At 65.0% G+C, this 56,433-nt stretch carries 53 protein-coding genes (2 of these 53 only partly in view); 18 read left to right on the top strand and 35 right to left on the bottom strand.

Annotation, left to right across the window (positions count from 1 at the left end):
• Positions 1-857: the 3' portion of an MNIO family bufferin maturase gene (locus OVA24_RS00805; RefSeq protein ID WP_267672532.1), read on the top strand. Its footprint begins 7 nt before the window's first position; the window shows 857 of its 864 coding nt (coding positions 8-864); the start codon falls outside the window, past its left edge; its stop codon occupies positions 855-857.
• A complete protein-coding gene (locus tag OVA24_RS00800) occupies positions 844-1,752 on the top strand; it encodes an HvfC/BufC N-terminal domain-containing protein (RefSeq protein WP_267672530.1) in 909 nt (302 codons plus the stop codon). The genes OVA24_RS00805 and OVA24_RS00800 overlap by 14 nt, the downstream gene beginning before the upstream one ends.
• A gap of 268 nt (positions 1,753-2,020) precedes the next feature.
• On the opposite strand, the gene OVA24_RS00795 is transcribed toward OVA24_RS00800, so the two are convergent.
• From OVA24_RS00795 to OVA24_RS00785, 3 genes are read right to left on the bottom strand one after another with little or no spacing between them, the layout of a single operon-like run.
• Complete coding sequence (locus tag OVA24_RS00795; RefSeq protein ID WP_267672528.1) at positions 2,021-3,625, bottom strand: FAD-dependent oxidoreductase; 1,605 nt, start codon at positions 3,623-3,625, stop codon at positions 2,021-2,023.
• Between the two features lie 15 nt (positions 3,626-3,640).
• A complete protein-coding gene (locus OVA24_RS00790) occupies positions 3,641-4,267 on the bottom strand; it encodes a response regulator transcription factor (RefSeq protein ID WP_267672526.1) in 627 nt (208 codons plus the stop codon).
• Positions 4,264-6,354: a sensor histidine kinase gene (locus OVA24_RS00785; protein WP_267672524.1), complete on the bottom strand. Its 2,091-nt coding sequence runs from the start codon at positions 6,352-6,354 to the stop codon at positions 4,264-4,266. The genes OVA24_RS00790 and OVA24_RS00785 overlap by 4 nt, the downstream gene beginning before the upstream one ends.
• Positions 6,355-6,551: 197 nt before the next feature.
• Here OVA24_RS00785 and OVA24_RS00780 point away from each other — a divergent pair, with 197 nt between their 5' ends.
• Both OVA24_RS00780 and OVA24_RS00775 read left to right on the top strand, forming a co-directional pair.
• Positions 6,552-7,124 carry a hypothetical protein gene (locus OVA24_RS00780; protein WP_267672522.1) on the top strand — a complete coding sequence of 191 codons (573 nt, stop codon included), beginning with the start codon at positions 6,552-6,554 and terminating at the stop codon, positions 7,122-7,124.
• A 312-nt stretch (positions 7,125-7,436) separates the two neighbouring features.
• Entirely contained in the window at positions 7,437-8,282 is an 846-nt protein-coding gene (locus OVA24_RS00775; RefSeq protein ID WP_267672520.1) for a sugar phosphate isomerase/epimerase family protein, read from the top strand.
• Between the two features lie 171 nt (positions 8,283-8,453).
• Here OVA24_RS00775 and OVA24_RS00770 read toward each other — a convergent pair whose 3' ends face one another.
• From OVA24_RS00770 to OVA24_RS00695, 16 genes are all read right to left on the bottom strand, one after another.
• Entirely contained in the window at positions 8,454-9,287 is an 834-nt protein-coding gene (locus OVA24_RS00770) for an urease accessory protein UreD (RefSeq protein WP_267672518.1), read from the bottom strand.
• A gap of 18 nt (positions 9,288-9,305) precedes the next feature.
• The gene (locus OVA24_RS00765; protein WP_267672516.1) at positions 9,306-9,956 is read right to left on the bottom strand and encodes an REP-associated tyrosine transposase; all 651 of its coding nucleotides are present in this window, start codon (positions 9,954-9,956) and stop codon (positions 9,306-9,308) included.
• A gap of 70 nt (positions 9,957-10,026) precedes the next feature.
• On the bottom strand, positions 10,027-10,671 hold the full coding sequence (gene ureG / locus OVA24_RS00760) for an urease accessory protein UreG (RefSeq protein WP_267672514.1): 645 nt from the start codon (positions 10,669-10,671) through the stop codon (positions 10,027-10,029).
• The gene (locus OVA24_RS00755; RefSeq protein ID WP_267672512.1) at positions 10,637-11,302 is read right to left on the bottom strand and encodes an urease accessory protein UreF; all 666 of its coding nucleotides are present in this window, start codon (positions 11,300-11,302) and stop codon (positions 10,637-10,639) included. Before OVA24_RS00755 ends, ureG begins: the two co-directional genes overlap by 35 nt.
• The gene (locus tag OVA24_RS00750) at positions 11,292-11,723 is read right to left on the bottom strand and encodes an urease accessory protein UreE (RefSeq protein ID WP_267672510.1); all 432 of its coding nucleotides are present in this window, start codon (positions 11,721-11,723) and stop codon (positions 11,292-11,294) included. Before OVA24_RS00750 ends, OVA24_RS00755 begins: the two co-directional genes overlap by 11 nt.
• Positions 11,724-11,734: 11 nt before the next feature.
• On the bottom strand, positions 11,735-13,456 hold the full coding sequence (ureC, locus tag OVA24_RS00745; protein ID WP_267672509.1) for an urease subunit alpha: 1,722 nt from the start codon (positions 13,454-13,456) through the stop codon (positions 11,735-11,737).
• Complete coding sequence (locus OVA24_RS00740) at positions 13,453-13,770, bottom strand: urease subunit beta (RefSeq protein WP_267672507.1); 318 nt, start codon at positions 13,768-13,770, stop codon at positions 13,453-13,455. Before OVA24_RS00740 ends, ureC begins: the two co-directional genes overlap by 4 nt.
• Positions 13,767-14,069, bottom strand: a complete 303-nt coding sequence (locus tag OVA24_RS00735) for an urease subunit gamma (RefSeq protein WP_267672505.1) — start codon at positions 14,067-14,069, stop codon at positions 13,767-13,769. Before OVA24_RS00735 ends, OVA24_RS00740 begins: the two co-directional genes overlap by 4 nt.
• Positions 14,069-14,695, bottom strand: a complete 627-nt coding sequence (locus OVA24_RS00730) for a HupE/UreJ family protein (protein ID WP_267672503.1) — start codon at positions 14,693-14,695, stop codon at positions 14,069-14,071. The genes OVA24_RS00735 and OVA24_RS00730 overlap by 1 nt, the downstream gene beginning before the upstream one ends.
• Before the next feature lie 93 nt (positions 14,696-14,788).
• The gene (locus OVA24_RS00725) at positions 14,789-16,084 is read right to left on the bottom strand and encodes a type II secretion system F family protein (protein ID WP_267672500.1); all 1,296 of its coding nucleotides are present in this window, start codon (positions 16,082-16,084) and stop codon (positions 14,789-14,791) included.
• Positions 16,085-16,129: 45 nt separating this feature from the next.
• On the bottom strand, positions 16,130-16,465 hold the full coding sequence (locus OVA24_RS00720; protein WP_267672499.1) for a hypothetical protein: 336 nt from the start codon (positions 16,463-16,465) through the stop codon (positions 16,130-16,132).
• A gap of 19 nt (positions 16,466-16,484) precedes the next feature.
• Positions 16,485-18,206 (bottom strand): GspE/PulE family protein, encoded by a 1,722-nt coding sequence (locus tag OVA24_RS00715; protein WP_267672497.1) that lies wholly within the window; start codon positions 18,204-18,206, stop codon positions 16,485-16,487.
• Between the two features lie 384 nt (positions 18,207-18,590).
• Entirely contained in the window at positions 18,591-19,868 is a 1,278-nt protein-coding gene (locus OVA24_RS00710) for a hypothetical protein (protein ID WP_267672495.1), read from the bottom strand.
• The gene (locus OVA24_RS00705; protein ID WP_267672493.1) at positions 19,865-21,127 is read right to left on the bottom strand and encodes a hypothetical protein; all 1,263 of its coding nucleotides are present in this window, start codon (positions 21,125-21,127) and stop codon (positions 19,865-19,867) included. The genes OVA24_RS00710 and OVA24_RS00705 overlap by 4 nt, the downstream gene beginning before the upstream one ends.
• 437 nt (positions 21,128-21,564) lie before the next feature.
• Positions 21,565-22,350, bottom strand: coding sequence for a PEP-CTERM sorting domain-containing protein (locus OVA24_RS00700; protein ID WP_267672491.1), 786 nt, complete (start codon positions 22,348-22,350; stop codon positions 21,565-21,567).
• A 44-nt stretch (positions 22,351-22,394) separates the two neighbouring features.
• Positions 22,395-23,228, bottom strand: a complete 834-nt coding sequence (locus OVA24_RS00695; protein WP_267672489.1) for a hypothetical protein — start codon at positions 23,226-23,228, stop codon at positions 22,395-22,397.
• A 97-nt stretch (positions 23,229-23,325) separates the two neighbouring features.
• Between OVA24_RS00695 and OVA24_RS00690 the strand changes: the two genes are divergently transcribed.
• A complete protein-coding gene (locus OVA24_RS00690) occupies positions 23,326-24,141 on the top strand; it encodes an ATP-binding cassette domain-containing protein (RefSeq protein WP_267672487.1) in 816 nt (271 codons plus the stop codon).
• A 195-nt stretch (positions 24,142-24,336) separates the two neighbouring features.
• Entirely contained in the window at positions 24,337-25,650 is a 1,314-nt protein-coding gene (locus tag OVA24_RS00685; RefSeq protein ID WP_267672484.1) for a DUF1552 domain-containing protein, read from the top strand.
• A 217-nt stretch (positions 25,651-25,867) separates the two neighbouring features.
• On the opposite strand, the gene OVA24_RS00680 is transcribed toward OVA24_RS00685, so the two are convergent.
• From OVA24_RS00680 to OVA24_RS00650, 7 genes are all read right to left on the bottom strand, one after another.
• A complete protein-coding gene (locus OVA24_RS00680) occupies positions 25,868-26,998 on the bottom strand; it encodes a permease (RefSeq protein ID WP_267672483.1) in 1,131 nt (376 codons plus the stop codon).
• Between the two features lie 23 nt (positions 26,999-27,021).
• Entirely contained in the window at positions 27,022-27,297 is a 276-nt protein-coding gene (locus OVA24_RS00675; RefSeq protein ID WP_267672481.1) for a metal-sensitive transcriptional regulator, read from the bottom strand.
• A 581-nt stretch (positions 27,298-27,878) separates the two neighbouring features.
• The gene (locus OVA24_RS00670) at positions 27,879-28,331 is read right to left on the bottom strand and encodes a hypothetical protein (protein ID WP_267672479.1); all 453 of its coding nucleotides are present in this window, start codon (positions 28,329-28,331) and stop codon (positions 27,879-27,881) included.
• A complete protein-coding gene (locus OVA24_RS00665; protein ID WP_267672477.1) occupies positions 28,328-31,504 on the bottom strand; it encodes an efflux RND transporter permease subunit in 3,177 nt (1,058 codons plus the stop codon). The genes OVA24_RS00670 and OVA24_RS00665 overlap by 4 nt, the downstream gene beginning before the upstream one ends.
• Before the next feature lie 3 nt (positions 31,505-31,507).
• Complete coding sequence (locus OVA24_RS00660; RefSeq protein ID WP_267672475.1) at positions 31,508-32,644, bottom strand: efflux RND transporter periplasmic adaptor subunit; 1,137 nt, start codon at positions 32,642-32,644, stop codon at positions 31,508-31,510.
• Between the two features lie 14 nt (positions 32,645-32,658).
• Positions 32,659-33,885, bottom strand: a complete 1,227-nt coding sequence (locus tag OVA24_RS00655) for a TolC family protein (RefSeq protein ID WP_267672473.1) — start codon at positions 33,883-33,885, stop codon at positions 32,659-32,661.
• A 129-nt stretch (positions 33,886-34,014) separates the two neighbouring features.
• Positions 34,015-34,383, bottom strand: coding sequence for a hypothetical protein (locus OVA24_RS00650; RefSeq protein ID WP_267672472.1), 369 nt, complete (start codon positions 34,381-34,383; stop codon positions 34,015-34,017).
• A 258-nt stretch (positions 34,384-34,641) separates the two neighbouring features.
• Between OVA24_RS00650 and OVA24_RS00645 the strand changes: the two genes are divergently transcribed.
• From OVA24_RS00645 to OVA24_RS00590, 12 genes are all read left to right on the top strand, one after another.
• Entirely contained in the window at positions 34,642-34,836 is a 195-nt protein-coding gene (locus OVA24_RS00645) for a hypothetical protein (protein WP_267672471.1), read from the top strand.
• Between the two features lie 119 nt (positions 34,837-34,955).
• Positions 34,956-35,939 (top strand): MDR family NADPH-dependent oxidoreductase, encoded by a 984-nt coding sequence (locus OVA24_RS00640; RefSeq protein WP_267672470.1) that lies wholly within the window; start codon positions 34,956-34,958, stop codon positions 35,937-35,939.
• 296 nt (positions 35,940-36,235) lie between these two features.
• A complete protein-coding gene (locus OVA24_RS00635; protein WP_267672469.1) occupies positions 36,236-37,468 on the top strand; it encodes an LL-diaminopimelate aminotransferase in 1,233 nt (410 codons plus the stop codon).
• A 70-nt stretch (positions 37,469-37,538) separates the two neighbouring features.
• The gene (locus OVA24_RS00630; protein ID WP_267672467.1) at positions 37,539-37,847 is read left to right on the top strand and encodes a hypothetical protein; all 309 of its coding nucleotides are present in this window, start codon (positions 37,539-37,541) and stop codon (positions 37,845-37,847) included.
• A 141-nt stretch (positions 37,848-37,988) separates the two neighbouring features.
• Positions 37,989-38,789 (top strand): hypothetical protein, encoded by an 801-nt coding sequence (locus OVA24_RS00625; RefSeq protein WP_267672465.1) that lies wholly within the window; start codon positions 37,989-37,991, stop codon positions 38,787-38,789.
• Between the two features lie 21 nt (positions 38,790-38,810).
• A complete protein-coding gene (locus tag OVA24_RS00620) occupies positions 38,811-39,386 on the top strand; it encodes a hypothetical protein (RefSeq protein WP_267672463.1) in 576 nt (191 codons plus the stop codon).
• A 55-nt stretch (positions 39,387-39,441) separates the two neighbouring features.
• Positions 39,442-40,296 (top strand): GH25 family lysozyme, encoded by an 855-nt coding sequence (locus OVA24_RS00615; RefSeq protein ID WP_267672461.1) that lies wholly within the window; start codon positions 39,442-39,444, stop codon positions 40,294-40,296.
• 234 nt (positions 40,297-40,530) lie between these two features.
• Positions 40,531-43,329 (top strand): FAD-dependent oxidoreductase, encoded by a 2,799-nt coding sequence (locus tag OVA24_RS00610; RefSeq protein WP_267672459.1) that lies wholly within the window; start codon positions 40,531-40,533, stop codon positions 43,327-43,329.
• Positions 43,330-43,336: 7 nt separating this feature from the next.
• On the top strand, positions 43,337-44,902 hold the full coding sequence (locus OVA24_RS00605; protein ID WP_267672457.1) for an alpha/beta hydrolase fold domain-containing protein: 1,566 nt from the start codon (positions 43,337-43,339) through the stop codon (positions 44,900-44,902).
• A 182-nt stretch (positions 44,903-45,084) separates the two neighbouring features.
• On the top strand, positions 45,085-45,891 hold the full coding sequence (locus OVA24_RS00600; RefSeq protein ID WP_267672455.1) for a hypothetical protein: 807 nt from the start codon (positions 45,085-45,087) through the stop codon (positions 45,889-45,891).
• Between the two features lie 195 nt (positions 45,892-46,086).
• Positions 46,087-46,671: a fasciclin domain-containing protein gene (locus OVA24_RS00595; RefSeq protein ID WP_267672454.1), complete on the top strand. Its 585-nt coding sequence runs from the start codon at positions 46,087-46,089 to the stop codon at positions 46,669-46,671.
• 113 nt (positions 46,672-46,784) lie between these two features.
• Positions 46,785-47,660: a sugar phosphate isomerase/epimerase family protein gene (locus OVA24_RS00590; protein ID WP_267672453.1), complete on the top strand. Its 876-nt coding sequence runs from the start codon at positions 46,785-46,787 to the stop codon at positions 47,658-47,660.
• A 198-nt stretch (positions 47,661-47,858) separates the two neighbouring features.
• On the opposite strand, the gene OVA24_RS00585 is transcribed toward OVA24_RS00590, so the two are convergent.
• From OVA24_RS00585 to OVA24_RS00545, 9 genes are all read right to left on the bottom strand, one after another.
• Entirely contained in the window at positions 47,859-48,506 is a 648-nt protein-coding gene (locus OVA24_RS00585) for a 3-keto-disaccharide hydrolase (RefSeq protein WP_267672452.1), read from the bottom strand.
• 103 nt (positions 48,507-48,609) lie between these two features.
• On the bottom strand, positions 48,610-49,077 hold the full coding sequence (locus tag OVA24_RS00580) for a DUF6515 family protein (RefSeq protein ID WP_267672450.1): 468 nt from the start codon (positions 49,075-49,077) through the stop codon (positions 48,610-48,612).
• A 190-nt stretch (positions 49,078-49,267) separates the two neighbouring features.
• Entirely contained in the window at positions 49,268-49,756 is a 489-nt protein-coding gene (locus tag OVA24_RS00575) for a VOC family protein (protein ID WP_267672448.1), read from the bottom strand.
• Between the two features lie 39 nt (positions 49,757-49,795).
• The gene (locus OVA24_RS00570) at positions 49,796-51,007 is read right to left on the bottom strand and encodes an MFS transporter (protein WP_267672447.1); all 1,212 of its coding nucleotides are present in this window, start codon (positions 51,005-51,007) and stop codon (positions 49,796-49,798) included.
• Between the two features lie 65 nt (positions 51,008-51,072).
• Positions 51,073-51,945 (bottom strand): DMT family transporter, encoded by an 873-nt coding sequence (locus tag OVA24_RS00565; protein WP_267672445.1) that lies wholly within the window; start codon positions 51,943-51,945, stop codon positions 51,073-51,075.
• 40 nt (positions 51,946-51,985) lie between these two features.
• On the bottom strand, positions 51,986-55,090 hold the full coding sequence (locus tag OVA24_RS00560) for a hypothetical protein (RefSeq protein ID WP_267672443.1): 3,105 nt from the start codon (positions 55,088-55,090) through the stop codon (positions 51,986-51,988).
• 52 nt (positions 55,091-55,142) lie between these two features.
• Positions 55,143-55,424 carry a PEP-CTERM sorting domain-containing protein gene (locus OVA24_RS00555; RefSeq protein ID WP_267672441.1) on the bottom strand — a complete coding sequence of 94 codons (282 nt, stop codon included), beginning with the start codon at positions 55,422-55,424 and terminating at the stop codon, positions 55,143-55,145.
• A 64-nt stretch (positions 55,425-55,488) separates the two neighbouring features.
• A complete protein-coding gene (locus tag OVA24_RS00550) occupies positions 55,489-56,118 on the bottom strand; it encodes a hypothetical protein (protein ID WP_267672439.1) in 630 nt (209 codons plus the stop codon).
• 93 nt (positions 56,119-56,211) lie between these two features.
• Positions 56,212-56,433, bottom strand: the 3' portion of a protein-coding gene (locus tag OVA24_RS00545; RefSeq protein ID WP_267672437.1) for a DEAD/DEAH box helicase. The gene runs 2,328 nt beyond the window's last position; 222 of the gene's 2,550 nt are visible here — the last part of the coding sequence; its start codon lies off the right edge, out of view; the stop codon is at positions 56,212-56,214.

Here is a 56,433-nt window from a genome sequence, read left to right as displayed (position 1 = left end):
CGTCGAAATTCACCGGCGGAGTGGAGCTTGCCACGGGCATCGGCCTGCGGGTGCCGCACTACCAGCACATCCTTTCTGAGAAACCCGCGGTCGGGTGGTTCGAGATCATTTCGGAAAACTACATGGTGGAGGGCGGGCGCGCGCTGGAGGTTCTGGACATGATCCTGGAGCAGTACCGCGTGGTGCAGCACGGGGTTGGCCTGTATCCGGGAAATGCGGGCGGCGTGAGCAGGGACCACCTGCAGCGGCTGAAGCGGCTGGTCCGCCGGACGAAGACGCCATGGGTGTCCGACCACCTTTGCTGGGGCAGTGTGGATGGCCGCATGAGCCATGACCTGCTGCCCATCCCTTTCACTTTCGAGGCGGCGCGGAAAACGGCGGAGAACCTGAAGATGGTGCAGGACTTCCTGGAAACGCCGCTGGCGATGGAGAACGTGAGCAGCTACGGCGAGTTCAACGGCAACGAGATGACCGAGTGGGAGTTCCTCGCGGAGGTGTGCGAGCTGGCGGACGTCGGCATCCTGCTCGACGTGAACAACATCTACGTTTCCTCCATCAACAACGGGTTCGACCCGCTGGAGTATGTCAATTTCGTGCCGCCGGAGCGGGTGGCGCAGATCCACATCGCGGGGCACTCGCGGTATGAACGGTTCATCGTGGACACGCATGACCACCCGGTGATCGATCCGGTGTGGAAGCTCTATGAACGCGCCATCGAGCGATGCGGGCATGTGGCCACCTTGCTGGAGTGGGACGGGCGGATCCCGTCGTTCGAGGAGGTGTGGACGGAGGCGCGGAAGTCGGAAACATGGCGGGCCTCCGCGATGGAGAAGAGGGGGGATCATGAAGCCGCTTGATGAACTGCAGCGCGAGTTTTTCGCCGCCATCCAGATGCCGCTGCGTGGCACCAGCCGGGAAAGCACTGAACTGACGCCGAACGATGACGGCCATGCTGAGGAGTTCCTGGCCAAGGCACGGGAACTGATGAAGCCGGGCGAGAACCTTTCCTCCGAGGAGCGGCTGGAGCTTTACCACCGACAGTATTGGTTCCGGGTGCTGGACTCCGTGGCTGAGGATTTTCCGGTGCTGCGGAAGATGGCGGGGGAGCAGGTGTTCTGGGACCTGATGGAGGCTTACATGGTGGCCTGTCCGTCCGGCAGTTTCACGCTGCGGCACCTCGGGCGGAAGATGCCGGAGTTCGTCGCGGGCTGGGAGGTGCTGGATGAAACGGAGCGGCGGTGGTTTTCCGCGCTCGCACGGATCGAGTATGCCTACATGGAAATTTTCGAAGCGGCGGACTGGGAGCCGGTCGCGCCGGAAGACCTGGCCACGGCGGTGCTGGGCCTGCAGCCGCATGTCATCCTGCTGGAACTGCCGGTGCCCGCTGACCTGTGCGAGGAATGGGAATCATTCACGCCGGTGGAGGAAGCCGTGACGCGGCTGGCCGTCTGGCGCGGGGAAAACCGCGGGCGGCTCCAGTGCCGTCTGGATGATGTGGAGTACGAGCTGTTGGAGCGGCTGCGGAAGGGCGGCACGCTGGAGGGTGTGTTCGCCGAACCCGCGAGCCGTGAACCGGAGCCGGAGGAAATTTCCGCATGGTTCGCCGCCTGGCAGGCGCGGGGATGGATCGCCACCGCGCCGGAGGGAGATGTGATCGATTTCATGCCAGCGAGGAAGCAGGCGGTGGAGGAGATGGACTGGAACGGCCTCGACAAGATGGGCTCGCAGGCCGTGGCGATGGGGGAGGAGTAAGGAGGGTGGACATTGCGGCAGAGCCGCTATGTCCGCTTCGCTCCCATTCTTGTCCACCGGCGGCATTGGCGAATCATCAAAGATTCACCGCAAAGACGCAAAGGACGCGAAGAATGCGCAAAGATTCCATGTGGACCTCTTCAAGTTCGCATTGCTCGGAGGATTCGCGGTCAGCCTTCTTCTCTTCCCTGAAAACTGAACACTGAAAACTTTTCCTTCTTTTTTGCCAATGCCGCCGGAGGACAGGAGTGCGGGGGAGATATGCCGCTCAGAACTCCGGCGGGCCGTTGAGCTTCTCACATTTCTCGGGCTGGCCTTCGATGAAATCGACGACCTGCTTCTGGGCGCGGAGCTTTTCTTGGAGCTTTGCGACGGGGACGCTGTGAGCGTCACCGTTGCCCTTGGCGGCCATGGAGGCGGCGATGCCCGCGGCGTGGCCGGTGATCATCCACACGCTTTCCAGACGCAGGGTGCAGAAGGCGACATGGGTGTAGCTGGCGGCACCGGGGACCAGCAGGTTGGACGCCTGCGCGGCTTTGGGGATGATGGCGCGGTAGGGGATCTGGTAGGCGTAGCCTAGACGCCAGATGCGGCCTTCGTTGACGAACTCAGTTTCGGAAAGGGCCACACGCTGGACGTGGTGGCTGTCGATGAAATGGCTGCTGATGCCGATGCTGTCTTCCTTCCGCCGTTCATCCTGCACGTCCTGCTGGCGGACGACATACTCGCCGCGCATGCGCCGTGCCTCGCGGACGTAGAGCTGGTAGGGGATGTTGCCGTTGTCCTTGAACTCGTCCATGTGCAGGCCGATGGACTTCGCCTCGTCACGGATGTTGGCGGGCACGGCCTCATCGTTGCGGAGGAAGTGGATCAGCCCGAGCGAGTATTCCATGTGGTCGTCGAAGATCTCCTTTCGCTTTTCATAGGAAGCATCCGCCCATTCGAACTGCCCGCCAAAGTGGCCGAGCGAAAAGATGGCGGCCTGGCGGTTGTTCATCTCGAACTTGCCGTTGCGGCGCTTGTAGGGGTCGATGATGTCCTTGAAAGTGGTCTTCTCCCCGGCGGCGGTGCGTTCCTTCAGCCAGTTGGCGAGGATGGTGTAGCGCTTCGCGTCATACTTCTCCGGCTCCGGAAACGGCACCTGGAGGGCGGGGTCGCGGGCGATGGTGAAGCGGAAGTTGTAGTTCATCGGCGCGGGGTGGGCGTCACCTTCCCTCAGGTTCTTCGCCCATGCGGAGATGCCGGGGAGCAGCTTGCCGTCGGCATCGACGGTCGGGGCCTTGCGCGGCGTCTTGTCAAAGCGGATGCCGGCGGCTTCTTCGCCGAACTCCGACTTCGCCTCACGGCCGATGCGGTAGTCCACTCCGGCGCGCGCCATGAGGTCGCCTTCGTAGCTGGCGTCGATGAACACCTTCGCTGAAATGACGGACCCATCCGTGAGGGTGACGGAGGTGATGCGCGCGCCGTCCTTCGCCACCTTGTCCACCGGGGAGCCGTAGCGGATCTCGATGCCCGCGTTCTTCAGCATGGTGTCATAGACCTGCTGGGCGACGCTGGACTCGAAGTAGTATTCGGGCTTGTCACCCTTGCCGTAGTGTTTGCCCAGCTCGCGGTAGAACTCGTCGGCGAATCCGCCGATGGTCCACTTCAGCATGTGCTCGGACTCGGCGGTGTTGATGCCGCTGGTGGAGAGGCCGCCGACGTGCTTTTCCGGCTCGATGAGGATGACCTTCGCGCCCTCACGGGCGGCGGTGATGGCGGAGGCGATGCCGCAGGGAACACCGCTGTAGACCAGCACGTCGGTCTCCGTTTTCTGCTGGGCGGCTGCGGCCGCGATGCCTGCGGCGGTGAGGAGGGCGAGGGTGTTTCTCATGGGTTTCAGGGTGGGTCAGTCGGGTCTGAGGATGCCGCGCTTGAGTGCTTCGGCGGTGGCTTCGGCCCGGGTGGATACGCCGAGTTTCTGGTAAATCTGATGAAGATGTTGCTTCGCCCCCTCCGCGCTGAAGCCGAGGATGGCGCCGATCTCCTTGTTGGTCAGGCCTTTCGAGACCAGATCCAGCACCTCGAGCTGGCGTGCGGAAAGTCCGGGCTGCTTCGCCCGCTCCGCGGCGAGCCGGGCGATGGGCTGGGGCAGCCAGCGGTTTCCGGCGAGCACGGCGTGGATGGCGGCCAGCAGGTCCGGGCGTTTCGACTCCTTCAGCAGGTAGCCGCGCACCCCGGCCTGGAGGGCGCGGTGGATGTCCTCCTCGCTCTCGAAGGTGGTGAGGATGAGGATGCGCGCGTCCGGAAATTCCCTGAGGATGCGGGCGGCGGCTTCCACGCCGTCGATGCCGGGCATGCGGAGGTCGAGCAGGGCGACATCCGGCCGGGCTTCACGGTAGCGGGTGACGGCTTCCTCGCCGCTCTCCGCGGTGGCGGAGATTTCGATTTCCGGTTCGAGGGAAAGCAGCGTGGTGAGGCCGGCAAGGACGATCGCGTGATCATCCGCGAGCAGGAGGCGGATGCGTTTTTTCATGAATCTTCGGACATCGGTGAGATGGGGACGGTGGCGGTGACGGTGGTGCCGCGGGGAGAGGATCTGATGGTGAAGGTGCCGCCGAGGCGCTGGATGCGGTTGCGCATGGAACTGAGGCCGAAGTGGCCGTCGGTGGGGCCGGGGGCCCGGCTGGGGTCGAAACCGGAACCATCATCCCAGACGCGGAGGAGCACACCACCTTCGTCGGGCAGGAGGGAGACGGTGACCGTTTCCGCACCGCCGTGGCGGATGGCGTTGTGGATGGCTTCCTGACCCACCCGCAGGAGGTGGGAGCGGGTCCTTTCCGGCAGGGCGGGAAGGTGTTCCGGGGCGTCGATGCGAACCTCGCAGGTGTGCTCTGCGGAGACCTCTTCCGCGATGGAGCGGAACGCCCCGCCCAGGTCCTGGTTGAGCAGCACGCTGGGGGTCAGGTCCCAGACGGCCCGGCGGAGATCCTCACGGCTGCGGTCCAGCAGGCGGCGGGCGAGTTCCCGGTGGGAGGTGGCGGTGGTGTCATCCATCGAGTCCGCGATTTCCATCTGCAGCGCCGCACCGGAGAGCGTCTGGGATAGCGTGTCGTGCAGGTCGGCGGCGAGCCTGGACCGTTCTGAGACGAGGAGCTGCGTGTCATGCCTGGCGCGGATCTCCCGGACCAGCATGGCGCTGCGGACGGCCACCCGCCGCCGCAGGGCGACCACCCACAACAGGGACAGGCCGAGGATGAAAAGGATGACGGCGATGACCATGGCCAGCCGTGCGGGCGTCCACCATGGGGGCGCGGAAAGCATCCGGATGTCCGCCATTTCCGCAAGGTGGATCTCCACGCCGTCGAGCCGGATGGCGAACTTGCGGGCGGTCTCCCCGAGCTGGTAGTGGCAGACGCCGGTGACTTCCAGGACCGCCCCCTTCCGGAGATCCTGCGGAATCTGGGTGCCTGCACGCATCAGCACGTCGAACGTGCTGCCGTTCCATTCCAGTTTCAGCATCGGATTGTCGTCCCGCCGGGTGATTTCCATCAGGGAGCCGGTCACGCGCACACGGTGTGCTTCACGGTCAGCCGTGCCGGCCTCCACCTTCAGGCGGCTGATTTCGACTTCCTCCGCTGCGGGCAGCCTGCCTGGTGTGACATTGGAAAACACCGCCTCGTCCAGGAAGATCCGCCCACCTTCCGCAGAGGAAAAACCAGCGACATCCACCTCGTCCCCGACCTGGAAACGCGTCTCTCCGGCGGGGATGGCGCGGATGGCCCCGCCGTTGCCCTGGACAACGACCATTTCACCGGGCCAGTTGAGCGTGACGACGCCGTGGAGCTTTTCCCGGCGGGCGTCGAATCCCTCCGGGTGGGAGGAAACCAGCTTTCCGAATTCCGTGAGGGGGATGTCGGTGGGATTCCGTGTGCCATCCAGCACCTCCACCTGTGCGGCATCATGGACGCCGATGAAGATGGAGTAGGGCTGGAGGTTCACGCTGGTCCAGGCCAGCGCGGTGCCGCGCACGCGCACCCGGGTGTCCGGCGTGAGGCGTGAGATGGTGTCATCATCAAAGCGGGCGATCCTGACGGCAAGGCGCTGGTCCGGCGGGCCGAGGTCGAGGACCAGCCGGTGGGGGTTGAGATCCCGCTCGATGCGGGTGCTGCGGATCACCCCGCTGAACTCGACGTAGGAAAAGACACCCGCCCCGCCGAGCAGGGACTGGGGGGTGACGGGCAGCGGCGCCGGAAGCCCCACGATGGGGCCGGGCTTCATCTGGGTGACGCTGATCCGCGGCGCCGGTGGAGGGTCGATCACCGTGTACCCCTCGATCTCGATCTCCTGCCCGGGTTGCAGGGACTGGGTCATGGGGATGGCGGTCTGCACGTCCGCGATGAAGCCGCCGGTGCTGTCCTGCATGGCGAAGTCATTGAACTCGTCCCCGCGCTTGTAGGTGATGACGCCGCGGATCTTCACCTGCCGGGGCAGCAGCGTCTCCGCGCGGGTCAGCCGATGGAGTTCCTTCGCCTCCGTGATGACCGGCAGCGGTGCCACAGGCTGGGCCTGGAGCGCACCCGCGATGGCGGGGATGACCAGGAAATGGAAGCGGCGGGACATTCGGCGGATGAGATGTTACGTTGCAGGAAAGCGGATGATGACCGGTATTTCACTAACCGTCCGGGCAGTGGACGGGCCCCGGAGGAGGCGGTTTCATTTCTGTGGGCGGAATGAACTTTACCGTTCCTTCGGGCCCGACGGTAAGGCAAAATGATTCCTTTCCGGTCATTCATCCGAAACCCCTGGCTACCACCATCATGAAATCCATCATCCATTTTTCCCCGCTGGCCGCACTGGCTCTCCTCGCCGTTTCCCCCACCGCCCAGGCCGCTGACAACATCGCCACCAACGGTGATTTCGAAAAGGCGGCCGCCGCCGGAGAGTGGCCCGAAGGCTGGGGCAAACCGAAAGCCGGTGGCGAATGGGGCAAGGAAGGGACGAACCGCTTCCTCTCCCTGAAGTCCACCACGCCGGGGGAGATGGTGATGCTGTACCAAGAGTTCAAGATTCCCGCCGGGACGAAGAAGCTGGAGGTCTCCTGGAAGCAGCGCGTGACCGGCCTGAAGCGCGGCGCGCAGCCGTGGTTCGACGTGCGCATCATGCTGGAGTGGGCGAATGCCGACCGGGTGAAGATCTCCGGCAAGCCGAAGGCGCCGAACGTGGCGAAGGACACCACGGGATGGGAGGAGAAGAGCATCACCATCGATGTGCCGGAATACGCGGCGTTCCTCCAGTTCATGCCCAGCCTGTTCCAGGTGGAGGCGGGGACCTTTGATCTGGATGACATCGTGGTGAAAGCCGTCGATGCCCCGGCTGCGGACGGGCAGTGAGGGATGATAAGGCGGACCCTCCATGGCGCTGCCGCGTGATGGAGGGTGCCCGGGCATTGCGCCAGCTTATGGAGTGCGGCGGCCCTCCGCCGCTTTGGGGGTGGATGGCACCTGCCGGACGATGTGGGGGAAACCACCACGTCGCAACTTGCGGATGGCATCTTCACTTTGGGGAACGCCGTGCCCGTGACTGATAGCGGCAGAAGACTGCCGCACTCCATGACGCTGCCGCGTGTGGGGAGGATCCCCCGCGGGGGGCGCCGAAAGATCGCTTGTCGATGCGGGGAAGAACGGATGGCATGGGCCAATCCCATGAAACTCCTGCTCGCTGCCTTTCTGCTGTGCTCGTCGCTCGCCGCATCCGCGCGGGAACTATCCCTGCTGGGGAAAGAGAACCTCGCGGCGTGGTGCATTGTTCCTTTCGATTCGGAGAAACGTGGTCCGGTGGAGCGCGCGGAGATGCTGAACCGGCTGGGCATCACGAAGATGGCCTACGACTGGAGGGCGGAACACCTGCCCACCTTCGACGCGGAGGTGGAGGCGATGAAATCCCACGGCGTCGAGATCAGCGCGTGGTGGATGTCCCGCGGGAAGGACGAGGCGAACCGGCGCATCTTTGACGTCGTCTCCCGCCACCAGATCCACCCGCAGCTCTGGGTGCTGGTCGATGAACCGAAGGTGGACGGCCAGGAGGCGAAGGTGAAGGCGGCGGCGGAACAGATCCGCCCGATCGCGGAGGAAGGGAAGCGGCTGGGCTGCAAGGTCGCGCTCTATAACCACGGCGGCTGGTTCGGCGAGCCGGAGAACCAGCTTGCGGTCATCAGGGAACTGGGGATGGAGAACGTGGGCATCGTCTATAATTTCCACCACGCGCACGGGCATATGGAACGGTTCCCGGAGCTGTTCGCGGCGATGAAGCCGCACCTGCTCGCACTGAACCTGAACGGGATGGTCCGTGATGGTGACAAGGAGGGGAAAAAGATCCTGCCCATCGGTGCGGGGGACCGTGAGCAGGAGATGATCGAGGTGGTGCTGGCCAGCGGCTGGAAAGGCCCGGTGGGCATCTTGTGCCATCTCGACCAGGATGCGGAGGTGATCCTGAAGGGGAACCTCGACGGGCTGGAGAAGGTGCGTGCGGCTCTGGGAAAGGCGGAGTGATTATCCGGTAGCGTCATCCTTTGGTAGCGGAACGGCTGCGCCGTTACGGCTGGGTGGACGGGTGAGGCCTTCCGGTGCCGGTTGGTGATGGATGGCGTCCTTTCCCATGCGGAGTCGTGGGGAGGAGGGTGGATTTCCCTAACCGTCATGGCGCAGCCATGACGCTACCTTTCAGAGGAAGATCCGCCCGAGCTTCGGAGCGACGTGGCCGGAGGCGGTGTAGAGCAGGCCGCGCAGGTTCTCCAGCAGGCGGCGCGCGGCAAGACTGTCACGGCAGAGCGCGCGGATGACGTGGAGATTTCCCGGCAGCGGACCGTGGCCGAGATAGGTGTCATCCCCGCCGAGGGCGTCGAGTTCCGCCGCAGGCCAGTAGTTTGAGAAATCCCCGGCGGCATAGACGGAGAGATAGTGGGCGGCGGGGAACTTCGCCTTCAGTGCTTCCAGGCTGTGGGTGGAGGGATCGAGATCGTAACGCTCGCGGGAAATGAGGGAGTCGTCCACATGCAGGTCCAGTTCCCACCGCAGGTTGCGGTAGGCAAAGACCTCGCCCATCGCCACCCGGCCAGGGGCGATCCAGTCGAACAGCAACAGTGAGGCCTCCGGATGGAGGTGGATGTCCGTCTTCTGGAAATAGCTCGCGCCCGCGTGGGGGATGAACGGCTCCGGAATCCACTCCAGGAAGCCGTCTTTCTCCACCTCGAACCGCTGCAGGTTGTGGGCAGCCTTTCCCGTGCGGGTGGGATAGACGCGGGAGGAGGACGGCGTGCTCAGCACCAGCCGCGCGCCCGCGCCGACGGAGACGTCGCACTCCAGCAGGTCACCGTCGAAGAATCCAGCGGTAGGATTGACGATGGTTTGCACCACGCAGCCCGCATCCAGGTGGGACTTGCTGAGGTGGATGGGCGCGCGGAAGCTCTGGCGGGAGATGTATGGGACGCCGTCCGCCCGCGCCTCGCAGCGGAGCTGGAGGTGGCCGGTGAGGGCGGTGTTGGTGACTGGGAGCATCTTTACGGAGCGCGGACTTCAGTCCGCATCTTTGGTGGGTGGGGCCGTTGCCGGAGAAAGATGCGGACTGAAGTCCGCGCTCCATTCCATGCCGGCGGAGCCCAGAGGCCATTCGGATGGATGTTGGCAAAGCCCTGCCTTCACGGGGTTGTTACGGATGTAGGCGATGGAATTGTAGTAGTGGTCGAAGTCGCGGATGAAGCGATCATGGTAGTAGGGATACCAAAGGGTTCCTGACCTGCCGACCGCCTTGTTGATCCGGGCCGACGAGGCTCCTTTCCATCGTTGCAGGGTGGAACCAAGTGAATGGGATGGGAGCAGTTTGACCAACACATGCACGTGGTTCGGCATGATGCACCATTCGATCAATTTGTAGCTTTCGGTATGCCCGGAGATGAGGATTTCCTGAAGGATGTGTCCGTGATTGCGAAGGATGCAGGAGCCATGGCCTGAATCTTCGTAGCGGGCGATGCGTTTGCGGAGTTCTTTGGCGGCCTGCTCGACGATGGATCGGTCCGGGTGTTCCAGCAGCGAGGCGAGTTCGGCTTTCCAGGAGATGACCACGCTGTCTGGCAGTGCGTCACCCAAGCGGAAGGTGATGGCTTGCAAAGATCCATCGAAATCCCAGTGGGGCAAATAACCCCGGTCATGGATGCCTTTGTGGGACATGGCTTGTTGGAAGCTATCGGTGTGTCGCCGGTGATGGAAGAGGAAGATGCGGACTGAAGTCCGCGCTCCGTCACACGAACAAATACTCGTGCTTCAGCCAGTGGATGAGGTCGTCCTTTCCTTTCTCGGACTTGAGGTCCGCGAAGAGGAAGGGCCGGTCGCCGCGCTGGATCTTCGCGTCGCGGGCCATGACACCGAGGTCCGCGCCGACGTAGGGTGCCAGCTCGGTCTTGTTGATGAGCAGGAGGTCGCTGGTGCGGATGGCGGGGCCACCCTTGCGCGGGATCTTGTCACCTTCGGCGACGTCGATGACGTAGATGTAGGCATCGACCAGCTCGGGTGAAAAGGTGGCGGAGAGGTTGTCGCCGCCGCTCTCGATGAGGATGAGCCGGAGATCCGGGTGGCGGTTCTCCAGATCGACCACGGCGGCCATGTTCATGCTGGTGTCGTCACGGATGGCGGTGTGCGGGCAGCCGCCGGTCTCCACGCCGATGACGCGGTCGGCGGGCAGGACGTTGGCGCGCAGCAGGAACTCGGCGTCCTCGCGGGTGTAGATGTCGTTGGTGATGACGGCGAGGGAGATCTCATCCTTCAGCCACTGGCTGAGGCGGAGGACGCACATGGTCTTTCCGGAGCCGACGGGACCGCCCACGCCGAGGCGGAACGGACGGCGCTTGGTCTCAGGAGATGAAGAGTCGGTGGTTGGCGCGGGCATGGCGGAGTGAGGAGATTTCGAGGAGCGGGTTGAACCAACCGTCGGCGGGTTGGGTGAGGGAGTGGTCGATCTTTTCCCCCAGCTTCGCGAGGGTGTTGCGGGAGATCTTCTGCACCGCGGTCTGGCCGATGCGCATGAGCTTCATGGACGCGGCGGTGAGGCTGGCGACGGTCTGGAAGCCGAATGCGCGCGCGGCCTGCTCCACCGGCAGCGAGGACAGCTCCAGCGCGGTGACGACGAGGTGGTGGCAACGCGGGCTGGCGGCGCGGATTTCCGCGATGAGCGGCGTGGGATCGAGCTGGTGGAGAAGATCGAGCCGCTGGGAGCCGATGCGGCGGGAGGCGTCCCGCAGCTCGTGGGGGATGCGCCAGGCGTCGAGTTCGGTGTCGAGCGCGAGCAGCGCGGGGACATCCCCGGAGACAGCGGCGGCGTGGGCGGTGACGAAGTGCGGAATCTCGAAGGTGAGGAGGTTCGGCAGCACCTGGTTTTCGAGGAATGTCTCCAGGTCGGCCCCGGTCTTCACGACGCCGCACTCCACCAGTTCCTCCAACCCGAAGGAGTGGGCGTAGGAGCCGGAGGGATAGGCGGTGTCATTCGCCTGCAGCAGCCACAGCCATGGGTCAGGGTGCATGGGCCATGGCTTTCATGGGGGTGAAGACGACCTCCGGCTCGGTGAAGGGCCAGCCTTCGCGTTCGAGCAGTTGCTTCATCGCCTCGTCATGGAGGATGCGGATGCAGTCGGGCAGGATCTGCGCGGGCATGTGGAGGTTGCCGGACTTCCAGCCAACGAGCGCGGCCTGCTCCGGGGAGGTGATGGGGATTTCATACACCACCTCCGGGAGCTGGCGGACGATGTAGTCCTTCCCATCCGCATGGTGGATGACGCAGCCGTCGGTCAGGCGCGACTCCAGGTCGAAGCCGAACTCGGTGCCGTCTTCCGCCTCACCGCGCCAGCGGCGCTTGAGGAACTGGCGGCGTTCCGCGGAAAGCGTGATCTGGTCTGCGGGCGGAAGCGAAGAGGCCTCCGTGAGCGGGCGGTGGATGAGATGCACGGGTAGGTTTGTCAGAAAAGAAAGTACCGCTGGGCCAGAGGCAGTTCGGACATCGGTTCGCAGCGGAGTGCCTTCCCGTCGGCGGTGACGGTATAGGTCTCCGGATCGACGGTGATGTCGGGCTGGGCGTTGTTGAACGGAAGGTCCGCCTTGGTGACGGTGCGGCAGCCCTTCACGGCGACCAGACGCTTCTTCAGCCCCAGGTGGTCGAGTCCGCCGTCCTCCAGCGAGCACTGGCTGACGAAGGTGACGGAGGTGGAGTGGATGGCCTTTCCGAACGCGCCGAACTGCGGGCGGTACATCATCGGCTGCGGGGTGGGGATGGAGGCGTTCGGGTCGCCCATGTTGGCCCACGCGATGAGGCCGCCTTTCAGGATGGTCTCCGGCTTCGCGCCGAAGAACGCGGGCTTCCAGACGACGAGGTCCGCGAGCTTGCCCACCTCGATGCTGCCGACCTCATGGGCGATGCCGTGGGTGAGCGCGGGGCAGATGGTGTATTTGGAAACGTAGCGCAGCGCGCGGAAGTTGTCGGCGGCGGGGTGGTCCGCGCTTTCCAGCGGGCCGAACTGGACCTTCATCTTGTGCGCGGTCTGCCAGGTGCGGGTGATGACCTCGCCGATGCGGCCCATGGCCTGGCTGTCGGAAGACATCATGGAGATGGCCCCCAGGTCGTGCAGCAGATCCTCCGCGGCGATGGTCTCCGGGCGGATGCGGCTTTCGGCGAAGGCGACGTCCTCCGGGATGCGGGAGTCCAGGTGGTGGCAGACCATCAGCATGTCCAGGTGCTCGTCGATGGTGTTGACGGTGAACGGACGCGTCGGGTTGGTGGAGGAGGGCAGGACGTTGGACTCCCCGCAGACGCGGATGATGTCCGGTGCGTGGCCGCCACCGGCACCCTCCGAGTGGTAGGTGTGGATGGTGCGTCCGGCGAAGGCGGCGAGCGTGGTTTCAAGGAACCCGGCCTCGTTGAGCGTGTCCGTGTGGATGGCCACCTGGACGTCCAGTTCATCCGCGACGGAAAGGCAGGTGTCGATGGCGGCGGCGGTGGTGCCCCAGTCCTCATGGAGTTTCAGGCCGATGGCGCCGGCCTTCACCTGCTCTCGCAGCGGGTCCATGGAGGAGCAGTTGCCCTTGCCGAGAAAGCCGATGTTGACGGGAAAGGCGTCCGCGGACTCCAGCATGCGGTGGATGTTCCAGATGCCGGGTGAGCAGGTGGTGGCATACGTGCCGTGGGACGGTCCGGTGCCGCCGCCGATGAGGGTGGTGACGCCGCTGGCGATGGCGTGCTCGATCTGCTGCGGACAGATGAAGTGGATGTGCGTGTCGATGCCGCCCGCGGTGATGATGCAGCCTTCCCCGGCGATGACATCCGTGCCCGCGCCGATGACCATGGTGATGCCGTCCTGCAGCAGCGGATTCCCCGCATGGCCGATGCCGGCGATGCGGCCACGCTTGATGCCGATGTCCGCCTTGATGACGCCGTGCGCGGCGTCGAGGATGAGCGCGTTGGTGATGACCAGATCGAGCACCTCTTCATCCGTGGCCAGCGGGTGCTGGGCCATGCCATCCCGGATGACCTTTCCGCCGCCGAATTTCACCTCGTTGCCGTAGCCGCCGTTCTCCGCGATGAGGTCGCGCTCGACCTCGATGAAGATCTCCGTGTCGCCCAGCCGCACCTGGTCGCCCACCGTCGGGCCGAACATGCCGGCGTAGTTCCTGCGTGTCTGTTTCATGGATCGAGCGGTCCGTTGACGAGGTTGTTGAGGCCGTGGACGATCCTCTGCCCGGCGAAGGCGACGAGCGGCACCTCCCGCGTGTCGCCCGGCTCGAAGCGGACGGCGGTGCCGGCGGGGATGTTGAGTCGGAAACCGCGTGCGGCGTCGCGGTCAAAGGCGAGCTGGTCATTCACCTCCATGAAATGGAAATGACTGCCCACCTGCACGGGGCGGTCGCCGGTGTTGGCGACGGCGAGGGTCTTCGTGGCCAGGCCGGGATTGAGATCCAAGTCGGGAGCGCCTGCCGGGGTGATGATTTCTCCGGGGATCATCGTACGGGGTTGTGGACGGTGACGAGCTTGGTGCCATCCGGGAAGGTGGCCTCCACCTGGATGTCGTGGATCATTTCCGGGATGCCTTCCATGACCTCGTCGCGCTTCACCAGGGTGGTGCCGTAGCTCATGAGTTCGGCCACGGACTTCCCGTCGCGGGCGCCTTCGAAGATCTCCGCGGTGATGAGGGCGATGACCTCCGGGTAGTTCAGCTTCACCCCGCGGTCGCGCCTGCGCCGGGCGAGATCCGCGGCGACGACGACCAGCAGTTTCTCCTGTTCGCGCGGTGAGAGGTGCATCAGATCGCGTGGATGAGGGATGCGGTGCCCGCGGCGAGCAGGGCGGCCCCGGCGATGCGCGGCACCAGCGGCTGGCGGAGGCGGGAGGTAGCGGCGTGCAGCAGGACACCCACGGCGACCAGCATGCCCGTGCCGAGGATGAAGCCGGTGGCATACGGCAGGAAGGGTGCGCCCGCGGCGGCCTCCGCGCCATGGGCGAAGCCATGGACGGCACCTGCCAGGCACAGGGCGACGGCTAGCGGCGCGGCTTTCAGGTATCTGCCGATGAGGACGGCGGCACCGGCGGCCAGCAGCGTGCAGGAAAGGGCGATCTCCAGGAACGCACCGCCCTGCAGGCCGCGTCCGGTCCATGCGCCGATGGCCAGCGCGGCCAGGAAGGCGGAGGGTAGCGCGGCTTTCGCCTTGGGAAAGGAAAAGATCAGCCACCCGGCGGCCACTGCCAGCAGCAGGTGGTCCATGCCCGTCGCGGGGTGCAGCAGCCCTGCGGTGAAGGCGTCGAACTCATCCTCTTCCCCCGGCGGGTGGTAGTGGCCGGGGTGGGCGGAGGCGATGGCCGGGAGAAGCCCGAGCACGCCCGCACTGGCGGCGGCGAAGCTCCGGGATGGGGAAAATTTCAGCGGGTTCATGGAACGGACTGACAACCATGAGCATGGCACATGCCAAGGATGGCCGATTCTGCGGCGGGGGCTCCATCGATACGCTGGCCTGCGCCCCTCCCGTCACTTCGACATGCCGGAGATGGTGGAGAAGATGGCGTTGATCATCAGGTAGGCCATGGTGCCGATGAGGCCGGCCATGATGATGAGGACGGTGGGCATGATGAGCGCCATGATGCGCTGCAGGTCCTTGTCCAACTCCTTGTCGTAGCGTTCCGCGGCGCGGCGCAGGGAGAGGTCGATCTTTCCGGTCTGCTCGCCGACGGCGATCATGTCGATGAGCAGCGGCGGGAACGCGCCGGAGCGGATCATCGACTTGGAAAAGGAACGTCCGTCGCCCACCTGGTCGATGACGGTGTTCAGGTAGCCGCGCAGGGAGCGGTTCTGGGTGGCGTCCCGGGACAGCTCCAGCGCCCGGTGGAGGGGCAGGCCGTTGCCGACAAGGTTGGCCATGGTTTCCAGGAACTGGACGTAGAAGCGGCTGGAAATGACCGGCCCGACGAGCGGCAGTTGCAGCTTGATGCGGTCCCACGCCGGCTTGTTCGCCTCGTTGTCCTTCCACGCCTTGAAGAAAATGCCCAGGGCGATCATGGCGATGATCATGACCAGCCACCACTTTTTGAGGAAATCCGCGGCGCCGATGAGGATGACCGCGCCGATGGGGATCTTTCCGCCCGGGGTGCTCTCGATCAGCTCCGTGAGCTGCGGGATGAGGATGGTGACGAAGACGATGGACACGCCGATGCCGGCGAGGACGAGGAAGGCGGGGTAGATCATCGCCAGGATGAGCCGCGCCTGGAGTTCCGCCAGCGTCTTCAGATAATGGGCCTGCCGCTTCAGGATGTCATCCAGCGCGCCGGATGCCTCCCCTGCGGCGGCGAGAGAGCAGTAGAGCGGGCCGAAGGAAGGGCTGGCCTTCTTCAGCGCCACGGAGAAGTTCACACCGTCCCGGACGATCTGGCGGATCTTGAAGGAAACAGCCTTCAGGTTGCCCAGCTCCTGGCGTCCTTCCATCGACTTCAGGGCGGGTTCCAGTTGCAGGCCCGCGCCCAGCATGTCGGACAGTTCCTCGGTGAAGAGGATGACCTCCTGGCGCTTCAGCTTCACCGGGCCGTCGGGGATCTTTTCCTCCTCGGCCGCCTTCGCGGCGGGCTGGCGCAGGGCGGGTGCCTCCTCCTTCGCTTTCTTTCCTTTCGCCTTGGCGGCGGCGGGAGCGGCGGCGGCGGACTCCCGCAGGTTCACCGGTTGCAGGCCCTTCTTGTCCAGCAGGCGCAGCGCCTCCGGACGGTCGGTCGCATCGATCTCGCCGGTGGTGACGGATCCGTTGGCGGCAAGGGCTTTGTAGGAGAAGACGGGCATGTGCCGGTTGGGGGCTATTCGTTAAGGGTTATCGGCGGTTCGGGTTCAAGGAGTCTTGGGCTTCGAGAAAACCAACGAAAAGTTTCCGTGAGCTTCGTGAGCCATGGTGACGATCAGATACTGCATCGAATCTTGGCGATAAATCTTTGAAGCCCGATTGCCATCATTGGTGATTGAAAAGGCTTTGGCACTGTCCGCTGTCGCACTCGTCAGGTGCGCCACATAAACGGCATCGGTCCGATCTGTTCCAACGGTCTCTTCATACTTCCATCCCTTTTGCTCCCACTTTGCGATCTCCCGGGAGACGTTGTTCCTGGAGTTGCAACCCACGGATACCAACGCGACGATGGCCGACGCCGCAGACTGGATAGAGGGTCTCATTTTCATATGAAGAGATAACTTACTCCGCTCCGCCGAGGTCGGAGGAAGTGACGGAGATGACCTCCTCGATGGTGGTGTCCCCCTGCATCACCTTGTGCCAGCCGTAGCTGCGCATGGGGATGTAGCCGTCACGCACGGCTTGGGCGCGCAGGTCATTCGACGGCGCGCTGTGGGCGACCAGCTCCTGCATCTGCTGGGTGAGGAGGATGACTTCGTAAATGGCCAGCCGTCCCGCGAAGCCGGTGGCGCGGCAGCGGTCGCAGCCGCCCGGGCGGGCGCTGTAGGCCTGGCCGTGGAGACCCAACGGGATGCCCAGCTCCTGGCGGTCCTCGTCGGACACCTCGCGCGGCAGCTTGCAGTTCGGGCACAGGCGGCGGACCAGACGCTGGGCGAGGAAGGCACGGACAGCGGCGGAAACGAGGAACGGCTCCACGCCCATGTCCACCAGACGGGAAATGCCGCCGAGCGCGTCGTTCGTGTGCAGGGTGGAGAAAACCAGGTGACCGGTGAGGGACGCCCGGATGGCGATCTCCGCCGTCTCCAGGTCCCGGATCTCCCCGATCATGACGATGTTCGGGTCCGCCCGCAGGATGGACCGCAGCGCGGTGGCGAAGGTCAGGCCGATCTCCGACTTCACGGCGATCTGCATCACCCCGGTGAGCTTGTTTTCCACCGGGTCCTCCACCGTGACGATCCGCCGCTCCGGGTGGTTCACCTCGCTGAGGAAGGAGTAAAGGGAGGTCGATTTACCGGAACCCGTGGGACCGGTGATGAGGATGATGCCGTTGGGCAGGTGCAGCAGTTGCTCGATCTTGCGCCGCACGAACGGCTCCATGCCCAGCTTCTCCAGGTTGAACTTCTGCTGGTTGAGCAGACGCAGGGAAACGCTCTCCCCCTCCACCGTCGGCACCGTCGCCACCCGGACGTCGATGGTCTGCCCCTCGAACTGGAGGTTGATCCGGCCGTCCTGAGGGATGCGCCGCTCCGCGATGTCCAGCCGCGACATGATCTTCAGACGGGCGATCACGGAACTCTGCAGCGCCTTGATGTTCTCCGGCACCGTCACCTCGATCAGCCGTCCGTCGATGCGGTAGCGGATGCGCAGGTTGTTGGCCAGCGGCTCCACGTGGATGTCCGTCGCGCGCTGGTCCAGCGCCTCCCGGATGATCTGGTTGACGAACTTGACCACGCTGGCCTCCTCGTCGTCGTCATTGTCGATGACGTTCGCCTCGTCCTCGTTGTCGGTGATGTTGTCGTAGTCGAAGTCCCGGCCCTCCAGGATCTGCTCGAACGTGTCCGCACCCACCCCATAGAGGCGGCGCAGCGCCTCGTGCAGCCGCCGCCGGGACGCCATGCACCAGTCGATGGGCAGGTCCAGCTCCTGCGCCACCGCCTGCCGGGCGACGAGGTTGAAAGGATCGAAAGTCGCCAGTTTCAACCGCCGGTGGAGGCCCTCCCCCGTGATCTCCACGGGCAGCAGCCGGTGCCGCAGGGCGATCCTCGGGCCGCACGCCTCCCGCAGCGGCAGCGTCACCTCCGCGGTGGGGATGCTGTCCAACCACTCGATCCCCAGCTCCCGCGCCAGTTCCCCCAGGTATTTTTCCTCATCCACCAGTCCCGCATCCAGCACATCGTCAATCGGGGAACGCTGGCGCTGAACGGCTTCCTTCAGCACCTCCGCGAGGGCGGGCAGGTCGTCGCAACCGGTGCGGCGGGCGGGTTCGATCAAAAGCTGGCTCATGCGGTGGATGCAGTCTCACCTGAAACGCCGCCGGGATGCAACCTTGTCGGTGGAATGTGGGGGGAGGGTCGGTTCCCTGGAACTGGGACCGCGGGATTCATCCCGCTTGGCTTCGTGAGGGTAGCGGGATGGCTGCGCCATCACGGCGGGGTGGACGGGTGCGGCCCTCCGGCTCCGGTCCACCATGGACGGCATCTTTCCCATGCGGTGCCGTCGAGAACGGGTGGATTCCCCCAACCGTCATGGCGCAGCCATGCCGCTTCCCCGCGGCCCGATTCTCCGGGGCGGGATGAATTGCCTACGGCCATCCGGTTTCGCTTCGCGCCAAAGGAAGCTCGTTGCCACTCGCTCTGGATTCCGCGGTCCCAGTGGGTCAAATACGGCTCACTCCTCCGGCAGCTCCGCACTCTCGATGCGGGAAAGCTCCTCCGGGGTGAAGGCGAAGCGGTGGTTCATCTTGGTGAAGCGGGCTTCGCTGCGGGTGCGGGCGTCGTCCATCCATGCCTGGCCCATGTGGGAGTTCGCGTTCATGCGGCTGGCGGCCCGCTGTTGTCCCACCATGCCGACCAGATCCTCCCTCGGCAGGGAGGCCATGACGTCCAGCCGGGTGTCCTCGCCGACATCGCTGTAGTTGAAGGCGGACAGAAATCCGGTTCTGGCGCTGCCTTCCAGCTTGCCGAGGGTGGCGATGATGGTGTCACGGTCCCGGGTGCTGTAGGCGAGGCTTTCCGCGACCTTCGCCCTTTCGTTCTCGGGCAGTTCCTGCAAGCGGCTGACGGTCCATTCCGCGCCGGCGCTTTCGCCCAGCTTGGAGACCGCACCAAGAGCGACGGCGGAAAGCGCGTTCGACCGTTTGCTTTTATCGCCGAGATCCTCCGCCGATTTCAAGGCGGCCCATAGTTCATCCGGATCCCTGCCAGCCCATTGTATCAGCAGGCAGAACAGGTGCCTGGAACCGGGCAACCCTTTCGCGGCGGCGGCGAAGTCGAAATCATCGGCGTAGCCGGTCCGGAGCACGTCGGAATACCCCAGGTCCTCCACGGACGCGATGTCCTGGATGACTTGGAGGAACTCCCCGGCGCTGCGGCTGATGGCCCCGGTGACGGCGGCCTGGGAAATCATGTCCGTCCGCTGGTCGGGATAGTCGCGGCGGAAATCCTTCAACCATGGACCGGCGGTGGCGGGGTCAGTCCGCACGGCGAGGAGCAGGGCCTTTTCAAAAATGACCTGCCTGCCCGGTCCTTCCTCCAGGGACGCGGCCCACTCCAGCACGCCGTTTCCCAGACGGTCGTGCAGTTCCCCGATGACGGAAACAAGCAGGTCCCGCCGGGTGTCAGGGGAACCGCCCGCCTGCGATGCGGACCGCACCTCCTCCTCCGCCCTCATGGCGAGTTCCTTCAACGCGGGCACACCCAGCCGGGCCAGCTCCCCGGCGTGTCCTCCGGGGTCACGCCGGGCTTGGGCGAGCCGCTGGCGCAGTTGCTCCACGTCATTCGCGGCGGCCTGCTGGTGGGACGTGCCGGTGCCGGAGTTGCGGGATTCACGCGGCGGCGGGGCTTTTCCCACAGGCCCGGAGGCGGTGTCGGTGTTGAGGGAACGCCCGGCCAGCACCCCGGCGGCCAGCAGGGCGATGGCGGCGGCGGATTTCAGGATGGGCTTCATGGCGCGTCGCGGGTCTGGAGATGGGTGATGATGGCTTCCACCCGTGCGGGCCCGGCACCCCAGTCGCGCAGCTTTCCGCGCAGAGTCTCCCGGTCGGCGGCTTTGAATCCCCTGGCGTGCGTCCGCAGCGTCCGTGGGCTTTGTTCCAGGGTCTCCAGAAAGCGCAGCCGCTCCTCCGGCTCCGCGATGTCCTCCACCGGTCCCAAGCCCTCCGACAGCCTGCCGGTGAACATGCCCTGCGCGATGCGTGTGCGGATTTCCTCCCGCACCTGTGGATCATCCGCGCCGTCCATCAGGGTCAACCGGTCGGTGACCGTGATGCGGTGGGTCTTGTTCTCGAAGGCATCCAGAAAGGCCGCCCGCTGCTCCGTCGAGAGACCGTCCATCTTCGATCCCAGCCAGCGCGCCGTTTCCCGGTTGACGTCCTGCGTGGGGCTCAGCGTGACCATCAGCCCGGCGGCTCCGTTTTGCTCCAGCGTCCATGCGAACGCGGCGTCCCGGTCCGCCTTGAACCATGATCGCATCATCTCATCCCGGAAGTAGAGTGGCAGTCCGGTGATGGGCGGTCCGCCGAGAAACTCCGCGAAGGAGAACCCCTCCGGCGGGGTGAATCCGGCCCTCATGAAATGGTCCAGCAGCCCTTCCTGCCCCAGCCGCTCCAGGGTCGCGCGGAATGGTCCCACGCCTCCGGCGGCGGCGGCTGAGATATGCTTCGTGAGGATCGCCTTCGTGTCGCGTCGGCTGGTGATGTCCGGATGCTTGTTCAGGAAACGCAGCAGGTCCTCCCCGCGTCCGTCCGGCCAGCGTTCCGCCAGATACCACGAAAGCTGCGGCTGCCAGCGGTTGTCCTGGGTGCTGAACCACGCCAGCCCGGCATCGAAGTCCCGCCGCAGGTATTCCCGGAAAATTTCTCCGCGCAGGCCGCCGCCGCCAGCCAGCAGGGAGTCCAGGTCATCCGTCGTCGCATCCAGCACGGCGAGCACCTCCGCATCCGTCCAGTCCGACATGGCCCGGTGCTCCACGGAGCCGTCCGCCGCCGCCTTTTCCGCACGCTCCAGCAGCGCGGCGATGAACGCGTCCATGTCGCGGATCTCGCCGTCCGCCCGCTGCGGCCTGTCCGGCCTGACCCGGTCCACCTTCCGCTTTTCCGCGGCCTGTTGGCTGCGCGGGTCATCCGCCTGCGCGCCGCCGCGTACGGACAGCCATCCGCCCACCAAGCCGATGGCCAGGCATGCGGGGAACAGGACGGACGTCTTCACGGGAAACACGGTTCCCTCCCACCTATCAGCCCGCCGGGTGCGGGGAAAGAGGTTTGTGGGTCTGGGCAATGTAGCGGAAGTCGTGAAACCTCCGGCTGGGGGGAAGTCCATGGAAAACCGGAGCTTGGTTTGCGAGGGGATCGACGCCCTGCCGAATCTCTCACGAGGTTCGCTACCCCGCTAAGCACGCTCGATCCTCCGTCCGCGCGGCAGCGTCATGGAGTGCGGCAGTCTCTGCCGCTATCAATCGTGGGTGGGATTTCCGCCGATACAAAGACTCCGTCCGCACTCCCGTGGCCGCATCATTTTCCTGGTAGCGGTCTCCACCTCAAAGCGGCGGAGGGCCGCCGCACTCCATGACGCTGCCGCGACGGTGGCATTTCCACCCGCCTTCTCTTCATTCCAACGTTCGATGTTGGGCGTTCGATGTTCGATGTTCACCGCCTCCTTCGTCTCCGCAGGCAGAGCGGCGCGGCGAGGGCCAGCAAGGCGGCGGCGGTGGGTTCCGGGATGGCGACCATGTTGATGGCGATGTCCTGGATGCGGATGGCGTTGGCGGAGTTCTGGGCCTCGAAGTAAAAGCCCACCTCTGTCACGTTCTGGATCATGCCGCCGCTGACGATGGAGACGGCGGTGGTGGGGCTGTTGGGGTCGATGGTGGTCGCCGGGTCGTAGGCGAAGTAGCTGAGGGTGGTGAGGTTCGGCGTGGTGACGTCGCCCAGTGCGGTGTAGACCCTTTCGGAGATGTAGTAGGTGGTGCCCTGGCGGAGCACGATGCGGCCGCTGTCCGCCGTCTGGTTGGCGTAGATGACGTTGTTCAGGCGGAGGGATGAGGTGGAGTCAAAGCCGACGTTGCCGGTGTTCAGGCCGTTGAGGAAATTTTCCTGCCGGAACAGGATCAGGAAGCCGGTGTTGTTGACGGCGTCGGACGTTTTCAGCTCGATGCGGTCCAAGTCGCCGTTGTTCAGGATGCGGTAGTTCGCGTTGCCTGAGGTGCCGGAAAAGACTTGCATGCGCCCGTGGATGACGGGGCCGGTGTAGTTGGCCGCCGGGCTGATCTGGAGGGGATCACCACCGGGGGTGAAGCCGCCTTCCTGGAGCGTCTGGCTGCCGTTGGCATTCGTCACGTAATTTCCACCAAAGGCCACGGCGAGGGTGGCGGCGGAAAGTGGACCGGCCAGAAGGACGGCCGCCGAACCGACAAGGGGGAGGAATGGGTTCATTCGGGGAAGGATATCCCACGGATCGCGGGACTCCAGCCGAAAAGTCAGTGGCGTCGGCGGCGCAGGCCGAGGGTGGCGGCGGCCAGGAGGCCCAGCATGGCGGAGCCGGGTTCCGGGATGACGTCGAAGGTGAGTCCTCCGTAGGCCACGCTGGTGTTGCTGTTTCCCGGGCTGGACTTCGTCAGGAAGAGGCTGAACACATCCCCGGTGGTGGCCTCCGTGACATCGAAGAACACGATGCTGGGGATGCTGGAGCCGGAGAACGCGAGGTTGGCGGTGGAGGTGGCCGCGCCGCCGGTGGTCTGGGTGAAGCGCAGGGTGCCCGCCGCGGCGTCGAGGTTGGAGATGATGACGCCGATCCGCAGGCCGCCCGCCGGAATAGCGGAGGTGACGGTGAAGTTGATCATGCCAACCTCCGTGCCGAGCGTCACGCTCTGGCGGAGGGCGCCGCCGCTTTCCACGTTCGCCACGCTGGCGGATGGCGGCTGCGTGGGGTCATCCATCAGGCGGTAGCCGTAGCTGGAGGCGATGCGGTTCTGCCCCGTGGAGGTGAGCGAAAGATAGGAAGGGACGGAAAGATGGGTCCTGCGGGTGGCACTGGCGTTGTAGGCGAGGGGATCGACCGTGACGACCGCGCCGCCGTTGCCGTTGGTGGCGGAGTCCGCTCCGTAGAACACGTATCCCGCGGTGCCGTAGACGTTGTCGCCATCCGTGTCGTAGGTCTTCGCGACGGCGATGGTCCGCCAGGAGTCCACCTCGTCATTGTCATTCCCATCGATGCCGGTGGCGGTTCCCGCCCAGGTGACAACCGCCGCCGGTGCGGTGGCCCAGGAGAGGAGGGCGAGGGCGGTGGTCAGGCCGGGGAGGGGCACTTTCATGGCGGAGGGGAAGGTAGCGGGTGGAAACGCGGCGGCAAGCCTTTCGGAGGCAGCCGCCCGCGCGGCCGCGACTTTACCGCTGGCCCTTTCGTTACCCATGGGGTTTCATGCCGGTGTGTCCTATCTGGAAATCCGCGACCTCCACACGCACTTCAGCCGCAGCACCGGACCGTGGTTCGCCCGCCGGAAGCAGGAGGTGAGGGCGGTGGACGGTGTGAGCCTGGAGGTGCAGCAGGGGGAGATCCTCGGGCTGGTGGGTGAGTCCGGCTGCGGGAAGTCCACGCTTTCCCGCACCCTCATGCAGCTCATCCCGGCGACGTCCGGCTCCGTCATCCTCAACGGGGAGAACCTTTCCCAGCTCCCGCGCGCGGAGATCCGCCGCCGCAGGCTGGATTTCCAGATGATCTTCCAGGACCCGTATGCCTCGCTCAATCCGCGGATGACCGTCTACTCCACGCTGGCGGAGGCCGTGCTCCAGCGCCACCCCGGCCTGAAGGGAAAGCCGGAGCTGCGCCAGCGGGTGGAGGCGCTGATGGCCACCGTGGGCCTCGACCCGCGCGTGATGAAGAAATACCCGCACGAATTTTCCGGCGGCCAGCGCCAGCGCATCGCCATCGCCCGCGCCCTCGCCCCGGAGCCGAAGCTGGTCATCGCGGATGAGCCGGTGTCCGCGCTGGATGTCTCCATCCAGTCGCAGATCCTCAATCTCATCAAAAAGCTGCAGCAGGACCTGGGACTGACCATGATCTTCATCTCCCATGACCTCGGCGTGGTCCACTATCTGGCGGACCGCATCGCCGTGATGTATCAGGGGAAAATCGTCGAGGCGGGCGGCGCGGAGGAGGTTTTCCGCCAGCCGAAGGAAGCCTACACGCAGCGGTTGTTGTCATCGATCCCGCGGCTGGCGGTTTGAACGGAGCGCGGACTTCAGTCCGCTTGGCTTCGCAACGTCGGTTTTACTGGGACCGCGGGATTCATCCCGCTTGGCTTCGCATGCTGGCTGGATTCCCCGGGGCGGACTGAAGTCCGCGCTCCATCCCGTCACCCACCTAGACCCTAGGACATGGTGGCTTGAAAGTACGCTGGAAATGGCGTGTATTCTGGGGCCATGAACCCGTCCCCGTCCCTCCGCAGCACCCGCATCGAGCTTCCGGGCGCAGGCATGAGCCGCCGCCGGTTCCTCCGTGCTTCCGGCGTGGCGATGACCCTGCCTTTCCTGGAAAGCCTGCTGCCGCGTGCGCTGGCGGCGGAGACTCCGAACGCCTCGCCGGACGGGGTGAAGCGTTTCGTCGCCATCGGCGCGCCGCTCGGGTTCCACACGCCGTTCCTTTTCCCGGAGACCACCGGCGCGGACTACAAGCCGACGAAGTACCTGGAACCGCTGCAGGACCACCGGGACAAATTTTCCGTCCTCTCCGGCCTCATGCACCCGGACGTCGACGGCGGGCACGCGGCGGAGGCCAGCTTCCTCACCGGTGCGCCGCATCCGTCCGCGCCCAGCTTCCGCAACACCATCTCCGTGGACCAGTATGCGGCGGAAACCATCGGCCACCTGACGCGCTATCCCTCGCTGAGCCTGTCCGCCACCAGCGGCAACAGCCTCTCCATCTCCCGCTCCGGGGTGAAGGTGCCGCCGGACGTCAGTCCCTCCCGCCTTTACGAAAAGCTCTTCCTGGAAGGCTCCGCGAAGGAAAAGGAAAAACAGGTCAAGCGCCTCCAGGACGGCCGCAGCGTCATGGATCTGGTCATGGACGACGTGAAGAACGTCCAGCGCAAGGTCGGCCGGGATGACCACGAGACGCTGGACCAGTACCTCACCAGCGTGCGCGACTTCGAGAAACGCATGGTCGCCGCCGAAGAGTGGACGAACAAGCCGAAGCCGAAGGTGGATGCGCCGAAGCCGAAGGACATCGAGGACCGCGCGGACTTCGTCGGCAAGATGCGGTTGATGTATGACCTCATGTTCCTGGCCCTCAGCAGGGACTCCACCCGCCTCATCACCTTCGTCGGCGCAGGCGGCAATGAGGTGGTCACGCTGGAGGGCGTGGACGATGGCTGGCACAACCTGAGCCACCACGGGAAGGACCCGGAAAAGATCGACATGCTCGCCATCATCGAGCGGGAGGAGTTCGTTCTCTTCGCCGAGTTCATCGGCAAGATGAAGGCGTTCCGCGAGGGACAGCACTCCCTGCTCGACCAGACCGCCGTCGTCATCGGCTCCAGCCTTGGCAACGCTTCCAGCCACAACAACAGCAACCTGCCCATCGTCCTGGCGGGTGGTGGCTTCAAGCACGGCCAGCACCTCGCCTTTGCGGAGAAGGAAGCGCCGCCGCTCTCCAACCTGTTCGTCTCCTGCCTCCAGCACATGGGTCTGGAAGCGGAGAGCTTCTCCTCCGGCAACGGCAGGCTCGTGGGGATCTGAGGTGGGCTTCCCCCTGATTTCACGACCACGTCTCCTTCATTTCGGGAGGCCTGCCCGGAGGTCGGAGGAGATCACAACTGATTGCACTGATTTACTGATTCAGAATCGGCCTTCGCAGCCGGAATGGATGATCGGCGCTCCATTCATTCTCTCTTCAAATCAGTAAATCAGTGGAATCAGTGGTCAATCCACCTGCTCCCCTCCCAGCATCCCCCGCTCACTGGTTGAGCAACCAGCCGATGAGCAGGATCTGTGGCGTGGCGATGAGCGGCAGGGCGAGCGCGATTTTCCATGACTTCGTCGTTTCACGCAGCACCAGCATCTCCGTGTAGTCCGTGGCGGCACCGGCCATCAGGAACGTGAACGCATTTCCCGGTGCGGCGGCGCGCGCCATCAGGTCCGCGGCGATGGGGCTGGAGCCTTCCGAGCAGACCTCGATCACCGTCGTCGCCAGCAGCGTCAGGAACAGTCCCAGCAACGTCGGGCCGAAGTAGTGGGAGAACAGGTCGTCAGGCACGAAGGCGCGGATGATGCCAGCCAGGACGATACCGAAGAAGATCCAGCGCAGGATCATGGCGGACTCCCGGAACCCGTCCACGACCATGCCGCGGATGTTGGACGGCGTGGGCTTCACCGCGCGCCCTGCGTCACGCAGCGCACTCCGCAGCCGGAAGTCATCCGGCAGCGTGAACTGGTGCGGGTTCGCGGGGAGCTTGCCCGCCTTCACCAGACGGTCGGCGGTCCAGCCGGTGATGACGCCGATGACCATGGACAACAGGATGAACACCAGCATCCACTTCCAGCCGATCATCGCCGCCAGGATCAGCGTTACGGAGAGCGAGTTCCAAGGGCTGGAAATGAGAAACGCCATGGTCTGCCCGGTGGATGCGCCTTTCTTGTAGAGCTGCGCGGCGACCATCAGCACGCCGTGGTTGCACAGATCCAGCAGCGTGCCCGCGAACACCGCGCGGATGGTGCCCGTCAGCGTCCCGCCCTGCCCCAACAGGCTGGCGATGATCTCGCGCGGGATGCGGCCGATCACCCCCACGGCGATGATGCCGACGAGGATGCCCCACCATGCCTTTGACAGGAACTCGAAGCTGGCGTGGGAGAACTTGTGCCACCACACCGGGCCGCCGCTCACGAAGTGCCCGGCCAGCCCCACCACCAGCAGGATGAGGGAACCCCACAGCAACCAGTCGATCCTCCGCGTCGGCGCGCAGCAGTCGGCGGCATCCGCGGCGGGTGCTTCATCGTGGCAGGAGTGATCCGCAGCGGATGGTTCCGGCGGAGTGGCGGAGCAGCAGCTCCTTTTCTCCGGTTCGGGCTTCGGGGTGCAGCAGGACATGGTTTCGGAAAATGGAAGGGGATTCAGGAAAGGCGGCGCTTGTAGAGCGTGACGATCTCCTCCAGCCGGGTCTCAAGCTGGCGGGGGTCCGTGGCGGCATCCGTCACGCAGTGGCGGACGTGGTCCTCCAGCAGCTTCGCCTCCAGGGCGCGCAGCGCGGAGTGGACCGCCGTGATGGTGTGCAGGATCTCCGGGCAGTCCCGGTCTTCCTCGATCATGCGGGCGATGCCCTGCGTCTGCCCGGCGATCTTCTTCACACGGGCCAGCAGCGGTGCCTTGTCGGAACAGTTGCGGTGCATGATTATACCCATAGGGGGTATAGGTAGAAATGCAAATGGGATTTTTGAATGGAGCGCGGACTTCAGTCCGCTTGGCTTCGCAAAGACTGGATTCTCCGGGGCGGACTGAAGTCCGCGCTCCAATCGCCACGCGACGGCATCCATCCCGCAATCCACCATCCAAAGCGGACAACCCGCCGTTAGCGGCATCCGCCGGATTGTGGAATGATCTGAATCACGCGGGGCGGCTGTCGCAGGCTCCCCGCAACATATACTCACTGGTGCTATGGGTTGCGCCTGTGATTCAAACCAGGCCTGAAGTGGCGGGATCCGCTTCAGGCCTTTTTGTGTGGGGGAGGCTTCCTCCCGCGTGGTGGGGGTGCCCGCACATTGCGCCAGCTTATGGAGTGCGGCGGCCCTCCGCCGCTTTGGGGGCGGATGGCACCCGCCGGACGATGTGGTGGAAATCACCACGTCGCGACTTGCGGATGGCATCTTTACTTGGGAGAGGGTCATGACTGCGACTGATGGCGGCAGAAGACTGCCGCACTCCATGACGCTGCCGCGCGGATGGAGTGCCCCAGCCACTTTCCATTCCCCGCTCAATGCAGATGCAGCGTCAGGCGTTCCGTCACGGTCTTCGCATCCGGCGCAACCTTGATCTGCAGGACGATGTCCACGTGGTCGCCCGCCGGGATTTCCTTGTCGGAGATGAGGGCGTTCGCGTTGTCACCCTCGCCTTTGGCAAAGGTCAGGCGCGTGGGGTTCGCGCGGTCGCCGCCGGTGGCGGTGACGACCTGCTTGTCCGGGGCGACGACCTTGTTGTCGTCATCGACGAAGACGATCTTCGCCTTGCGGTCCTTGGTGATGACCAGCTCCGCGTGCGGCTCCACGGAGTGGATGAGGATGCCGCCGTTCGGGCCTTTCTTGTTCTTGTCAACATCGCCGTCATGGTCGGCGTGGTCGTGCTTGTGTTCCTTTTCGGCGGCGGTCACGTGGGGGACGGCGGCCAGGGCGGTGAGGGCGATGAAGGCGGTGATGATGTTGGTTTTCATGCGATGGTTGGTTGTGGGTTGATGGTTGGTGTTGGATTCGGTGAAGCGTGCGCCGCGACGGCGGCCTGGGATGCCTTCCGGCCCAGCAGGCGGAAGAGGGCGGGCGTGACGGCGAAGTCGAGCAAGGTGGAGGACACCAGGCCGCCGACGATGCAGACGGCGACGGGGTGCAGGATCTCCTTGCCCGGCTCCCCGGCGGCCATCACCAGCGGGATCAGCGCGATGCCGGCGGCGAGCGCGGTCATCGTTACCGGCACCAGCCGCTCCAGCGTCCCGCGCTCGATCATGGCGCGGCTGAAGGTTTCCCCCTCATGCGTCATCAGGTGCAGGTAGTGGGAGATCATCATGATGCCGTTCCGCGCGGCGATCCCGCATACGGCGATGAAGCCGACCAGCGTGGCGATGCTGATGTTGCCGACCAGCAGCCACGTCAGCGCCAGGCTGCCCATCAGCGCCAGCGGCAGATTCACCATCACCTGCAACGCCAGCGCGAGGCTGCGGAAGTAGGAGAACAGCAGGATGATGATGACGCCGAGGACCCCGGCGAACAGCAGCGCTATCCGCGTGGTAGCCGCCTTCTGCGCCTGGAAGTCGCCTTCGTAGCTGATGAACGTGCCCGTCGGCAGTTTCACCTGTGCGGTGACCTTTTCCTGGAGCTGCCGCACCAGCTCGCCCGCGTCCGGACGCGTCGGCTTGATGGAGACCACGTAGCGGCGCTGCGTGTTCTCGCGGAAGACGGACGACGGTCCCTTCGCCTCGCGGATCTCCGCCACCAGCCGCAGCGGGATCGACTTTTCGCCCTGCGTGTCGATGGGCAGCTCGCGGATGCGCTCCGGATGCTCCCGCCACTCCTCCGGCAGGCGGATCGCCAGGTCGATGATGCGCGGCCCGTCGCGGAGCTGGGCCACCGCCTCCCCGCCCATCAGGGTGGAAAGCGTCTCGTTCAGCTCGCCGGGGGTGACGCCGTAGGCCAGCGCGCGCTCCCGGTTCACCTCGATCCGGAGCTGCGGGATGGGCGCCTGCTGGTCCAGCTTCGCGTCCTCCAGTCCGGGGATGGTCTTGGCGATCTTCTGGATCTGCTCGCCGACGTTCTGGTTCGTCTCGAAGTCGGGGCCGAAGACTTTGATCGCGATGGGTGCGGTCACGCCGCTGAGCAGGTGGCTGATGCGGTGGGACAGCGGGCCGGAAAGCACGCTGAAGGAGCCGGGCACCTGCCGCACCTTCTGGCGGATGTCCTCCAGGATCTCCTCCCGCGAGCGCTCGGACACGCCGGTCTTGAAGTCCACGTCGAACTCCGCGTTGGAGATGGGCACCACGTGGTCGCTGCGTTCCGCGCGGCCGATCCGGCGGCCGATGTGGTTGATCTCCGGCACCGTGCGGAGCTGTTTCTCGATGGAGGCGGCCAGCCGTTCCATCTCCATCAGCGAGGTGCCAGGAGCAGCGCCGGTGGTGACGATGACGGTTTCCTCGTTGAAGGCGGGGAGGAAGTCCTTGCCCATCTTCGGGTAGAGCGTGAGGGAAAGCCCCAGCAGGATGACCACCGGGATCAGCACCAGCACCGGCCGGTCCAGGCTCACCTTCAGCAGCGTGTGCTTCACCAGCCATTTCATGCCGCGGGTGACCGGGCCGTCGTGGTGCTTCGCCTTCGCCTCGTCACCCGGCTTGCGCTTCCGCCAGCCGAGCAGGAACGAGCACAGCACCGGGATGGACGTCAGCGAAACGATGAACGACGCGATCATGCTGATGATGGTCGCGATGGCGATGGGGCCGAACAGGCGGCCCTCCACCCCGCTCAGGCCGAGCAGCGGCACGAACACCAGGATGATGAGGACGGTCGCGTAGAAGATGGAGTTCCGCACCTCGCCGGAAGCGGCGGCGATCACGTCGATCTTCGGCAGCGGGTCGGCCAGCACCGCGTTTTCCTTCAGCCGCCGGAACACGTTCTCCACGTCCACGATGGCGTCGTCCACAACCATGCCGATGGCGACCGCCAGTCCGCCCAGCGTCATGCTGTTCATGCTGAGGCCCATCAGTTGGAAGGTGATCAGGGTGACGGCGAAGCTCAGCGGCATCGCCATCAGGGTGATGAAGGTGGTGCGGAAGTTCAGCAGGAACAGGAACAGGATGATGATGACCATGATCACCGCCTCTCCGAAGGCCTTCACCAGGTTGTCCATCGCGCGGTCGATGAAGTCGCCCTGGCGGAAAAGCACGGTGGCCTCCACGCCCGGGGGGAGCGTCTTCTGGACTTCCGCGATGGCGGTCTCGATCTGGCCGGTGAGCTTCAGTGTGTCGAAGCCGGGTGCCTTCGTGACGCTCATGATGACGCCGGGGTCGCCGTTGACGTGGGCGTTGCCACGCATCGGCTCCGTGTCCCAGGCGACGGTGGCGACGTCACCGATGCTGATCGGCTGATCCTTCACCGTCTTCACGGGCGTCTTCGCGATGTCAGCCAGTTCCGTCGTCATGGCCAGATTGCGAACCATGATTTCCTGGGAGAAGGAACTCAGGAACCCGCCGGTGGTGGTGGTGGCGGCCTTCTTCGCCGCGTCCCGCAGTTCGTCCAGCGTCACGCCATACGCCTGCATCTTCCACAGGTCCGGCTGGATCTGCGCCTGCTTCACGCCGCCGCCCATGTTGAGCACCTCGGCGATACCGGGGATGGACTGGATCCTCCGCCGCACCGTCCAGTCGGCGATGGATCGGACCTCCATTGGCTCCACCTGGCCATCCGTGCTGCGGATGCCGACGAGCAGGATCTCTCCCATCAGCGACGCGACCGGTGTCAAATACGGCTCGGTTCCTTCCGGCAGCGTCTCACGGACGGACTGCAGCCTTTCCTGGACGAACTGGCGCGCCTGGTAGATGTCAGTCCCCCAGTCGAACTCGGCGAAGACGAGTGACAAGGCGATGTCCGATTGTGAGCGCAGCCGGTTCAGCCCGGCGATGCCGGTGAGGGAGCTTTCGATGGGCTGGGTGACCAGCGCCTCGACTTCCTCCGGTGCCAGTCCGGGAGCCTCGATCAGGATGGTAACCGTGGGCTTGGTCAGGTCCGGCAGCACTTCCAGCGGCAGCTTCGTGGACGAGCGGTATCCCATGACCAGCACGAGGATGCACAGGCCGATGATGACCGCGCGGTGCCGCAGGGAAAAACGGATCAGTTTTTCGAGCATGGTTCAGGCTTCCGGTGATGGGTTTCCGCGGCGGATGAAAAGGACGGCGACGAGCGCCAGCGCGAGCACCGCGGTGGTGCCCATGAAGATACGCTCGCGCAGCGGGCTGGCCTCATGGTCGTGGTCATGGCCGTGGCCTGCGGCGGCCCCGCCCTTTTCGTTCGCGGCCTTCTGCTCCGCGGTCATCTCGGATCCGTCCTCGTTGTGCTCGTGGCCGTGGGCGGCATCCAGCGCCTCCTTCAGCGAGACACCGGAACCACTGCCCACGAAGCCCAGCGCATACGACCCGCGCGTGACGACGAGGTCCCCGGGGAACACCCCGGAAAGGATCTCCACCTGCGTGCCGTTCGTACGCCCCGTCCTCACCGCGGAGCGGACGAAGGCGTTCGGGATGTTGAAGTCCTTCAGGAACACATGGCGGTTCGACGGGTCGCCCTGCACGGCTTCCTTCGGGATGGTCAGCACGTTTTCATGGCGTGCGGTGATGATCTCGAACTCGGCGCGCATGCCGGGGCGCAGGCGGTTGTCCGGGTTCTTCACCAGGAAGATCGCGTCGATGGTCGCGCGCTCGCGGTCGGCGGTCGTGCCGAAGCGGATGAGCTTCCCTTCCAGCGGCTGGTCGCCCAGCGCGGAGATGCGGATGATGGCGGTGGTGCCGGGCGGCAGCTTCGACGTCTGGTGCTCCGGCACGCGGGCGATGGCGTGGACGTCCGTCAGGTCGGAGATGTCGAGCAGCTCCTTTTCCGGCTCCACCGGCTCTCCCAGGCGCACATGGGACTCCACCACCAGTCCGGAGATGGGGGCCTTCAGCTCGATGGTCGGCGGCGGGTCGCCGGGCTGGCGGCTCTCCACCCGGGCGATGTTCTGGCCTGCGGTCACCATGTCGCCCTCGCGGGCTTCCAGGCCCACCACGCGGCCGGGGATGCGGCTGCTGAGGACGGCATGCTTTTCCGGGATCTCCTCGATCCGACCGAGCGCGAAGGTGGTTTCCTCAAAGACGGATTCGGACGCTTCGACGGTTTCGATGCCGAGAGACTGCACGCCCGTCTCATCGAGCAGGACGGGTTTCTCCGCGGCGTGGACGGAGGTGAGGAGGGAGAGGATGCTGGCGGTGGCCAGCGTGAGTGATTTGAAATTCATGGAAATGGGGTGGTTCAGAAGTTGCCCAGCGCGGCCTGGTGGCGGGCGCGGGCGAGGTGGAAATCACGCAGCGCGTCGAGCCGGGTGGACTCGAGCTGGAGGCGCTGTGCGCGGGACTTGAGGACGGTCTGGAAGTCGGCCTGGCCGTTGCGCCATGCCGCCTCCGTGTCCGTGGCCTGCTTGGTCGCCAGTGGCAGGAGCTGGCTGTCGATCTCGCGGATCAGCTTCGCCCACTCCGCCATTTCGGAGCGTGCGCCGCCCGCCTCATGGCGGATGGTTTCCGCCAGCGCGCGCGTCTCCAGTTGCTTCCGCCGGTGGGTGGCCTCCGCCGCCTCGATGTTGCCTTCGTTCTTGTTCCAGAACGGCAGCGGGATCTTCAGCCGCAGGCCGACGACGGCTTCGTTCTCATAGCCCTCCGGGGCATCCTCCGTCCGTTCGGCGGAGAAAAACGCGCCGCCCTCGAAGTCCTCGCGCCGCTTCGCCTTCTCCAGGCCGATGGACTGTTCCGCGATGTCCGCCTCCACCTTGGAAAGCTGGAAGTCGGCACGGCGGGACGGGTCCGCACCGGTGCCCGGCAGGGCGGGGGACGCCAGCGTGCCGGAAACGACCAGCCCCTCATCCTGGCGGATGCCCAGCAGCGGCTTCAGCTCCGCCAGCGCGGACGCCTCCTTCGCGTCGAGCTGCCTCGCCTCCGTGTCCGCCTGCATCGCCTCCACCCGCGCCTGTCCGGCGTCGAGCAGGGAACCTTCGCCCTTCTCCGCGGCGGCGCGGATGCTTTCCGCCAGCTCCTTCGTCAGGCCGGACTGCCGGTTGAGCAGGTCTTTCCGCAAGCGGATGGCCAGCACCTCGATCAGCGCGCGGTTCGCATCGGAAACCAGCTTCTGCTCCACCTGGCGGACTTCCAGCTCCGCGGCTTTCAGCTCGGTGACGGAGATGCCTTTCTCGCGGCGCAGCCGGTCGGTGACGGGAAACCTCTGCGAGATGCCGATCTCGATGCCGCCCTCGCGGAAGTCGCGGCTGTGCTGGAGGGACGTTTCGAGCTGTGGGTTGTCCAGCCGTCCGGCCTGCTTCATCCGGCCGACCGCTTCCGCGATGCGCAGCCGCGCCGCGGCCAGGTCCGGGTTCTGGGCACGGATCCGTTTCGGGATGGTGTCCGGAGTGACGACGACGGCCGGCGCGGCATGGAGCGCCGGGACCATGAGGAGTGAGGCCGCGCACAGCGCGGTGAAATGGGAAAACATAGGGGTGTTGTCTGACGGTTGGGCAGGCGGGAACACGGTGGTTCCTGCGGGGGCATCCGGCGGAAATGGGCCGGGCCATGGAGGGGAGCGGGGCGTGCGGAATGGGCACGCCGCTCCCGGGAGGGATCGTCAGATCAACGGTGGCTTGTCCAGCGACTGGAACGGGCCGTCCGGCGGCCGTTCGCTCTCATGCCGGATCACGCTCCGGGAAAATTCCGGAACCGTGAGGCGGTGGAAAACATCCTGGTCGAGACCGAGCGGGAGATGGTGCAGGCAGGTGCCGCAGTGGTGGTGGTGGTCCGGCGGGCACGTGTCATCGTGCTTGTGGCCGTGGTCGGCGGGACCATGGTGGTGGTGATGGCCGTGGCCATCGTCATGGCTGCCGCATTGGTGGTGCTCATGCTGGCACACCGGCTCCTCACCGTGGGAGGCGAACACACGCGTCCCCAGACCGGCAATGAAGCCGATGACCAGGAACCATGTCAGGAACGTGCGCACGCTGGATTCCGACGTAGCCGGGCTGGGGATTTATTCAAGGAATTTCAGCTATCCCAAGTATCTTACGATTGCAACGGACATGCGGGGTAGCGTCATGGTTGCGCCATGACGGTTGGGGAAATCCACATCCTTCGCCACAGTTCCACATGGGAAAGATGCCATCCATGATGTATCGGTGTCAGCAGGTCATCGCTACCCCGCATGTCCGCTGCGATGACCCCTATACATTTCATGAAATTGCCCTAACCTGGCTCCCTGATGACCCGTCTGATCCTTTCCTCCGTCGCCTGCGCCCTCGCCTTCACCTCCTGCGGCCCCCTCGATGGAGGAGATCCGCTGGACGGACCTCCCGGCAACGATGGCGCGTCGCTCCACCTCCGGTCCACGCCGGAGGAAAGCGGCGTCAACCGCTCCATCGGCGTGGAGGGCCGCTACGACCGATACTCCCGTTGACGGAACTGGGACCGCGGGATTCATCCCGCCCCGGAGAATCCAGCGAAACCAAGCGGAATGAATTCCGCGGTCCCAGCCCAGAAGGTTGCAAAGCCGCACGGGGGTTCCACATTGGGGGCATGACCGAAAGCGGCACACGCCTCATCTTCCGCACCACGGGAAAGCCCGCGGACGTCCTGGAACTGGAGACTTTCACCCCGCGGGAACCCACCCCCGGAGAGGTGCTGGTGCGCATGGTCGCCGCCCCGCTCAACCCGGCGGACCTCAACACCATCGAGGGCACGTACGGCGTGAAACCGGCGCTGCCCGCCACGCCCGGCATCGAGGGAGTCGGCGTCGTGGAGGACAGCGCGGCGGAGGATTTCTCCGCAGGGGATGCCGTCATTTTCCTGAAACGCTCCGCCACCTGGGCGACCCACACCACCGTCCCGGCGGACACGCTTTTCAAGCTCCCGGCCGGGATCGATCCGGTGCAGGCGGCCATGCTCAAGGTGAACCCGGCGACCGCATGGCGGCTGCTGCGCGGCTTCGGTCTGGTGGAGGATGGCGGATGGATCGTCCAGAACGCGGGGAACTCCGCGGTGGGCCGCTGCGTCATCCAGCTTGCGCGGGACTTCGGCATCCGCACGGTGTCGTTCGTCCGGCGGCCGGAGCTGGTGGACGAGCTGAAGGCGCTAGGCGGGAATGCCGTTTTCACCGATGACGATGCGGGCCGCGCCGCCGCGAAGGAACTGCTCGGTGGGGCACGCGCCGCGCTGGCCTTCAACGCCGTCGGTGGTGACAGCGCCCTCGGCCTGCTGAAGCTCCTCCGCGAAGGCGCCTCCCACATCACCTACGGCGCGATGGGGCGGCGGCCGGTCACCGTGCCCAACGGCTTGCTCATCTTCCGCGACATCGCCGTACGCGGCCTGTGGATCACCAAGTGGCTGGAAGGCGCGTCCGCGGAGCAGATCCGGGAAATCTATGGAACCCTGGCGGAAAAAGTGAAGGCGGACGCCGTCACCCAGAAGGTCGATGCGCTGTTTTCGCTGGAGGATTTCCCCAAGGCTCTTGCCCGCCTCGACGAACCCGGCCGCGACGGGAAGGTGCTGTTCTCGTTCTGAGTTCCCGGGCCAGGGGGAGCCACCATAGTCGCGGCAGCGTCATGGAGTGCGGCAGTCTTCTGCCGCTATCAGTCGCAGGCATGACCCACCCCTAAGCGGAGACGCCATCCGCAGGTCGGGACGTGGTGATTTCCGCCACATCGTCCGGCAGATGCCATCCACCCCCAAAGCGGCGGAGGGCCGCCGCACTCCATAAGCTGGCGCAATCCCCGGGCACCCCGATGGCGTTACCGCGTTGGCGGCCCCCCAACGAAACGATTGCACCGTGCGGGGCGGGCGGCTAAACCTCCGCCGCCATGGCAACCATCAATGCGAATTTCCTGAAACTGAAGGCGGGCTACCTTTTCCCCGAGATCGCCCGTCGGGTGAAAGCCTACACGGAGGCGAACCCGGACAAGGCGGCGCGGATCATCCGCTGCGGCATCGGTGACGTGACGGAGGCCCTTCCTTCCGCCGTCGTGAAGGCCATGCACGAAGGCGTGGACGAGCTGGCGGACCGCGGCAGCTTCAAGGGCTATGGCCCGGAGCAGGGCTACGAGTTCCTCCGCCAGGCCATCGTTGACAACCAGTTCTCCGACCTCGGCATCTCCGCCGATGAGGTCTTCATTTCCGACGGCTCGAAGTGCGACACCGGCAACATCCTCGACATCTTCGGCAAGGGCAACGTCATCGCCATCACCGACCCGGTCTATCCGGTCTATGTGGACACCAACGTCATGGCCGGCAACACCGGTGATGCGGATGACAAGGGCGCCTACGCGGGCCTGCTCTACCTCCCGTGCAACGCGGGCAACAACTTCGTCGCGGACGTCCCTGCGGAGAAGGCGGACCTCATCTACCTCTGCTTCCCCAACAACCCGACCGGTGCCGTGGCGACCCGCGAGCAACTGGAGGCATGGGTGGCCTATGCGAAGAAGAACGACGCCATCATCCTCTTCGACGCCGCCTATGAGGCCTTCATCCAGGATCCGTCCATCCCGCGCTCCATCTTCGAGATCGAAGGCGCGAAGGACGTCGCCATCGAGTTCCGTTCCTTCTCGAAGAACGGCGGCTTCACCGGCGTGCGCTGCGCTTACGTGGTGATCCCGAAGACCGTTTCCGGAAAGACGGACGACGGCCAGCGCATCCCCCTGCACCAGCTCTGGTCCCGCCGCCACAGCACCAAGTTCAACGGTGCCAGCTACCCGGTCCAGAAGGCCGCCGCCGCCGTTTTCTCCGATGAAGGCAAGGCGCAGGTCAACGAACTCATCTCCCACTACATGGGCAACGCGAAGCTCCTCCGGGAAGCCGCCGCCGCCGCGGGCCTGCCGGTCTTCGGTGGTGAGAACGCGCCGTATGTCTGGGTTGGCTGCCCTGCCGGTCTGACCTCCTGGGACATGTTTGACAAGATGCTGGGCGAGGCGCAGGTCGTCATCACCCCCGGCTCCGGCTTCGGCTCCGCCGGTGAGGGTTACTTCCGCATCTCCGCCTTCAACTCCCGTGCGAACGTGGAGGAAGTCTGCCGCAGGCTGAAGGCGCTGGTCGCCTGATGGATGACTGGAGGGGGGCGCGCTCCGGTGTCCCCCTTCCATCCCGTGCGGACCGTGCTACTTTTCCCGCATGGACCTGATCCGCAAAGCCGTTGATGCCAGGATTTCCTCCCTCGGGCTGGATTGGTTGAAGCTTGAAAGCCTCCACATCCGCTCGAAGGACAAAACCATCAGCGCGGACGTGTTGCTGGAAGGGGAAGCGGAAAGCATCCACATCGAGGCCACCTATGAAGTCATCGGCAGCCGGATCTCCGTGCTGACGGTGGACTCGTCGAGAAAGTGGGTGGCGGAGGCGGCGCGCCTTGGCTTGGCCAAAGCCGGGGGGAGCTTTGAACTACCCTCCGGAATCTCGGGCATCCTGGTCCGGCTGTTCCTCTGAGCGGAGTGGATCCGCGTCGAAATTGCTGCACAGGTTGTTGCAGGGGCTTGGGTGAATCCAAGGCCCGCACGCGAACCAAGGGGGGCATTGACACTTTTTCCGTGCCTTGGAAGTGGATTCCGATGTAGGGGTTTTTTCGCGATGAAACCCAAGGATTTTCTAATTCGGACCGCGTTGCTGGCATTGCTGGCAACTCCCCTCCAGGCCGCGCTCAGCTATGCGACCTATGGCTCCACGCTGACGGAGAACTTCAACACACTCTCCTTCGGCTCAGGAACGCACCCATGGGCGGACAACTCGACCATTCCCGGATGGTATGCTGCCTCCCGGATCCCTTCGCCTACCACCGGCTTCACCGCATACCGGGCGAGTTCAGGCAACACCGCAGCGGTGGGGGAAATCCAGAGCCTGGGGCCCAGCGGGAATTCCGACCGTGCCCTCGGTTCACAGAGCCACAATACCGGCACCTCGGCGATCAGCTATGGGGTGAGCATCTCCAACGACACGTCGGGGCTGATCAGTGCATTCAACCTCCAGTATGCCGGGGAGGAATGGCGGGCCATCGTCGGAGAGGTCGCGGACGGCCTCACCTTCGACTACCAGATTTTTGCGGCGGGGACGGGTTCGCTGGATGCGGCTGCCGGCTGGACCTCCGTTTCAGCGCTCACCTTCACCGCACCGGAGACCGAGCCCTCCGGTGGGACGTCGCGCTCGGTCAATGGCAACACCATCGGCCGCGTGGTCCTGGCCTCGGATGTGACGGGCATTTCATGGGGGCAGGGCCAGGAACTGTGGCTCCGCTGGACGGACAACAGCACCAATGGCAACCGCCGCGCCGCGGTGGGCATCGATGACGTGTCATTCACCGCCATCCCGGAACCCACCGCCGCGGCATTGGGTGGCCTGGCCGCGCTTCTCCTGCTGGGACGCCGACGTTCCTGATCCGCCTACCCCGTTCCGGAAATGAGCTTTGATCCGCTGGATGTTTTCGGAGGGGCCGTGGGGTCGATCTTCAAGCGTCTCCTCTACTTCGCCAGTGCCGTCTGGCTCGGCTGCGCGACCGCAGCGGTCGGGCCGGTCGTTTCGTGGCTGGTGCGGGGAGGTAGTCCTGGATCCGGGTTGATATGGTCCCTCCTGCTGGCACCCCTCTGGCTGCTGAATGAATGGGCCGCGCTGAATTTCCTGACCGTGGCGATCGGGCTGGCCTACTCCGTGAGGGCGGTTGATCCCAGCTACAAGGGATGGATGATCCTGGCCGGGACCGCCTCGCTCGGCGTGAAACTCGGAGAGGGCTTTTCCGGAAAGTGGCTGCCCCTTGCGGCAGGGTGGATTTCCTGGCTGGTGCTCATGGCCATGCTGGGTGCCGGGGTATGGCTGCTGTGCCAGTATTTCGCCGCCCGCTGGGCGCACCACCTCATGCACGTCCAGGCGGAGACCACCGTGCGCGGGATCGAGCGGGAGGAGATCGTCAGGGCGCGGCTGGAGGCATCCCGCCCACCGGACGCCCCGGCCGGTGCGGTCGTTGACCTGAAGCGGTGAGCGGTGGCTTCAAGGATCGCTTGCTTTCCGGCGGGTGCTCCGTTTGGTTGGAACCGTGCTGAAACGTCTCTTCCTCGCGCTGGTTCCGCTGGTCCCCTTTCTCCTCAACAGTTGCGGTGGCGGCGGCTACGGCAGCGTCGGGCTGCTGGACGCGCCGAAGGTGGTGAACGTCTCCAGTTACGATCCAAAGGAAAAGCAGCGGGCGGGGGATTCCTATTCGTCGCAGAATGTGTCCGCCCTCCGCCGGAACGGTGCCCACGGTCTGATCGCCCGCACCGGAAAGGGGACGCTGATCGACGAGAAGTGCGCCGACTTCCTCAGCGCCGCGAACCGCGAGGGCATGATGCTGGGCACCTACTACTTCGTCCTGAAGACCAGCGACCCGGTGTGGCAGGCGGACCGCTATGTGGGCCGCCTGCGGGAGATCGCCGCGCAGCGCGGGCTGCAGGGCCGGAAGATCCTGCTGGTGGGGGACTTCGATACGAAGTCCAGCGCCTCGGACATCGTGCGGTTCATCGACCGCATCGAGCAGCTCACCGGGGTGCTGCCCGTCATTTATCTGGAGAACAGCGGCGGCCTGCGGGCGACGCTGAGCAACGCCAGCGCCGCGGAGAAACGCCGCATCCGCCAGTGCCCGTATTGGATCGCTCTCTACAACCACCACAACGGCTTCCGCACGCCCAGGGACCTCATGCAGGCCTACGGCATCTGGGATGATTGGGCGATGTGGCAATACGGCGGCGTCGAGTGGGGGGGCGGCCGGTCGAACTCGAAGCACTACAACCACGGGCCCTGGAGAGCACCGCAGTACTTCGGCACCATGGACCGCCCGCTGGAGCACAACGCCTTCAACGGCTCCGTGGAAGACCTGCGCGCTTTCTGGGCCAGGCATTCCTGGCAGCCATTGTGAAAAAACGGGAGGGTCGCGACCGCTGGGCGCGCCGTGGCTTTCGGCGTGCAGGCGGGTGACGTGAGATGATGAATGGAGCCGCGCAATCCTCCCGGCGTACAGCTTCGGCGGCCCGAGGCCGGGCCAGCCCTACCGGCGGTGGTAGAACATTTTCATTGAACGGCGGCCCCGCACGCGGAGAATCCCCGGATTCCGGCAAAAAAAACCCATCCCGCCGGAAATCCGAAAACCCATATGAAATCCACCGGCCGGGCCGGGGCGTTCGCCGCGCTCCTGTTCCCGCTCCTCCATGGTGCGCTGCACGCGCATCCGGATGAGTTCGACATCGTTGTGTACGGAGGCACCTCCGGCGGCATCACCGCGGCGATCCAGGCGGCGAAGTTGGGGAAGAAGGTCGCGCTGGTTTCCCCCACCCCCCACCTCGGCGGCCTCACCTCCAGCGGCCTGGGGTGGACGGACCTGGGGAGCACCGCCATCCTCGGCGGGCTCAGCCGCGAGTTCTACCACCGGGTCTATACCCACTACTCCCAGCAGCAAGACATCTGGGACCAGATCAAGGACATGAATGGGCAGGGGGCCAAGGCGTTCAACCACACCACGCAGGTCGCCTCCATCTTCGAGCCGAAGGTGGCGGAAGCCGTCTTCAACACGATGCTCTCCGAGTGGAACGTGCCCGTCTTCACCGGCCTGCTGGATCTGGATGACGGCGTGGTCCTGGACGGGCTGCGCATCACCGGCCTGCGGATGGAGGACGGGCAGACCTACCGCGGGAAGATGTTCATCGACGCGTCCTACGAAGGCGACGTCATGGCCGGTGCCGGCGTGAGCTGGTTCATCGGCCGGGAGGACAACAACGTCTACGGGGAGGACAACAGCGGCGTGCAGGTGGGGAAAGGGCACCACAACTTCACCAACAACCTCGCCAGCATCAGTGCCTACCGGATCGCGGGAAATCCGGCCAGCGGCCTGCTCCCGGGCATCGAGCCGTCCGTCGCCGGGAACGGCACGGCGGACCACCGGCTGCAGGCCTATTGTTTCCGCATGTGCCTCACCGACCGGGAGTCGAACCGCGTGCCGGTGGCGCAGCCGCCGGGGTATGACGCCGCCAACTACGAGCTGCTCCTGCGGGCCGTGGAGGCCGGGCAGAGCAACCATTTCTTCAAGCTGGACCTGATGCCCAACCGCAAGACGGACTCCAACAACACGGGTGCCGTCTCCACCGACTACATCGGGCGGAACTACGGGCCGGACTGGAACTGGGCCACCCTCAGCCACGCCCAGCGCGCCGCGCTGGCGAAGGAGCATGAAAACTGGCAGCGCGGCCTCATCTGGACGCTGCAGAACCACCCCCGGGTGCGCGCCCGCCACACCAACGGCCTCTACCCCACCTGGGGCCTGCCGAAGGACGAGTTCGCGGACAACGGCAACTGGCCCTACCAGCTCTACGTGCGCGAGGCGCGGCGGATGGTTTCCGACTACGTCATGAGCACGAAGAACTGCCGTGGCTCGGAGATCGCCCCGGACTCCGTCGGCATGGCCGCCTACACCATGGACTCCCACCATGTGCAGCGCTACGTCAACGTGGACGGCTTCGTCCGCAACGAGGGCGACGTCCAGGACCCCACCAACGGACCGTATCCGATCTCCTACCGTTCCATCGTGCCGAAGCAGGGGGAGTGCGAAAACCTCCTCGTCCCCTGGTGCCTGTCAGCCTCCCACATGGCGTTCGGCTCCATCCGCATGGAGCCGGTGTTCATGGGGCTGGGCCAGTCGTCCGCCACCGCCGCGTCCATCGCCATCGACGACGGCCTCACCGTGCAGCAGGTTCCCTACGCGAAGCTGGTGGTGAAGATGCGGGCTGACGGTCAGGCGCTCACCACCAACGCCGACGGCGGCCCGGGCACCAGCACCATCGTCGACAATGCCGACCCGAACGCCATCAAGATCGGCCAGTGGACGGAGAGTACCTCCCAGTCCGGCTTCTACGGGAAAAACTACCTGTCGGATGGAAACACCGGGCAGGGAACGAAATCCGTGCGCTTCGTTCCGGACCTGCCCGTCTCCGGCACTTACACCGTGTACCTCCGCTGGCCCGCCCAGGGGAACCGCGCGAAGAATGTTCCCGTCACCGTCTTCCACAACGGTGGCAGCCACTTCGTCCGCATCGACCAGGAACAGGACAGCAACGAGTGGGTGAGCCTGGGAACCTTCCAGTTCAATGCGGGCAGTTCCAACTCCGGCAGCCTCCTTATCGAGACCACCGGAGCCGACGAGTATGTCATCGCGGATGCCGCGCGCTGGGCGATGCCCGGCCCGGACAACATCGTCAGCGTCACGCCGCTCATTCCCACCACCACACGCGGTGGGCGCGTGCCGGCGGAGTTCATCATCTCGCGGAACGGCACGCTGGACAACCCGCTGGTGGTGGACGTCGCGCGCGGCGGCACGGCGGCCCCGTCGGAGCTGTCGCCGTCATTTCCCGCCTCCATCACCATCCCGGCCGGGGTCAGCCAACTGGTGGTGTCCGTCGGCGCGCCGGCGGCGGCCGTGCCGGCAGGGGAACGCACGGTGACCGTCACCATCAGTCCTTCCACCGCCTATTTCCTCGGCACGGATGTCTCCGCCACCGTGACCTTGGTTGACCCGCCGTTCGACGCGTGGAGGTTCGGACGGTTCGATGCGGCGCAACTGGCGGACCCGCAGGTTTCCGGACCCGGTGCGGACCCGGATGGTGATGGCGTGGCGAACCTGGTGGAGTTTTTCTCCGGAGCGGGCGGGCCGGACGCGCGCCCCCGGCTGCTGGCGCAGGACGGAAAGCTCTACCTGCTGCTGCGCCGCCACCAGCGGGCCAACGGCATGAAGATGGAGGTGTGGGAGTCTGACAACCTCACCGGCTGGCAGCGCACGCCCACCCTGCCGGCACCCGCCTTGTTCCAGTCCGCCGGAGATTTCCGCCACATCGGCATTCCCATCCGTGGCTCGGATCCCTTTGGTGGTGGAAAGAATTTCTTCCAGCTCCGTATCGGAGAGTAGCTTTCCCATGAGATCCATCCGCCTCCTCGCCCTTGTCGTCCTTTCTCTCGCCTCGCAGGCGTTCTCCCAGACCCGTATCCTCTGTCTGGGGGACTCCATCACGGAGGGCGGCAGCACCTTCAAGGTCTATCGCCATGTGTTGGCGGAGAAGCTGGACAAGGCGGGCATCCCCGTCGTCTTCGTAGGGCCGAAAAAGGACAAGGCCGGGCTGGCCCACGGCGGCTACGGTGGAAAGAGCATCGAGCAGGTGGCCGTGGAGTACGGGAAATTCCACGCCGCGCACCCGGCGGACGTCGTCATCATCCACTCCGGCCACAACCACTTCATCGAGGAAAAGCCCATCCCGGGGATCATCCGCACGGCGGAGGAAATGATCGCGCTCGCCCGCAAGGACAATCCGCAGGTCATCGTCCTGCTGGCCAAGGTCATCCCCAGCGGCAAGCTGCCGAAGTACGGATACATCCCGGAACTGAACCGGGAGATCACGAAGCTCGGTGAGAAGCTCAAGGTCACCGTGGTCGATCAGGAAACCGGCTTCGACTGGAAGACGGACACCATCCAGGACATGGTCCACCCCAACGCCTCCGGAGCGGAGAAGATGGGCACGAAGTTCTTCGACGCGCTGAAGCCACTGCTCGCAAAGGCACCCGCCTCCGGGGCCACCACCGTGCCGGTTCCCGCGGAGATCGCCGCTCTGCCGGAAACCCAGCAGGAAGCCCTGGCAAAAGCGAGCAAAGTGCTCACCTACAAGAGCGTCGATGGCCTGGATCTGGAGATGCACGTCTTCCTGCCGGAGAAACCCGCCGTCGATGGCAAACCCAGCCCCGGCGTCCTCTTCATCCACGGTGGCGGCTGGGTCGGCGGGGATCCATCCGTGCATGCCTTTGAAAGCCTCTATCTTTCCCGCCAGGGCATGGTCTGCGCCACCATCCGCTACCGCCTGCTGGGCCAGGGCAAGAAGGGCAAGTACTCCGTCGCGAAGTCTCCCGGCGAGTGTCTGGCCGACGCGAAGTCCGCCATGCGCTTCTTCCGTGCCCACGCGGCGGAGTTCGGCATGGATCCGCAGCGAATCGCCGCCGGTGGGGGGTCCGCCGGTGGACACCTCGCCGCCGCCCTCAACACCATCCCCGGCTATGACGACCCGCAGGATGATCTGAAGGTCTCACCGAAGGCGGACGCGCTGGTGCTGCTCTACCCCGCCTTCGACCTCAGCGGCGGCTGGGGCGGCGGCATCGGCAGTTGCAAGAAGGCGGGCATGGATCCGCTGAAATTCTCCCCCGCCACCATGGCGGACGCCACGTTCCCGAAGACCCTCATCCTCGTCGGCAAGCTGGACCCGGTCTCACCACCGGCCAGCAACACCGCCTTCCTCGGGCGCATGAAAAAGGCCGGCGTCTCCGTGGAGCTGCTCACTTACGCCGGCAAGGAGCACAAGCTGTTCGAGCGCAGCAAGACGGACCCCCATTTCCAGAGCTACCTTATCCACTCCAGCCGCTTCTACCAGGAACTCGGCTGGCTGCCGCAGCGCTCGCTGCCACCACTGCCGGACGTGGAACACACCGTCGCGAAGTAAGTAAGGAGGGAGGACACTCCTGTCCTCCGGCTGCAACGGCAAACAAAGGAAGAGAGGACAAAGATCTTCCTTCCCTTCCGGCGAACACCCGTTGACTTCCCCATACCCCTGGTGGACAAGAACGGGAGCGAAGCGGACATAGCGGCTTGCCCGCAATGTCCACCCTCCTTAGGCTTCCCATCATGAAACTGCCAGCCGCTTTCCTCGGTCTGTTCCTCGGTTCGCTCATCGTCGCTTCCGCACAGGAAGGTGAATCCGCCAAAGTGGTGGCGGAGGTTTCCCGCAACCTCGGCGGATACAAGTCGCTCGAGCATGTGTATGAGCCCAAGGACGGCGCGGAGTTCCAGGTGAAGGCATGGCTTTCCGACGGAGTGCTCCGCAGGATCAAGGCCAGCCAGACCGGCGATGGCGGCGTCCTCACCAGGGATTTCTACTACAATGCGGAGGGGGAGTTGAAGCACGCCCATGCCACCCTAGCGGACGAAGCGAAGGACGGAAAGCCCGCCTCCACCGTGGAGGAAAAGTTCGATTTCAACGATGGCGCGCTCATTCTCTATGTCGGCCCGGACAAGAAGCCGGTGGCGAAGGAGGACAAGAACTTCGCCGGCATGGAAACCGCACTGACCGCCATGTCGGACGACCTCATCGAGCGGATCGAGGGATCCACCGCCTATGCCGGGGTGATGGGTGAGGAGGACGGTCCGAAAGCTCCCGTCGGGACGGTGTTCGGTGCGGGCTATTCGGATGGAACCTTCGCAGGGACGGAGCAGGGCGACTACCTCCACCTCGACCTGAAGCAGGCCGACGGCAGCATCGAGACCTATTTCGTCCTGAAGCCGGACGCGCCGCTCGAGCAGCTCCTCAAGGATGGGGACGCCGCGAAAGGTAGGAAGATCCGCGTCCACTGGACGGAAAAGATGCAGGACATCCCGGAAGCGGGGGAGGCCACCCGTATGAAACTCTGCGACCGCATCGAGCTGTTGCAGTGATCCGCCGCGCATCCTGCACCATCCGGGGCGGAACTGCACCGGTGCGGATGATGCCTGTGTTTCCGTGGATGCCATCATCGATGGCTTGATATCAGAGGGTTAGCTCATCAGGGGATCCGCTGGCACGGCCAGTGCGATGGGAAATGACAGGGACGCCCACTGCGGCGGCTCCTTCAACCACCCATCTCAAAACCGATGAAAACGACCACGATCCCCAAATTGATGTTGATCCTCGCGCTGTCCGCCACGCCGGCGGCTTTCGCCCAGAATGAAGCCAAAACGGACAAAGCTGGTGCCGCCGCCAAGGAAGAGAAAGCCGCGCCTGAAGCCGTGAAGCCCGGCACGGTTGCCTCCGTCATCGCTGACGGAACCACCTTCTCCGTCCTTGCGAAACTCGTGAAGGCCGCCGAACTGGAGGAAACCCTCAGCGGCTCCGGTCCGTTCACCGTGTTCGCACCGACGGATGAAGCTTTCACGAAGCTCCCCAGCGGAGCCATGGAGAAACTCCTGCTCCCTGAAAACAAAGAGAAGCTGCGCCAGCTCGTGACCTACCACGTCCTTCCCGGCCAGGTCCTCGCCTCCGCCTTCAAGGATGGTGAGATCAAGACCATGAGCGGCGACAAGGCGAAGCTCGACGTGGACGGCAAGACCGCCGAGATCGACGAAGCCAAGATCGTCAGCAGTGACGTGGTCGCCAGCAACGGCGTGTTCCACTCCATCGACAAGGTGATGGTGCCGAAGTCCCTGGAAGGATTCGCCAACCTCGACCATGATGATTGATCGGCCACGGATGATCCTGTGAATCCCATGGCGCGGGGGGCGGAAATACCCTCCGCGCATTTCTTTGAGCTGATCACTTGCGCGGGATGGGGGACCGGCGCATCGTTTTCCCGATGAACCGCCGCAACTTCCTCTACACCGGCCTCGCCGCCACCCTCGCCCTGCAAACCCAGAGACTCTTCGCCCTGGAAGGTGGCGCGGCGTTCCGGGACAACATCGGCATCCAGCTCTACACGCTCCGCAACGAGCTGAAGGCGGACACCGCCGCCACCCTGAAGGCCGTCGCCTACGCGGGCTACAAGCAGGTGGAGCCATTCGGCTTCCCGGACGCGGACGCCCTCATCAAGGGGTCGCAGGATGTCGGCCTGAAGATCAACTCCACCCACTTCCAGTGGGAGTCCGCCACCAAGCCGAAGGACGACAGCTTCTCCGACTTCCTCAAGATCGTCGAAAAGGCGAAGGGCCTCGGCCTTTCCCACCTCGTCGTACCCTACCTCCATGACGCCGACCGCAAGACGCTGGACGACTACAAGCGCGTGGCGGGCAACCTCAACAAGGCCGCCGCCAAGGCCAAGGAAGCGGGCATCCAGCTCTGCTACCACAACCACAACTTCGAGTTCCTGCCGCTCGAAGGTGGCAAGAGCGGCTTCGACATCTTCACCGAGGAGTTCTCCAAAGACATGAAGTTCGAGCTGGACCTCTTCTGGGTGAAGCTCGGCGGCATCGAGCCGACCGACCTCATCGCCAAGCTCGCCGGACGCGTGGAGCAGCTCCACCTCAAGGATCTCAAGGAAGGCATCAAGACCCCGGAATTCGGCAGCGTGCCGAAGGACGCGTTCAAGGAACTCGGCAACGGCATCATCAAAACCGAGCCGATCCTGGTCGCTGCGGAAAAGGCCGGCATCAAGCACTGCCACGTCGAGCAGGACCAGTCTCCGGACGCCCTCGCCAGCATCAAGCAGAGCATCTCCTATCTGAAGACGCTCTGAGCCAGTAAGGAGGGAGGACACTCCTGTCCTCCGACGGCATTGGCAAAATCCCATCGATCCACCATCTCCCAACGCGAGTGCGAAGGGAGGGTGTGTGGGAAACTGCCTTTGCTTGGTATTCCCAATGCCGCCGGAGAACAGGAATGGGAGCGGAGCGGACATAGCGGCAAAGCCGCAATGTCCTCCCTCCTCACTCATTCACAGTTCCTTGATCGTGATGTTCTTGAACGCCACTTTGTAAGGGCCGGTGCCCTTCTTGATGCTGTGGACCTGGAGGCTGATGAAGCCTTTCGGATGGCTCGCGAAAACCTTGTCATCCGTGAGGTCCTCGATGGCCTCGCCGTTGATGAAGACCTGGATGCGCGGGCCCTTGGCGATGATCTTGTAGTGGTTCCACGCGCCGTCCTTGAACTTCTTGTGCGGGACCAGTTTTTCCTTCTGCGTCATCCAGCCGCCGATGGCCTCACCGTAGATGTAGCCGGCTTCCGCACCTTTCTCGCCGCTTGCCTCGATCTCGACCTGCGGGCCGTTCACCCGTCCGTCCGGCTTCCCATCCTTCGTCTGGGAGCGGAGCATCACGCCGGAGTTGAGCTTGTCATCCACCTTCACGTCGAACTCCAGTTCGAAGTCACCGTAGTGCTTCTCGGTGGAGAGGAAGGAATTCGGGCTGCCTTCCGCCGTGGTGCCGACGATGGTGCCGTCGACGACTTCATACTTGGCGGTGCCGTTGTTCTGTTTCCAGCCGTCGAGGGTCTTGCCGTCGAACAGGGAAACCGCTTCCGCGGCGAAGGAGGAACCTGCGAGCAGGAGGGTGGCGAGGGAGGTGCTGAGGAGCGTGAGTTTCATGAATGGAGGAGAATTTACGGAGATCGGGGGATGATAGTTTCAGCAATAAAAGACGGCGGCCCGTCGGAATGACGGGCCGCCGGGTGAGATTCCGGGCGTCGGTTCAGAACGGGCTGCCGACGATGATGTAGCCGCCACTGGCCGGACGGTAGTAGGTGCCGCGGGATTCGTAGTAGCGTTCACCGCGGTGGGTCACCACGCGGGCACCGCTGGGCAGGGTGCGGATGACGGTGGTTTCACGGCCATGCGGGCCACGGTGGTAGCGGTCATGGTCATGACGGTCACGATCGTAACGATCCCTGCGGTCATAACGATCATATCCGCCCGGGCGTTCCACCACGACATAGCGGCGGCCTTGGGAGCGGTAGTAGATGTCGTTGTGGCGGTAGTAGCTCACGCCGCCGATGACTTCGGTGCGGTATCCGCCGGGCAGGGTGTCCACGACGTAGCCGGGACGATAGGTCGTCACCGTGGTGGTGGTCCCGCCGGTGTAATAGGGATCGACGCAGGAAGTGAGCAGAGCGGCGGCTCCCAGCGCGATGACGGAGAGGATGGTTGTGGAGGTTTTCATGGTGGTTCTTTGATGGACTGCCGGCTGGGCCGGAAATGTTCCTCTTCCTTTTGCAGATGGAATGCCACTTTTTGTAACATCATCATAATCAGTGATGAGTCATTCCGTGTCTCCCGATTTCCTCACCATGAAGTGTGATTTTTTGACGTGTTGCAAATATCATCCTGTGCATTTTGCACGGCTCTTGCTCTTACCGTGCCTCAGCCAGCAGTGCCCGGAGATCGAGCGGGCGGTTGTCCATCGCCAGTTCCCCGTCGGGGGTGAATGGCCACTCACCGCGCGGGCGGTCGCGGTAGAGTTCCACCCCGTTTTCGTCGGGATCCCGCAGGTAGATGGCTTCGCTCACCCCGTGGTCGCTGGCTCCGTCGATCTGGACACCCGCATTCACCAACCGGCGCAGGGCGTCCGCCAGCGACGGCCGGTCCGGGTAGAGGACAGCCAGGTGGAACAGCCCGGTCGCCCGCGGCGGCGGCGGCTGGCCGTTCAGGCTCTGCCACGTGTTCAGGCCGATGTGGTGGTGGTAGCCGCCCGCCGCGATGAAGGCCGCGCCCTTTCCATGGCGTTGCGTCACCTGGAAGCCCAGGATGCCGCAGTAGAAGGCGAGCGACCGCCCGATGTCCGCCACCTTCAGGTGGACGTGGCCGATGGTGGTGCGGGGGTCGATGGGAGGCGGATTCATGGCGGGAGCTTCGCCGTGATCGCAGGATGCGCAAACCGGTTACTCCGCGGAGCGCACCAACCGGAAGATGACCAGGCTGAACAGGCTCATCCCGATGGCGATGAGGCCCAGCCGGTTGAAGTGCAGGAGCTGCCCGCCCGCCCCCGTGGCCACGACCACCCCGCCGATGGCGGCAGTCACCCCGGAGGAAAGGTCGCGCGCGCAGGACACCAGGCTCATGTAGGCCCCGCGCCGGGACGACGGGACGGCCAGTGAGATGACCGCCTGCGCCGGGACGAAGCGCCCGCTGGCGAAGATGAAGAAGATCGCCGAATTGAGCAGCACATGCCACATCGGCAATGGACCGGAGGTGGTGAGGTGGTAGATGATGCCGCAGGCGAACGCCACCATCACGATGAACACCTTGTAGCGCCCATGTTGGTCGGCCAGTTTGCCCACCAGCGGGCCGGTGAAGATGGTCACCACGCCGCCCACCAGATAGACTAGGAACAGGTGCTTCTCCGGCAGCCCCACATTTCCGACCAGGTAGGGGGACAGGTAGGGGATGATCATGAAGTGGCCCGCCACGGCGGCCATCATCAGCACCAGCCCCATCCAGGCGTTCCCATCCCGCATCAGCAGCAGGAAATCATGGCCCGGCTTCGTGCTGCGGCTGGCCAGCAGGTGGCTGCGGACCGGCGGCAGGATGCGGAACAACATCACCCACACCACCGCGGCCAGCACGGCGATGACCAGGAACGGCGCCTCCCATTTCCAGATCTGCGCCATTTTCAGCCCCAGTGGCACGCCCAGCGCCGCCGCCGCGGAAAAGGCGGTCATGATGATGCCCATCCCCCGCGCCCGTCGTTCGGCCGGAACCACATCCGCGACGATGGCCATGATGGTCGCGCTGCTCACACCGCCGAACGCCCCGCACAGCGCGCGGGAAAGCATCAGCATCTCCGGCGTATGGGAAAGCCCGCACGCCAGCGTCCCCAGCGTGAACCCGGCGTAGCAGAACAGCAGCATGTGCCGCCGGTCGAACCGGTCGGTGAAGGGGGCCACCGCCAGCCCGACGATGCCCGCCGTGATGGCGAAGGCGGAAATGATGTTGCCGAACTCCGCCGGGGAAATGTGCAGCTCCCGCATCAGTTGCGGCCCCAGCGGCATGATCACCATGAAATCCATGATGTGCGTGAACTGCACGCACGCGAGCAGCAGCAGCAGATAGCGCTCCGGAACGGCGCGCTGGGCTTTCGGGGGGTCAATCATCCGTTTGAATGCGTGCGATTTACTCGCACCGCACCCGCCGCAAAGCAAGCATGGTCGCCGGAAAGTTACTTTTGCAGCGCCAGAATCAGGGCCATGACCATCAGCACGGCCCCCGCGATCTGCTTGGCGAACAGGCCGCCGGTCTTCCTCTGGCCCAGGCACCACAGGAAGATGACCGCCATCACCCCGCGGGTGCTGTAGGCCACGTTGCTGAGCGTCGGTTGGCGGAACTCACTGAAGGCGATGTTCACGATGAGCGCCTGCACGCCGAGCGTGACCCCCGCCGCGAGGAGGAACCACTTCACGTTCCCGCTGTGGGCCAGCGCCTTCACCTGCGGGATGCGGAAAGACAGCAGACCCAGAGACAGTGCCCCGCCGGTGGCGAAGAGGATGACCAGCCAACGCGGCCCGCCGATGTGGTGGGCCTGCCAGCCGGTCATGAAGTCATTGATCCCGAAGAACACGCACGCCAGCAGGGTGAAGCCCACCGTGGACCCGTGCTCCCGCCAACCGGCCAGCGTGCCACCCGCCACCATGTAGACGGAGACGCACGCCATGATCGCTGCGGGGATCAGGAACGGGCGGGAAGTTTCCAGCCCCACGGCGGTCGCCAGCGTGGCCACGATGATCAGCTTCACCCCCATTGCGGAGGAGTGGACGGCCAGGTCCCCGCCCTTCAGGGAGCGTGCGGAAAACCACTGGCCCATGAAAAAGAGGATGCCGTTCAGCACCGCCAGCCAGTCCTTCCCCTGGAGCATCCATCCGCCCTGCGGCTTCAGGTAGGCGGCGAAGATCGCGGCGGTGATGAGGTTGGAAACCGCGACGATCAGCGTCAGCCCCAGCCCGCCCCGCGAGCACCGCTGGATGAACACCCCCAGAAAGGGATGCAAGGCGGCACCGATGAGGGGCAACAGGATGGCGCCAGTGAACTCGGACACGCGCACCCGGATAGCGGGGAATCTTCCTGACGCAAACCAATTAAGGATTTTGAGGAAGGACGATGCGGTAGAACCGCCTCTCCGGGTGCGGTCCCGGCTCCGCGAAAATGTCGCTCCCGGTGGGCGCGATGCCTTCTTTCAGGAGTGACCAGTCGGTCAGGTTTCCGGAGGCTTCGTAGCGGTAGGCCCTCCCGGGCAGGAGGCCTGCGGCCGACAGGACCGAGGTGTCGGGGTGTTTCGATACCCTCAGGGATGGTTGGGCCGCCGAGCCGAACCGGATCCGGTGCTCCCCGGCGGGCAATGGCAGTGTGATGGTTCCCGCGCCGTCCGCAGCCACCGCCACCACGGAGTGGCCGACAAAGGCGGATGATGCGCCGGGCCACCTGACGGAGACCGTCCCCGGAGAATCGGTGGAGACCACCAGTCCTTGGGAGGTTCCCGCGGCCACCGCCGGGGAGGACGAGGAAAAGGACACATTTTCCGCCGAAAACGCCGTTCCCCTGTCGATGAAGAACCGCGCCGTGACACCGGCCACCGTCCGGACGTGGCATGCCGTCCCGGTCCAGGTGATGTTGCCCGAGGCAAGGGGCGCGGATGCCGTCGCGGACGTCAGGATGTGGTCTTCCGCAGTGCCCCAGTCCAGATCCATCCGGTGGTATCCCGCGCCGCTGGAACGGGTCGCGGCGGGACCGCCGGCCGCCGTGGCACGGGGAACCAGCACCGTGGCGAAATGGGCGCCGCCGGACTGGATCGGGTAGGTCGCGTAGAGGAACTTCCCCACAAAACTCTTCGCCGGATTGAGATTGGCGAAAACGCCATCCAGGAGCTGGACCCCGGAAGGAGGGGATGCCAGGTGGACGGTCAGGTAGGCGCCCGTGCCGGTGTCCCGTTGCACGAACCAGCGGTATTCCGCCCCGGGATCGACGGTGGTGACGTCCGCCGAAAACGGATGCAGCGCCATCTGTGCGTTGGTGCCGGACGCGGATACCACCCGGTCGAACAGGATCCAATGGCCGGGCAGGCCCAGAGCGGCGTCCGGATGGATGAAGGCCATCCCCCGCTGGTGGGTGCCCGAGGCCATCGCGCTGCCGGAGTCCCCCACCGCGTAGTCGATGCCCTCCGCCGTGAACCCGCGGACGATGCCCGCGCCGGATTTGGAAGCATGGTCGCGGGTGGCGGATGCGTTCGCCGCATTCGACACGGGATAGTCGATGAGCACGGTGTTTCCGCTGACCGCCCGGTTGTTGATGTAGGTCCAACTGAAGCCGAGCGAAGCGGATCCCGCCCCGGCGTATCCGGAGTTGCTAACCAGATGCTCTCCATGGCCGATGAGGCTGATGGAGTTCACCTCCTTGTGCGTGTGGCCTTCCGACCGCGTGAGGCAGAGCAGGCCGGAGGACAGGCCGCCGGGGTCGTCCGTGTTCTCGCGGAAGAACGCACCACCATCGGGAAAGATCCGGCTCGGGGCGTTGGCCGCCGGAAGATCACGCGTGGGCGTGCCAAGGAGGGCGTAGCCGAGCAAGGACGGCTGGGGGGATGGATCGACGATCAGGCGGTTCGCGTAGGTCTGGGCGGCGGCGGAGTACCTCCAGGCCCGGTATGCGGCCGTCGGGGAGTCCTGCGGATATTCCCCGGGCGGTCCCCAGAGCGGACGGTTGGCGGACGTGTCTCCGAAGACGTGCAGCTCTCCCTGGTGGCCGTAGGCGGAGCCATAGAGCCATTCATAGACACGCTGGATCTTCCGGTTCGGGTAGGTGTCCATCGCTCCCAAGCGCGCGAGGATGTCGGTGAGGGCATGCTTCTGCTCCCGGTCGAAGTAGTTGAGGCGTGCATTTCCGTAGCCGGGGCCGGCCAACATCACCCCGTCATCCGTGAACAGGTCCAGCAGGGCGGACATGTAGGAAGACACGTTCGCATGGTAGGCGGAGGCGTCACCCCGGTAGAGCGCCCAGAGGCAGCGCACCGACTGCGGGCTGGGATTCCAACCGGAGATCGAGTTCGCCAATGGCCCGACCAGGCCCTCGATCTGCAGCCGGGTCGCTTCCGGGATGTGGGCGTGCAGCACATCCAGCGCGAGGATGCAGGAGAAAAGGGTGGAGCCTACGGGCGTGTTCGCCTCCCACCCGCCGACGGCTCCGCGGGTATCGCGGATGTCCGTGAGACCGGCGATCATCTCCGCGGCGGCTTTGTCCGCGTGGGTGGCCGCGTTCGCCGGGTCGAGGATGGATGAGAGGGCGCAGGCGGAGACCACGGTTTTCAATCCCAGGACCTTGCTGCGGTAGGAGCCGCTGAAGGCGGGGTCATAGGTGAGCGTCGCCGCGGCTTGCAGCGCTTTCGCCTTCATGCCGGACCATGGTTCGCGGAGCGCCTTTTCCCTCCAGGCGGGGTATTCTTCCTCCGAGACGATCAGGAAAGGATGGGGAGGGTCCGGATCGACGGTGAAGGGGGTGGTCGCATCCACCTCATCCAGCGAGACTTCATGGGCCGTCCAGTCCGCGCCGCTCCTGCCCCTCTCCAGATGGACCGCCCGGACGGAGGAGGATGTGGGGACGCTCTGCCACCACGCGAGGTTGGTGGCGGAAGCGATCACCGTGCCTTGGTTTTGGTCTTCCAGCAGGATCGTGTAGGTGCCCGTGCCGGGATCCCCCTCGATCTCCACACGGTAGAGGAAATCATTTCCGGGATTTCCGTCGCCATAGACGGAGGGTTGGATGGCACCCGTTGTCCCGGGGACCGCCATCCATGCCGAAGAGGCGCCGTCGTAGGCTTCCAAGGTCCCTGACGGGGACGAGCGCAGGCTCAGGATCGGTTCGGAAGAACCGCGGAGGTTCACATTCATCCCGCGCAGCCCGCCTGCCGGGGCTTCCTGTGAGAAAATCAGGGACAGGCGGAAACGTCCGTCAAAGGGCGCGACGGTCTGTGCGAGGGCCTGCGTCGCGGACGCGCCGCCGGAGCCGAGGCGCGCGGCGAGATTCCCGTCCCCGATCCCGACCGGAGTCACAAGGCATCCGCTGAGCCGTTCCCAGGAGTCCGGCGCCTCCCCGCTCCATTGGTCGAATCCGCCGTTGGCCAGCCGCTCCAGCGCGGTGGCCGGCAGCGGGGCGGCCATGGCCCATGCGGCGAAGAGGATGCGCGGGATTCCCATCGGTCTTTTTCATAGCTCCGGAACCGCGCCGGATGCCAGCGGCAAAATGGCCTCAGCGCCTGCGGCGCAGGACGCCGAGCAACGGCAGCATCGCGAGAAGCGAGGTGGACGGCTCCGGGATGACATCCGCCATGTCCGCCCACTCCGTGCCGATCTTGAATTCATCGAAGATCACGGATTGGCCGGCGTCCGAGAGGTTGCTGGTCATCTTGAAGGTGCCCAGGGTCCAGCCGGAGTTTCCGGTTACGAAGAAGCCGGAGTTCTCGTCGCCGACCTCCAGGGCCGGGAGATTCGCATCTCCGAGGCTGAAGTCCGGATTGATGTAGAGCGTCATCCGGTCGCCGTTGGTGGTGCTCGTTCCTCCATCGAGGACGGAGTTCTCCAGCTTCAGGACGAAGCTACTCCGCCGTTCCTGTCGCCCACTGCGGGCTTGCGGAAGTCGCCGTATCGGCGCCGTAGCCGTTCATCCTGGAGGAACCATCCGCCATGACGTCCATGCCAAAGCTCCGTGAGTCTGATCCATTCGTCATGTTGAAATCCATGTAGAATGAGGTTTCCGCAGTCCGCCAGATGAGACCGCCGATGAAGAGGGTGTTGGTGAAGGCCGTGCTGGGGCCGACATCAAAGGCGCGGGAGAACCCTTTGGATGATCCGGCTCCCCCGGAGCGGAAAAGGTTGAGCTGGCCTGTGGTGGTGGTCAGTCCGGTGTAGGACAACTGGGAATCCTCCAGCCTCGCGTAGACCGTCGAACTGATGTTCGTGGTATAGTCCCAGGCTCCGGCAAAGCCGGGGACGAATGGAGCCTGACCCACTTCCGAACCCTCCGGACCATCCTTGTAGTTGGTGTCGTCGTCGTAGAACAGCGCGTCGGAGTTGCCCGAGGCGGGATTCTTGTATCCGCCGCCCTGGGCGCTTGGAACCGCTTTGTAGGCGGTGCTGTCGAATCCGTCATACACCAGCAGGGCCGCGTGGAGGGGGGCGGTGGATGAGAAAACAAGCGGAATGAGAAGGCGTAGGTGGGTTTTCATGGCTTCGGAGAATGGGATTGGTTTTTGGGTTTCCAATCCCACGGGACGAGGCCGGTCAGTGCAAACCCCGAAGGGTCACACGAAGGTGGGTGTTCAAACGATGGCTTGAAGGGACTCCAGAATCAGCACCGGCGTCCGCATTTCGTCCGATTTCGCCCGGTCCAGTGTCAGGGTCAGGCACCAGTCATTGAGATCGTCCGGGTCGATGAGCGTCTGGTGGATGGTGGCGCCGTCTTCCGCGAGGTGGGTGTGGCGGGCGTTGCGCGCCTCCGGGTCCAGGCGGATCTGCGGGTGGGTTTCGTGGTATTGGTCCAG

This window comes from Luteolibacter sp. SL250, from assembly GCF_026625605.1.
Taxonomy (GTDB): domain Bacteria; phylum Verrucomicrobiota; class Verrucomicrobiia; order Verrucomicrobiales; family Akkermansiaceae; genus Luteolibacter.
This window is presented reverse-complemented; position numbering and strand designations above follow the sequence as displayed.

Bases quoted from the DNA above. Each gene is read 5' to 3' on its own strand.
- OVA24_RS00790 (WP_267672526.1), bottom strand. From the start codon at position 4,267: ATGAAAAAACGCATCCGCCTCCTGCTCGCGGATGATCACGCGATCGTC.
- OVA24_RS00765 (WP_267672516.1), bottom strand. From the start codon at position 9,956: ATGTCCCACAAAGGCATCCATGACCGGGGTTATTTGCCCCACTGGGAT.
- OVA24_RS00685 (WP_267672484.1), top strand. From the start codon at position 24,337: ATGAACCCGTCCCCGTCCCTCCGCAGCACCCGCATCGAGCTTCCGGGC.
- OVA24_RS00680 (WP_267672483.1), bottom strand. From the start codon at position 26,998: ATGTCCTGCTGCACCCCGAAGCCCGAACCGGAGAAAAGGAGCTGCTGC.
- ureG (WP_267672514.1), bottom strand. From the start codon at position 10,671: ATGCCCGCGCCAACCACCGACTCTTCATCTCCTGAGACCAAGCGCCGT.
- OVA24_RS00570 (WP_267672447.1), bottom strand. From the start codon at position 51,007: ATGATTGACCCCCCGAAAGCCCAGCGCGCCGTTCCGGAGCGCTATCTG.
- OVA24_RS00795 (WP_267672528.1), bottom strand. From the start codon at position 3,625: ATGAGAAACACCCTCGCCCTCCTCACCGCCGCAGGCATCGCGGCCGCA.
- OVA24_RS00620 (WP_267672463.1), top strand. From the start codon at position 38,811: ATGAGCTTTGATCCGCTGGATGTTTTCGGAGGGGCCGTGGGGTCGATC.
- OVA24_RS00785 (WP_267672524.1), bottom strand. From the start codon at position 6,354: ATGTCCCGCCGCTTCCATTTCCTGGTCATCCCCGCCATCGCGGGTGCG.
- OVA24_RS00560 (WP_267672443.1), bottom strand. From the start codon at position 55,090: ATGGGAATCCCGCGCATCCTCTTCGCCGCATGGGCCATGGCCGCCCCG.
- OVA24_RS00690 (WP_267672487.1), top strand. From the start codon at position 23,326: ATGGGGTTTCATGCCGGTGTGTCCTATCTGGAAATCCGCGACCTCCAC.
- OVA24_RS00655 (WP_267672473.1), bottom strand. From the start codon at position 33,885: ATGTTTTCCCATTTCACCGCGCTGTGCGCGGCCTCACTCCTCATGGTC.
- OVA24_RS00580 (WP_267672450.1), bottom strand. From the start codon at position 49,077: ATGAAAACCTCCACAACCATCCTCTCCGTCATCGCGCTGGGAGCCGCC.
- OVA24_RS00645 (WP_267672471.1), top strand. From the start codon at position 34,642: ATGACCCGTCTGATCCTTTCCTCCGTCGCCTGCGCCCTCGCCTTCACC.
- OVA24_RS00610 (WP_267672459.1), top strand. From the start codon at position 40,531: ATGAAATCCACCGGCCGGGCCGGGGCGTTCGCCGCGCTCCTGTTCCCG.
- OVA24_RS00640 (WP_267672470.1), top strand. From the start codon at position 34,956: ATGACCGAAAGCGGCACACGCCTCATCTTCCGCACCACGGGAAAGCCC.
- OVA24_RS00600 (WP_267672455.1), top strand. From the start codon at position 45,085: ATGAAACTGCCAGCCGCTTTCCTCGGTCTGTTCCTCGGTTCGCTCATC.
- OVA24_RS00590 (WP_267672453.1), top strand. From the start codon at position 46,785: ATGAACCGCCGCAACTTCCTCTACACCGGCCTCGCCGCCACCCTCGCC.
- OVA24_RS00625 (WP_267672465.1), top strand. From the start codon at position 37,989: ATGAAACCCAAGGATTTTCTAATTCGGACCGCGTTGCTGGCATTGCTG.
- OVA24_RS00710 (WP_267672495.1), bottom strand. From the start codon at position 19,868: ATGAAGCCCATCCTGAAATCCGCCGCCGCCATCGCCCTGCTGGCCGCC.
- OVA24_RS00630 (WP_267672467.1), top strand. From the start codon at position 37,539: ATGGACCTGATCCGCAAAGCCGTTGATGCCAGGATTTCCTCCCTCGGG.
- ureC (WP_267672509.1), bottom strand. From the start codon at position 13,456: ATGAAACAGACACGCAGGAACTACGCCGGCATGTTCGGCCCGACGGTG.
- OVA24_RS00755 (WP_267672512.1), bottom strand. From the start codon at position 11,302: ATGCACCCTGACCCATGGCTGTGGCTGCTGCAGGCGAATGACACCGCC.
- OVA24_RS00720 (WP_267672499.1), bottom strand. From the start codon at position 16,465: ATGAGACCCTCTATCCAGTCTGCGGCGTCGGCCATCGTCGCGTTGGTA.
- OVA24_RS00730 (WP_267672503.1), bottom strand. From the start codon at position 14,695: ATGAACCCGCTGAAATTTTCCCCATCCCGGAGCTTCGCCGCCGCCAGT.
- OVA24_RS00775 (WP_267672520.1), top strand. From the start codon at position 7,437: ATGAAACTCCTGCTCGCTGCCTTTCTGCTGTGCTCGTCGCTCGCCGCA.
- OVA24_RS00725 (WP_267672500.1), bottom strand. From the start codon at position 16,084: ATGCCCGTCTTCTCCTACAAAGCCCTTGCCGCCAACGGATCCGTCACC.
- OVA24_RS00770 (WP_267672518.1), bottom strand. From the start codon at position 9,287: ATGCTCCCAGTCACCAACACCGCCCTCACCGGCCACCTCCAGCTCCGC.
- OVA24_RS00675 (WP_267672481.1), bottom strand. From the start codon at position 27,297: ATGCACCGCAACTGTTCCGACAAGGCACCGCTGCTGGCCCGTGTGAAG.
- OVA24_RS00735 (WP_267672505.1), bottom strand. From the start codon at position 14,069: ATGCACCTCTCACCGCGCGAACAGGAGAAACTGCTGGTCGTCGTCGCC.
- OVA24_RS00660 (WP_267672475.1), bottom strand. From the start codon at position 32,644: ATGAATTTCAAATCACTCACGCTGGCCACCGCCAGCATCCTCTCCCTC.
- OVA24_RS00715 (WP_267672497.1), bottom strand. From the start codon at position 18,206: ATGAGCCAGCTTTTGATCGAACCCGCCCGCCGCACCGGTTGCGACGAC.
- OVA24_RS00635 (WP_267672469.1), top strand. From the start codon at position 36,236: ATGGCAACCATCAATGCGAATTTCCTGAAACTGAAGGCGGGCTACCTT.
- OVA24_RS00550 (WP_267672439.1), bottom strand. From the start codon at position 56,118: ATGAAAACCCACCTACGCCTTCTCATTCCGCTTGTTTTCTCATCCACC.
- OVA24_RS00780 (WP_267672522.1), top strand. From the start codon at position 6,552: ATGAAATCCATCATCCATTTTTCCCCGCTGGCCGCACTGGCTCTCCTC.
- OVA24_RS00740 (WP_267672507.1), bottom strand. From the start codon at position 13,770: ATGATCCCCGGAGAAATCATCACCCCGGCAGGCGCTCCCGACTTGGAT.
- OVA24_RS00605 (WP_267672457.1), top strand. From the start codon at position 43,337: ATGAGATCCATCCGCCTCCTCGCCCTTGTCGTCCTTTCTCTCGCCTCG.
- OVA24_RS00800 (WP_267672530.1), top strand. From the start codon at position 844: ATGAAGCCGCTTGATGAACTGCAGCGCGAGTTTTTCGCCGCCATCCAG.
- OVA24_RS00585 (WP_267672452.1), bottom strand. From the start codon at position 48,506: ATGAAACTCACGCTCCTCAGCACCTCCCTCGCCACCCTCCTGCTCGCA.
- OVA24_RS00595 (WP_267672454.1), top strand. From the start codon at position 46,087: ATGAAAACGACCACGATCCCCAAATTGATGTTGATCCTCGCGCTGTCC.
- OVA24_RS00555 (WP_267672441.1), bottom strand. From the start codon at position 55,424: ATGACGCTCTACATCAATCCGGACTTCAGCCTCGGAGATGCGAATCTC.
- OVA24_RS00665 (WP_267672477.1), bottom strand. From the start codon at position 31,504: ATGCTCGAAAAACTGATCCGTTTTTCCCTGCGGCACCGCGCGGTCATC.
- OVA24_RS00575 (WP_267672448.1), bottom strand. From the start codon at position 49,756: ATGAATCCGCCTCCCATCGACCCCCGCACCACCATCGGCCACGTCCAC.
- OVA24_RS00700 (WP_267672491.1), bottom strand. From the start codon at position 22,350: ATGAACCCATTCCTCCCCCTTGTCGGTTCGGCGGCCGTCCTTCTGGCC.
- OVA24_RS00695 (WP_267672489.1), bottom strand. From the start codon at position 23,228: ATGAAAGTGCCCCTCCCCGGCCTGACCACCGCCCTCGCCCTCCTCTCC.
- OVA24_RS00670 (WP_267672479.1), bottom strand. From the start codon at position 28,331: ATGAAAACCAACATCATCACCGCCTTCATCGCCCTCACCGCCCTGGCC.